This is a genomic window from Amycolatopsis ruanii (genome assembly GCF_003385175.1).
GTDB lineage: Bacteria > Actinomycetota > Actinomycetes > Mycobacteriales > Pseudonocardiaceae > Amycolatopsis_E > Amycolatopsis_E thermalba.
Window position 1 is genome coordinate 57,672 of sequence record NZ_PQHY01000019.1, and the last position, 46,498, is coordinate 104,169.

The 46,498-nt window shown below is 72.7% G+C and carries 42 protein-coding genes (1 of these 42 running past the window's edge); 25 read left to right on the top strand and 17 right to left on the bottom strand.

All coding sequences use genetic code 11. The features are described from left to right. Positions 1 to 262: the beginning of a LysE family translocator gene (locus tag D0D28_RS13230; RefSeq protein ID WP_116110775.1), read on the bottom strand. The gene continues 383 nt to the left of window position 1, outside the view; the window shows 262 of its 645 coding nt (coding positions 1-262); it begins with the start codon at positions 260 to 262; the stop codon falls past the left edge of the window. Positions 263 to 335: 73 nt separating this feature from the next. On the opposite strand from D0D28_RS13230, the gene D0D28_RS13235 reads away from it, so the two are divergent. From D0D28_RS13235 to D0D28_RS13265, 7 genes are all read left to right on the top strand, one after another. Then, the gene (locus tag D0D28_RS13235; RefSeq protein ID WP_094008081.1) at positions 336 to 839 is read left to right on the top strand and encodes a DUF6069 family protein; all 504 of its coding nucleotides are present in this window, start codon (positions 336 to 338) and stop codon (positions 837 to 839) included. A 31-nt stretch (positions 840 to 870) separates the two neighbouring features. After that, positions 871 to 2,037 (top strand): winged helix DNA-binding domain-containing protein, encoded by a 1,167-nt coding sequence (locus D0D28_RS13240; RefSeq protein WP_116110776.1) that lies wholly within the window; start codon positions 871 to 873, stop codon positions 2,035 to 2,037. 149 nt (positions 2,038 to 2,186) lie between these two features. Further along, on the top strand, positions 2,187 to 3,191 hold the full coding sequence (gap, locus tag D0D28_RS13245) for a type I glyceraldehyde-3-phosphate dehydrogenase (RefSeq protein ID WP_094008079.1): 1,005 nt from the start codon (positions 2,187 to 2,189) through the stop codon (positions 3,189 to 3,191). Between the two features lie 4 nt (positions 3,192 to 3,195). Then, complete coding sequence (locus tag D0D28_RS13250) at positions 3,196 to 4,434, top strand: phosphoglycerate kinase (RefSeq protein ID WP_094008078.1); 1,239 nt, start codon at positions 3,196 to 3,198, stop codon at positions 4,432 to 4,434. Beyond that, positions 4,434 to 5,222: a triose-phosphate isomerase gene (tpiA, locus tag D0D28_RS13255; RefSeq protein WP_116110777.1), complete on the top strand. Its 789-nt coding sequence runs from the start codon at positions 4,434 to 4,436 to the stop codon at positions 5,220 to 5,222. Before D0D28_RS13250 ends, tpiA begins: the two co-directional genes overlap by 1 nt. A gap of 75 nt (positions 5,223 to 5,297) precedes the next feature. Further along, entirely contained in the window at positions 5,298 to 5,528 is a 231-nt protein-coding gene (secG, locus tag D0D28_RS13260) for a preprotein translocase subunit SecG (RefSeq protein ID WP_017983033.1), read from the top strand. A gap of 61 nt (positions 5,529 to 5,589) precedes the next feature. Beyond that, positions 5,590 to 5,931 (top strand): RNA polymerase-binding protein RbpA, encoded by a 342-nt coding sequence (locus tag D0D28_RS13265; protein ID WP_094008076.1) that lies wholly within the window; start codon positions 5,590 to 5,592, stop codon positions 5,929 to 5,931. Positions 5,932 to 6,115: 184 nt separating this feature from the next. On the opposite strand, the gene D0D28_RS13270 is transcribed toward D0D28_RS13265, so the two are convergent. The 7 genes from D0D28_RS13270 to tkt all read right to left on the bottom strand — a co-directional run bounded on the left by D0D28_RS13270 (position 6,116) and on the right by tkt (position 15,967). Next, positions 6,116 to 7,312: a sensor histidine kinase gene (locus D0D28_RS13270; protein WP_116110778.1), complete on the bottom strand. Its 1,197-nt coding sequence runs from the start codon at positions 7,310 to 7,312 to the stop codon at positions 6,116 to 6,118. 516 nt (positions 7,313 to 7,828) lie between these two features. Beyond that, positions 7,829 to 8,608, bottom strand: a complete 780-nt coding sequence (gene pgl, locus D0D28_RS13275; protein ID WP_116110779.1) for a 6-phosphogluconolactonase — start codon at positions 8,606 to 8,608, stop codon at positions 7,829 to 7,831. After that, positions 8,608 to 9,582, bottom strand: coding sequence for a glucose-6-phosphate dehydrogenase assembly protein OpcA (opcA, locus tag D0D28_RS13280; protein ID WP_116110780.1), 975 nt, complete (start codon positions 9,580 to 9,582; stop codon positions 8,608 to 8,610). The genes pgl and opcA overlap by 1 nt, the downstream gene beginning before the upstream one ends. Then, the gene (zwf, locus tag D0D28_RS13285; RefSeq protein WP_094008072.1) at positions 9,579 to 11,111 is read right to left on the bottom strand and encodes a glucose-6-phosphate dehydrogenase; all 1,533 of its coding nucleotides are present in this window, start codon (positions 11,109 to 11,111) and stop codon (positions 9,579 to 9,581) included. The genes opcA and zwf overlap by 4 nt, the downstream gene beginning before the upstream one ends. After that, positions 11,108 to 12,724 carry a glucose-6-phosphate isomerase gene (locus tag D0D28_RS13290; RefSeq protein WP_094008071.1) on the bottom strand — a complete coding sequence of 539 codons (1,617 nt, stop codon included), beginning with the start codon at positions 12,722 to 12,724 and terminating at the stop codon, positions 11,108 to 11,110. Before D0D28_RS13290 ends, zwf begins: the two co-directional genes overlap by 4 nt. A gap of 4 nt (positions 12,725 to 12,728) precedes the next feature. Further along, positions 12,729 to 13,838 carry a transaldolase gene (gene tal, locus D0D28_RS13295; RefSeq protein WP_094008070.1) on the bottom strand — a complete coding sequence of 370 codons (1,110 nt, stop codon included), beginning with the start codon at positions 13,836 to 13,838 and terminating at the stop codon, positions 12,729 to 12,731. Between the two features lie 23 nt (positions 13,839 to 13,861). Continuing rightward, positions 13,862 to 15,967 (bottom strand): transketolase, encoded by a 2,106-nt coding sequence (gene tkt, locus D0D28_RS13300; protein WP_116110781.1) that lies wholly within the window; start codon positions 15,965 to 15,967, stop codon positions 13,862 to 13,864. Positions 15,968 to 16,262: 295 nt separating this feature from the next. On the opposite strand from tkt, the gene D0D28_RS13305 reads away from it, so the two are divergent. The 7 genes from D0D28_RS13305 (at position 16,263) to D0D28_RS13335 (ending at position 25,228) form a co-directional block, all read left to right on the top strand. Continuing rightward, positions 16,263 to 17,240 carry a heme o synthase gene (locus tag D0D28_RS13305; RefSeq protein ID WP_094008068.1) on the top strand — a complete coding sequence of 326 codons (978 nt, stop codon included), beginning with the start codon at positions 16,263 to 16,265 and terminating at the stop codon, positions 17,238 to 17,240. An 87-nt stretch (positions 17,241 to 17,327) separates the two neighbouring features. Beyond that, positions 17,328 to 19,616, top strand: a complete 2,289-nt coding sequence (locus D0D28_RS13310) for an AAA family ATPase (RefSeq protein WP_116110799.1) — start codon at positions 17,328 to 17,330, stop codon at positions 19,614 to 19,616. 9 nt (positions 19,617 to 19,625) lie between these two features. Further along, a complete protein-coding gene (locus tag D0D28_RS13315) occupies positions 19,626 to 20,213 on the top strand; it encodes an FKBP-type peptidyl-prolyl cis-trans isomerase (RefSeq protein WP_094008066.1) in 588 nt (195 codons plus the stop codon). A 128-nt stretch (positions 20,214 to 20,341) separates the two neighbouring features. Continuing rightward, positions 20,342 to 21,103 carry an SDR family NAD(P)-dependent oxidoreductase gene (locus D0D28_RS13320; protein WP_116110782.1) on the top strand — a complete coding sequence of 254 codons (762 nt, stop codon included), beginning with the start codon at positions 20,342 to 20,344 and terminating at the stop codon, positions 21,101 to 21,103. Positions 21,104 to 21,145: 42 nt separating this feature from the next. Further along, positions 21,146 to 22,117 (top strand): DMT family transporter, encoded by a 972-nt coding sequence (locus D0D28_RS13325; protein WP_116110783.1) that lies wholly within the window; start codon positions 21,146 to 21,148, stop codon positions 22,115 to 22,117. 111 nt (positions 22,118 to 22,228) lie between these two features. Continuing rightward, complete coding sequence (locus D0D28_RS13330) at positions 22,229 to 22,915, top strand: hypothetical protein (protein ID WP_094008063.1); 687 nt, start codon at positions 22,229 to 22,231, stop codon at positions 22,913 to 22,915. A gap of 351 nt (positions 22,916 to 23,266) precedes the next feature. Beyond that, positions 23,267 to 25,228 carry a bifunctional phosphatase PAP2/O-acyltransferase family protein gene (locus D0D28_RS13335; RefSeq protein WP_233157466.1) on the top strand — a complete coding sequence of 654 codons (1,962 nt, stop codon included), beginning with the start codon at positions 23,267 to 23,269 and terminating at the stop codon, positions 25,226 to 25,228. Positions 25,229 to 25,232: 4 nt separating this feature from the next. Here D0D28_RS13335 and D0D28_RS13340 read toward each other — a convergent pair whose 3' ends face one another. Then, positions 25,233 to 26,450 (bottom strand): PucR family transcriptional regulator, encoded by a 1,218-nt coding sequence (locus tag D0D28_RS13340; RefSeq protein ID WP_233157465.1) that lies wholly within the window; start codon positions 26,448 to 26,450, stop codon positions 25,233 to 25,235. A 135-nt stretch (positions 26,451 to 26,585) separates the two neighbouring features. Between D0D28_RS13340 and hpnC the strand changes: the two genes are divergently transcribed. Genes hpnC through hpnH form a run of 7 tightly spaced genes read left to right on the top strand, consistent with a single transcriptional unit; the run spans position 26,586 to position 35,077 of the window. Then, complete coding sequence (gene hpnC, locus D0D28_RS13345) at positions 26,586 to 27,482, top strand: squalene synthase HpnC (protein ID WP_094008060.1); 897 nt, start codon at positions 26,586 to 26,588, stop codon at positions 27,480 to 27,482. Further along, positions 27,479 to 28,339 (top strand): presqualene diphosphate synthase HpnD, encoded by an 861-nt coding sequence (gene hpnD, locus D0D28_RS13350; protein ID WP_116110784.1) that lies wholly within the window; start codon positions 27,479 to 27,481, stop codon positions 28,337 to 28,339. Before hpnC ends, hpnD begins: the two co-directional genes overlap by 4 nt. Further along, positions 28,336 to 29,691 (top strand): hydroxysqualene dehydroxylase HpnE, encoded by a 1,356-nt coding sequence (gene hpnE, locus D0D28_RS13355; protein WP_116110785.1) that lies wholly within the window; start codon positions 28,336 to 28,338, stop codon positions 29,689 to 29,691. The genes hpnD and hpnE overlap by 4 nt, the downstream gene beginning before the upstream one ends. After that, the gene (locus tag D0D28_RS13360; RefSeq protein WP_116110786.1) at positions 29,688 to 30,698 is read left to right on the top strand and encodes a polyprenyl synthetase family protein; all 1,011 of its coding nucleotides are present in this window, start codon (positions 29,688 to 29,690) and stop codon (positions 30,696 to 30,698) included. The genes hpnE and D0D28_RS13360 overlap by 4 nt, the downstream gene beginning before the upstream one ends. Continuing rightward, positions 30,699 to 32,597, top strand: coding sequence for a squalene--hopene cyclase (shc, locus tag D0D28_RS13365; protein WP_116110787.1), 1,899 nt, complete (start codon positions 30,699 to 30,701; stop codon positions 32,595 to 32,597). Further along, positions 32,594 to 34,069, top strand: a complete 1,476-nt coding sequence (ispH, locus tag D0D28_RS13370) for a 4-hydroxy-3-methylbut-2-enyl diphosphate reductase (RefSeq protein ID WP_116110788.1) — start codon at positions 32,594 to 32,596, stop codon at positions 34,067 to 34,069. Before shc ends, ispH begins: the two co-directional genes overlap by 4 nt. A gap of 3 nt (positions 34,070 to 34,072) precedes the next feature. Beyond that, positions 34,073 to 35,077 (top strand): adenosyl-hopene transferase HpnH, encoded by a 1,005-nt coding sequence (gene hpnH / locus D0D28_RS13375; RefSeq protein WP_116110789.1) that lies wholly within the window; start codon positions 34,073 to 34,075, stop codon positions 35,075 to 35,077. Positions 35,078 to 35,111: 34 nt separating this feature from the next. Here the strand turns inward: hpnH and D0D28_RS13380 are convergent, their stop codons facing one another. Both D0D28_RS13380 and D0D28_RS13385 read right to left on the bottom strand, forming a co-directional pair. Next, the gene (locus D0D28_RS13380; protein WP_116110790.1) at positions 35,112 to 35,513 is read right to left on the bottom strand and encodes a hypothetical protein; all 402 of its coding nucleotides are present in this window, start codon (positions 35,511 to 35,513) and stop codon (positions 35,112 to 35,114) included. Between the two features lie 50 nt (positions 35,514 to 35,563). Beyond that, positions 35,564 to 36,211 carry an ArsR/SmtB family transcription factor gene (locus D0D28_RS13385; protein ID WP_116110791.1) on the bottom strand — a complete coding sequence of 216 codons (648 nt, stop codon included), beginning with the start codon at positions 36,209 to 36,211 and terminating at the stop codon, positions 35,564 to 35,566. Between the two features lie 91 nt (positions 36,212 to 36,302). Between D0D28_RS13385 and D0D28_RS13390 the strand changes: the two genes are divergently transcribed. From D0D28_RS13390 to D0D28_RS13400, 3 genes are read left to right on the top strand one after another with little or no spacing between them, the layout of a single operon-like run. Further along, complete coding sequence (locus D0D28_RS13390) at positions 36,303 to 37,076, top strand: methyltransferase domain-containing protein (RefSeq protein WP_116110792.1); 774 nt, start codon at positions 36,303 to 36,305, stop codon at positions 37,074 to 37,076. A gap of 6 nt (positions 37,077 to 37,082) precedes the next feature. Continuing rightward, on the top strand, positions 37,083 to 38,435 hold the full coding sequence (locus D0D28_RS13395; RefSeq protein WP_116110793.1) for an MBL fold metallo-hydrolase: 1,353 nt from the start codon (positions 37,083 to 37,085) through the stop codon (positions 38,433 to 38,435). Further along, entirely contained in the window at positions 38,432 to 39,652 is a 1,221-nt protein-coding gene (locus D0D28_RS13400) for an MFS transporter (RefSeq protein WP_240323201.1), read from the top strand. Before D0D28_RS13395 ends, D0D28_RS13400 begins: the two co-directional genes overlap by 4 nt. Here the strand turns inward: D0D28_RS13400 and D0D28_RS13405 are convergent, their stop codons facing one another. Further along, on the bottom strand, positions 39,653 to 40,624 hold the full coding sequence (locus D0D28_RS13405; RefSeq protein WP_162831054.1) for a quinone oxidoreductase family protein: 972 nt from the start codon (positions 40,622 to 40,624) through the stop codon (positions 39,653 to 39,655). A 77-nt stretch (positions 40,625 to 40,701) separates the two neighbouring features. On the opposite strand from D0D28_RS13405, the gene D0D28_RS13410 reads away from it, so the two are divergent. After that, complete coding sequence (locus D0D28_RS13410; protein ID WP_116110794.1) at positions 40,702 to 41,007, top strand: hypothetical protein; 306 nt, start codon at positions 40,702 to 40,704, stop codon at positions 41,005 to 41,007. A gap of 3 nt (positions 41,008 to 41,010) precedes the next feature. On the opposite strand, the gene D0D28_RS13415 is transcribed toward D0D28_RS13410, so the two are convergent. The 5 genes from D0D28_RS13415 to mptB form a co-directional block, all read right to left on the bottom strand. Continuing rightward, entirely contained in the window at positions 41,011 to 41,925 is a 915-nt protein-coding gene (locus D0D28_RS13415; protein ID WP_094008048.1) for an acyl-CoA desaturase, read from the bottom strand. Between the two features lie 111 nt (positions 41,926 to 42,036). Further along, complete coding sequence (locus D0D28_RS13420; RefSeq protein WP_094008047.1) at positions 42,037 to 43,014, bottom strand: COX15/CtaA family protein; 978 nt, start codon at positions 43,012 to 43,014, stop codon at positions 42,037 to 42,039. Positions 43,015 to 43,029: 15 nt separating this feature from the next. Continuing rightward, positions 43,030 to 43,755, bottom strand: a complete 726-nt coding sequence (locus D0D28_RS13425) for an ABC transporter permease (RefSeq protein WP_116110801.1) — start codon at positions 43,753 to 43,755, stop codon at positions 43,030 to 43,032. 65 nt (positions 43,756 to 43,820) lie between these two features. Then, positions 43,821 to 44,747: an ABC transporter ATP-binding protein gene (locus tag D0D28_RS13430; RefSeq protein WP_116110795.1), complete on the bottom strand. Its 927-nt coding sequence runs from the start codon at positions 44,745 to 44,747 to the stop codon at positions 43,821 to 43,823. 24 nt (positions 44,748 to 44,771) lie between these two features. Beyond that, positions 44,772 to 46,382: a polyprenol phosphomannose-dependent alpha 1,6 mannosyltransferase MptB gene (mptB, locus tag D0D28_RS13435; RefSeq protein WP_116110796.1), complete on the bottom strand. Its 1,611-nt coding sequence runs from the start codon at positions 46,380 to 46,382 to the stop codon at positions 44,772 to 44,774. Between the last annotated feature and the right edge of the window lie 116 nt (positions 46,383 to 46,498).

The window sequence follows — 46,498 nt, forward strand, 5'->3', positions numbered from 1 at the left end:
CCAGGTAGACCAGGTACGCGGCGCCGGCCAGCTTGATCACCGTGAACACCGCCGCCGAGGTCTGCACGATCGCGCCCATCCCGAACGCGATCGCCACGACCTGCGCGTACACGCCCACCGCGTTGCCGAGCACCGTGATCAGCGCGTCCCGCCGCCCCACGGTCAGCGCGCGGCTCACCGTGAACAGAACGCTCGGACCGGGGACGACCACCATCACGAACACCAGCGCGGCGAACGCCGCGAAGTGGCTGGGGGAGACCATCGACCGAGCGTATCGGCGCCGCCACCCGGGTGACGAATGTTTATCCGCCGATCACCGCGCCCACCCCCGGACGGTGACCGGATACCCGCCCAGTGACCCGACCGAGCCCGACTACGGCCGGCTGTGGGCCGGCGGGGTGGCGACCGCGGTCGTCGCCGCGCTGGTGACCGTCGTCGGCCTGCTGATCGCCCGCGGCCTGTTCGACGTCGCCGTCCTGGCCCCCAAGGGCAACGGCATCTGGGGCAACGCCAACACCATCACCTACGCGCTGTGCGCGGCCGCCGCGGCGCTGCTCGCGACCGGGCTGATGCACGTGCTCAGCCTCGGCACCTCGGCGCCGGGCCAGTTCTTCGGCTGGATCATGGTGCTGGTCACCGCGATCGCGATCGTGCTGCCGCTGACGCTGGCCGTGAAGCTGGACGCCAAGATCGCCACCGCGCTGATCAACCTGGCGATCGGCGCGGTCATCGCGATGCTGGTGAGCACGGTGGCCGCCACGGCACGGCGCCGCCGCCGCGACCGCGAAGCCCCCACGGCCACCCTCAAGTGGGACCAGGGCCCGCACTACTACTCCTGAAACTGTCGGTGCCCGGTGGTAGAACCGCCGGGTGAACAGAAAACTGGGGAACGACCAGCGCCGCGCTCGTCTGGTGACGCGGCACCACCTCGCGGCGCCCGCCGACGGACCGGAGCAGGTTGCCGAGAGCCTGGTCGTGCTGCACGCGACCGATCCGGCCACCGTCCACCTCTCGGTGCTGGCCCGCTCGGCGGCGAGCACCGCCGACGTCGAGCGGGCCCTTTACGACGAGCGCACCCTGGTGCGGATGCTCGGCATGCGCCGCACGATGTTCGTCGTCCCGCGAGCGCTCGTGCCGGTCGTCCAGGCCGCCTGCGCCGACGACATCGCCACCCGCGAGCGCAAGCACCTGATCAAGCACCTGGCCACGGCCGGCCTCGACACCGACCTCGACGCCTGGCTCGCCGAAGTCGAGGAGGGCGCTCACGCCGCGCTCCGGGCCCGCGAACCGGCGTACGCCCAGCAGGTCGCGGACGGCGAACCCCGCCTGCGGACCGAGATCGTCCTGGCCGCGGGCAAGTCGTACGAGTCCCGCACCTACATCACCAACCGCGTCCTGTTCCTGCTCGCCGCGTCCGGCCGGATCGTCCGCGGCCGTCCCCGCGGCACCTGGGTGTCCACCCAGTACGCCTGGTCCACCACGGAAACCTGGCTGCCCGTGCTGGAACCGGTGGACGCCGAGACCGCCCGGGTGGAACTGGCCCGCCGCTGGCTGCGCGCCTTCGGCCCGGCCCCGGTCGCCGATCTGAAGTGGTGGACCGGCTGGACCGCCGGGCAGGTGAAGAAGGCACTGGCCGCGATCGGTCCGGTGGACGTGGACCTCGACGACGGCCCGGGCGTCGCGCTCCCCGGCCGCGACGAGCCCGTCGACCACCCCGAGCCCGTCGCCGCGCTGCTGCCCGCCCTCGACCCGACCCCGATGGGCTGGCAGGAGCGCGGCTGGTTTCTCGGCGAGCACCGGGCACAGCTGTTCGACCGCACCGGCAACATCGGCCCGACCGTGTGGTGGGACGGCCGGATCGTCGGCGGGTGGGCCCAGCGCCCGGACGGGGAGATCGCGATCCGCCTGCTGGAGGACATCGGCGCCGACGGAACAGCGGCCGTCGACGCCGCCGCCGAACGGTTGCACGGCCGTCTCGGCGGGGTCGCGGTCATACCGAAATTCCGCACGCCCGTCGAGCGAGATCTGTCATCTTGATCGTCCTCTTGATCGATTCCCCACGGTGGTGCACATCTCGTTAGGGTGTGCGAGTACACGCAGGCCAGCACCGCTAGGGTTGGCCTCGAGCCCGAAGATGTGTGCCCGGTTCTCGCGGGGACCGGGACGAACCCGAGGAGAGAGCAGCAGTGACGGTTCGCGTAGGTGTGAACGGCTTCGGTCGGATCGGCCGCAACTTCTTCCGCGCCGTGCAGGCCGCGGGTCACGACATCGAGGTGGTCGCGTTCAACGACCTCGGCGACGTCGCCACCATGGCGCAGCTGCTCAAGTACGACAGCGTCCTGGGCCGCTACCCCGAGGAGGTCACCGTCGGCGACGACGGCATCGTCGTGGGCGGCAAGACCATCAAGGCGCTCGCCGAGCGCGACCCGGCCAACCTGCCCTGGGGCGACCTGGGCGTGGACGTCGTCGTCGAGTCGACCGGCTTCTTCACCAACGCCGACGCGGCGAAGGCCCACATCGCGGGCGGCGCCAAGAAGGTCATCATCTCCGCGCCCGCCAAGGGCGAGGACCTGACCGTCGTGCTGGGTGTGAACGACGACCTCTACGACGGCTCGCAGACGATCATCTCCAACGCGTCCTGCACCACCAACTGCCTCGGCCCGCTCGCCAAGGTCCTGCACGAGGCCTTCGGCATCGAAAAGGGCCTGATGACCACCATCCACGCCTACACGCAGGACCAGAACCTGCAGGACGGCCCGCACAAGGACCCGCGCCGCGCCCGCGCCGCCGCGCTGAACGTCGTGCCGACCTCCACCGGTGCCGCCAAGGCCATCGGCCTGGTCCTGCCCGAGCTGAACGGCAAGCTGGACGGCTACTCGCTGCGCGTCCCGGTGCCCACCGGCTCGATCACCGACCTCACCGTCGACCTGGCCAAGAAGGCCTCCGTCGAGGAGATCAACGCCGCCTACCAGGCCGCCGCCGAGGGCCCGCTGGCCGGCATCCTGCGCTACAGCGAGGACCCGATCGTCTCCAGCGACATCGTCAACGACCCGGCCTCGTGCATCTTCGACGCGCCGCTGACCAAGGTCATCGACAACCAGGTCAAGGTCTTCGGCTGGTACGACAACGAGTGGGGCTACTCCAACCGCCTCGCGGACCTGGTCAAGCTCGTCGGCTCGAAGCTCAGCTGAGGCCATGACTGTCAAGACTCTCGAAGACCTGCTCGCCGAGGGTGTGTCCGGGCGGCGCGTTCTGGTCCGGTCGGACCTGAACGTGCCGCTCGACGGCTCGACCATCACCGACGACGGCCGGGTGCGCGCCGCGCTGCCGACCATCCGGCGCCTGGCCGAGGCCGGCGCGAAGGTGATCGTCGCGGCCCACCTCGGCCGCCCGAAGGGCACCCCCGAGGCCAAGTACTCGCTGCGGCCGGTCGCCGACCGGCTCGGCGAGCTGCTCGGCGCCGAGGTCCGGCTCGCCGGTGATGTGGTCGGCGAGCAGGCCCGCGCGGTCGTCGCCGGCCTGGCCGACGGCGACGTCGCCCTGCTGGAGAACGTGCGGTTCGACCCGCGCGAGACCAGCAAGGTGGATCAGGAGCGGGCCGAGCTGGCCCGCGACCTGGCGGCCCTGACCGGCGACAGTGCCAGTGCCTCTGGCGCCGGCGGGCGCGGGGGAGCTTTCGTGTCGGACGGCTTCGGCGTGGTGCACCGCAAGCAGGCCTCGGTCTACGACGTGGCCCGCGCGCTGCCCGCCTACGCCGGCGGCCTGGTGCTCGCCGAGCTGGAGGTGCTGAGCAAGCTGACCGGCGACCCGCAGCGGCCGTACGTGGTCGTGCTCGGCGGGTCGAAGGTGTCGGACAAGCTCGCGGTCATCGAGGCGCTCCTGCCGAAGGTGGACCGCCTGCTCATCGGCGGCGGCATGGCCTTCACCTTCCTGTCCGCCCAGGGCCACGGCGTCGGCTCGTCCCTGCTGGAGCAGGACTACGTGGAGACCGCGCGCAAGCTGCTGGCCGAGCACGCGGACAAGATCGTCGTGCCCTCCGACGTGGTGGTGGCGGACAAGTTCGCGGCCGACGCCGCGACCGACACCGTCGCGGCCGAGAAGATCCCGGACGGCTGGATGGGCCTGGACATCGGCCCGCGCACCACCGAGCACTTCGCGGCCGAGGTGGCCGCGGCGAAGACGGTGTTCTGGAACGGCCCGGCCGGCGTGTTCGAGATGGCCCCGTTCGCGGCCGGCACCAAGGGTGTCGCGCAGGCGATCGCCGACTCGGACGCGTTCAGCGTGGTCGGCGGTGGCGACTCCGCGGCCGCGGTGCGCGTGCTGGGCCTGCCGGAGGAGAAGTTCTCGCACATCTCCACCGGTGGCGGCGCCTCCCTGGAGTACCTCGAGGGCAAGGAACTGCCGGGCGTCGCGGTGCTGGAGGGTGGTGCCTGATGGCGCGCAAGCCGTTCATCGCGGGCAACTGGAAGATGAACCTCAACCACCTCGAGGCCATCGCCCTGGTGCAGAAGATCGCCTTCTCGCTGCCCGAGAAGTACTACGCCAAGGTCGATGTCGCGGTCCTGCCGCCGTTCACCGACATCCGGAGCATCCAGACCCTGGTCGACGGGGACAAGCTGCTGCTGACCTACGGCGCGCAGGACCTCTCGCCGCACGACTCCGGCGCCTACACCGGTGACGTGTCCGGTCCGATGCTCGCCAAGCTCGGCTGCTCCTACGTCACGGTCGGGCACTCCGAGCGGCGCGAGTACCACCACGAGGACGACGAGCTCGTCGGCAAGAAGGTCCGCGCCGCGATCAAGCACGGCATCAAGCCGATCCTGTGCGTCGGCGAGAAGCTCGAGGTGCGGGAGGCCGGCGGACACGTCGCCCACTGCGTCGAGCAGCTGATCGCCGGGCTCAAGGGCCTCAAGCCCGAGCAGGTCAAGGACCACGTCGTGGTCGCCTACGAGCCGGTGTGGGCCATCGGCACCGGCAAGGTGGCGACCTCGACCGACGCCGAGGAGGTCTGCAAGGCGCTGCGCGGCGCCCTGGCCGACAAGTACGGCGCCGAGGTGGCCGACGAGGTCCGCGTGCTCTACGGCGGGTCGGTCAAGTCGGGCAACATCGCCGAGCTGGTCGCGTGCGACAACATCGACGGTGCGCTGGTCGGCGGGGCGAGCCTGCAGGCCGACGAGTTCACCAAGCTGTGCGCGCTGGCCGCGGGTGGGCCGCTGCCGTAACCGGGGGGTCGGCGAGTAGTCTGGCAACCTCAGACCGTCACACGATCAGGCAACTCCCGAAGACCAGAGGATGAGATGAAGCTGTTCCTGCAAATCCTGCTGATCGCGTCCAGCGTGCTGCTCGTGATCGCCGTGCTGCTGCACCGCGGCCGCGGTGGCGGGTTGTCCTCGCTGTTCGGGGGTGGCATGCAGTCGAGCCTGGCGGGGTCGAGCGTGGCCGAGAAGAACCTCGACCGCATCACCCTGCTGCTGGGCGCCATCTGGCTGATCAGCATCGTGGGCCTGGGCCTGCTGCTGAAGGTGTGACGGCCTGAACGCACGGGCGTGCCTATGGGGGGTGCGCCGCCTATCCACACTGTGAGGATTCATGGTTGGCGGTAACGCAATCAGAGGCACCAGGGTCGGTGCCGGTCCGTCCGGTGAGTCGGAGCGCGGTGAGACCGCTCCCCGCCGCCGGGTGTCGTACTGGTGTGCCAACGGGCACGAGTCCAAGCCGTCGTTCGCCATGGACGCGGAGGTGCCGGACGAGTGGGACTGCCCGCGCTGCGGGCTGCCCGCCGGCCAGGACGAGAAGAACCCGCCGGCCGCGCCGCGGACCGAGCCGTACAAGACCCACCTGGCGTACGTGAAGGAACGGCGCAGCGACGCCGACGGTGAGGCCATCCTCGCCGAGGCGCTCGAACGGCTGCGTCAGCGCCGTCAGATCTGAGGAAGCGCTTTCCCGGACACGGACCCGCCTCGCCGGCGCGCACCGGCGGAGCGGGTCCGTTCTGCGTTCCGGACGGTTCCGGGTTGCCGTTCGCGGAGGTCCGCGGCCTGACGCACCGACGCCCGGCCCCGCGCGCGCTGCCGGGGCTCACGCGGGCCGCTGCGCGGTCGGCGGGGCCTGGGGGTCAGACGCCCAGCGGGTAGCGGGCCCGCACGCGGAAGCCGCCGTCCTCGGTGGGGCACGTTTCCAGGCTGCCGCCCAGCAGCCGAGCCCGTTCGGCGAGCCCGGTGAGACCGTAGCCGCCCGAGGGGAGTTCCGTCGCCTCGTGGCAGGGGCGCTCGTTGCGCACCTCCACGCTCAGCGCGCCGTCCTCACCGCGGACGAGGACCGTCGCGGTCGCGCCGGGCGCGTGCTTGCGCACGTTGGTCAGCGCTTCCTGCACCGTGCGGTAGGCCGCTGCCGACACCTTCGGCGGCACGTCGTCGGGCACCTCGTCCATCGTCAGCCGCACCGCGACCGCGCTGTCGTGCACCAGCCGTCCGAGTTCGGCGATCCCGGGTTGCGGGCCGTCGTCCTCCAGCCCGGACCGCAGCACGCCCACCAGCGACCGCAGCTCCTCCAGGGTGCGGGTGGACAGCTGCCGGATGACCTCGGCGGTCTGCCGCGCCGACGGCGACTCCTGCGCGGTGAGCACCCCGGCCTGCATCGCGATCAGGGTGATGTCGTGGGAGACCACGTCGTGCATCTCGCGCGCCAGCCGCGCCCGCTCCTCGGCGCGCACGGCGTCCGCGGTGAGCTTGCGTTCCCGGTCCCGGCTGGCGGCCAGCTCACCCAGCTTCTGGGACAGCTGCGCGCGGGCGCCGATGAGCAGCCCGATCGCGATCGGCATGCCGGCCACCAGGACGCCGTAGATGCCGTCCAGGACGTGCTCGCGCCAGCTCAGCTGGGCGAAGTCGCTCGGCGGCCACTGCACGAACCGGCACATCCACACCAGCGCCGCCCCGACCCACACCTGCCAGTGGGTCTGTTTGCGGGTGGCGAGCATGCCCAGCGCGATCATCGCGGCCAGCTGCGACCAGCCGGTGAGGAAGCCGGGCACGGTCAGCAGCACCACGCCGAACGGCATCCAGCGGCGGCCGGCCAGCGCCAGGCAGGCGAGTCCGGACAGGTAGATCGAGTAGGGCGGCGCCTTCTCGGGGATGACGAGCCAGACGTCGAGCACGGCGATGAGGATGGCGGTGGCGTCGATCGCGAGCGGCACCCACACCGCGCGCCGGGCGAGCGCCGCCCGGCGCGACCGGGTGCCGCGGTGCGCCCGGTCGGCGGCGCGCGCGCCTGGGCCGCCGACCGAAATCCCGATGGAGAGTCCCTCGGAGCTCATGGTTTGGACCTCACTCGTCTTGTGGACTGCCTATGAGAGTCCGAAGTCACCCGATCGGGACGCGAGTGGCCGCAACAATGTGCGGATGCTAACGCGGACCTCACACACCGTGAGGGAGGACGAGTGGCGGGGGCGCCGCCGGCATTAGGAGGGAACTGGCCGCTGGGGCCGCGTTCTGGACCAGGCTGCTGCCCATGGGTGGGCGGCAACCCGGCGGGCCGGGGTGACGAGGCCGGCTCAGTGGGTGGTGGCCGGGCGAACCGTGGCGGGGGAGGGCCACAACCTGGCTGCGCCTGCCGCGCGGACCGCATCGGCGCGGCCCCGTTCCGCGGCGCAGGCCGCCGACGCGGCGCCAAGGGCCAGACAGAGTGAAGGCCCGGCGGCGGCAACGTGGCGGGCCGGCGCGACGAGGCCGGCTATGTCGGTGGCGGCCGGGCGAACCCGTGGTGGGGCTGGGCCGCAGGCCAGACAGAGCGAAGGCCCGCCGGCGGCACCGGCGGGCCTTCACCCCTCACCTCACGCCGTGGGTGGCAGGTACACGTTCGACAGCTTGCCCGCCGCCGCGCGGTCGAGCAGCCACAGCGTCCTCCGCTGGCCGCGGGCGCCCGCCACGGGCACCTGCACCTCACCCGCGCCGGACAGCGCCAGCGCCACCGCGTCGGCCTTCGCCTCACCCGTCGTCATCAGCCAGACGTCGTGGGAGCGCCGGATCGCGGGCAGCGTCAGCGACACGCGCGTCGGCGGGGGCTTGGGGCAGTTGCGCACCGCCACCACCGACCGCTCGGTCTCGTACACCGCCGGCGACTCCGGGAACACCGACGCCGTGTGGCCCTCGCCGCCCAGACCCAGCAGGCAGATGTCGAACTGCGGCACGTCGCCGTGGTCCTCCGGCTGCGCGTTGTCCGCCAGCACCCGCGCGTACGCCGCCGCGGCCGCGTCCACGTCGTCACCGAACTCGCCGTCCGACGCCGCCATCGCGTGCACCCGCTTCGGATCGACGGGCACGTGGTCCAGCAGCGCCTGGCGGGCCTGCTTCTCGTTGCGCTCGTCGTCGTCCGCCGGCACGAACCGCTCGTCGCCCCAGTAGATGTCCAGCCGCGACCAGTCCACCGCGTCCCGGGCGGGGGAACGGCGCAACTGCTCCAGCACCGCGATCCCGGTGCCGCCGCCGGTCGGCACCACCGACACCGACCCCTTCGCGGCCTGGAGATCCACCAGGCGCGTCACCAGCCGGGCCGCCGCGGCCGCCGCGAGCAGCTCACCGTTCGCGTAGACCACCACTTCCGAGGAGCTCATCACGCGCCCGCCTTCGCCGGCTTCTTCGCGCCCGGCTTCTTGGCCGCCTTGACCGCGCCCGAGGCCAGCTTGTCCAGGCCCTGCAGCGACGCCTCGAACACCTCGTCCGGGTCGAGCCGCCGCAGCTCCTCGATCAGGCAGTCCTTGGTGTTGCGCCGGTGCAGGGCGATCCGCCGCGTCGGCTGGCCCGGCTGCATGAGCGTGCCCACCTTGCCGTCCGGCCGGTGCAGCGCGATCACACCCGAGCGGCGCTCCAGCTCCACCGACACGATGCCCTGCGCCGTCGTCGTCTTGACCCGGCGCACCGGCACCTTCAGGTACTCCGCCAGCCAGCCGGCCAGCAGCTCGGTCGACGGCGAATCGGCCTCACCGGTCACCGTCGCACCGGTGACCTTCTCGTACGGCGGCAGGTCCAGCGCCGCGACCAGCTGGGCGCGCCAGTTGGTCAGCCGCGTCCACGCCAGGTCCGTGTCACCCGGCACGTACGCCTTCCGCCGCGCCGACAGCGCCCTTATCGGGTTGCGCTCTGCCGCCGAGTCGGTGATCCGGCGCTGCGCCAGCTCCCCGATCGGGTCCTGCGCCGGCACCTTCGGGCCGGAGCTGGGCCACCACGCCACGATCGGCGCGTCGGGCAGCAGCAGCGGGATCACCGCGCTCTGGCCCTGCGATGCCAGCGGCCCGTACAGCCGCAGGATGATGACCTCGCTCGCGCCGGCGTCCCCGCCGACGCGGATCTGCGCGTCGATCCGGGCCGCGGCTGTGCGCGACCCGCGGGCCAGCACGATCACCCGGCACGGGTGCTCGCGGCTGGCCTCGTTGGCCGCGTCGATGTGGGCCTCCAGGTGCTCGCCGTCGTCGTCGACGATCACCAGCGTCAGCACCCGGCCGCGCGCGACGGCGCCGCCGCGCTCACGCAGCTCGACCATCTTCCGGTTGACCTGTGAGGTCGTGGTCGAGGGCAGGTCGATGATCACGGGCGCCTCCAGTTCCGGCCGCTGCGCTCCAGGACCTCGTCCGCGGTCTCCGGGCCCCAGGTGCCCGGCGCGTAGGGCTCCGGCGCGCCGTTCTTGGCCCAGAACTCCAGGATCGGGTCGAGGATCTGCCAGGACAGCTCGACCTCTTCGTTGACCGGGAACAACGACGGCTCCCCGAGCAGCACGTCCAGGATCAGCCGCTCGTAGGCCTCCGGCGAGGACTCGGTGAACGCGTGCCCGTAGCCGAAGTCCATCGTGACGTCCCGGACCTCCATCGTGGTGCCCGGCACCTTCGAGCCGAACCGCAGTGTCACGCCCTCGTCCGGCTGCACCCGGATCACCAGGGCGTTCTGCCCCAGCTCCTCGGTGGAGGTGTAGTCGAACGGCAGGTGCGGCGCCCGCTTGAACACGACCGCGATCTCGGTGACGCGGCGGCCCAGCCGCTTGCCGGTGCGCAGGTAGAACGGCACCCCCGCCCAGCGGCGGTTCTGCACCTCCAGCGACACCGCGGCGTAGGTCTCGGTGGTCGAGTCCTTCGCGAACCCGGCCTCCTGCAACAGCCCCGGCACCTTCTTGCCGCCCTGCCAGCCGCCGGTGTACTGGCCGCGCGCCGTGGTCTCGGCGAACGGCTGCATCGGCTTGGTGGCGCGCAGGACCTTGATCTTCTCCGCCCGCAGCGCGCGCGGCTCGAACGACAGCGGCTCCTCCATCGCGGTGAACGCGAGCAGCTGGAGGAGGTGGTTCTGGATCACGTCCCGCGCCGCGCCGATGCCGTCGTAGTACCCGGCGCGACCGCCCAGGCCGATGTCCTCGGCCATGGTGATCTGCACGTGGTCGACGTAGTTGGCGTTCCAGATCGGCTCGAACAGCTGGTTGGCGAAGCGCAGCGCGAGGATGTTCTGGACGGTCTCCTTGCCGAGGTAGTGGTCGATGCGGAACACCGACTCCTCGGGGAAGACGTCGTTGACGATCGCGTTGAGCTCCTTGGCGCTGGCCAGGTCGTGGCCGAACGGCTTCTCGATCACCACGCGGCGCCACGACTCGTCGTCGGAGGTCGCCAGACCCGAGCGGGCCAGCTGCTTGGTCACCACCGGGAACGCGCTGGGCGGGATCGACAGGTAGAACGCGGTGTTGCCACCGGTGCCGCGCTCGGCGTCCAGCTCGCGCACCGTCTGCGCGAGCCGGTCGAACGCGTCGTCGTCGTCGAACGTGCCCTGCACGAAGCGGATGCCCTCGGCGAGCCGGTTCCACACCGACTCGCGGAACGGGGTCCGGGCGTGCTCGGCGACCGCGTCGTGCACGAGCTGCCCGAAGTCCTCGTTCTCCCAGTCCCGCCGCGCGAAACCGACCAGCGAGAACCCGGCGGGCAGCAGGCCGCGGTTGGCCAGGTCGTAGATCGCCGGCATCAGCTTCTTGCGGGAGAGGTCACCGGTGACGCCGAAGATCACCAGGCTGGACGGCCCGGCGATCCGCGGCAGCCGCTTGTCGCGAGGATCCCGCAGCGGGTTGTGCCACGCCTTACTCGTCACTCGGCCTCCTGTACGGCGCGCATCAGTTCGGCCAGGCCCGCGGCCCGGTCGGTCAGGTGCAGCCGCAGCACCGGACGGCCGCGCTCGGTCAGCACCTGGCCGTCGCCGAGCGCCTGCGCGTGCTGCAGCTGGCCCAGGGTGTAGGGCCGGTCCGGCACGTCGAGGTCGTGCTCGTTCGCGCCGGTGATCTGCAGGAAGATGCCGTTCTGGTGACCGCCCTTGTGGTACTGGCCGGTCGAGTGCAGGAACCGCGGCCCCCACCCGAAGGTGGTCTGCAGCCCGGTCCGCTTCGCCAGCTCCGGACGCAGCAGCGCCGCCGAGGCGTCGTCGAGCCGGTCCAGGTAGGCCTGCACCGCGAGGTAGCCGCCCTCCGGCGCGGTCGCCAGGAACTCCCGCAGCACGTCGGACAGCGAGCCGTCCCCGGACACCCCGGCCGGGGCGAAGATCTCCACCGCGTCGTCCACCGCGCTCGGCGTCTCGCCGCCGGACAGCTTCGACGGGTCGTCCAGCAGCGAGCGGGCGGCCTTCTTCGCGGCCTCCACGTCCGGCTGGTCGAACGGGTTGATCTTCAGCAGCCGCCCGGCGATCGCGGTGGCGAACTCCCACAGCAGGAACTGCGCGCCGAGCGAGCCGGTGGTGCCGACCTTGGCGGCGCCGGTGACCGGGCCGATCGCGACCGGGGTCGCGTCGGCGCCCGCGTCGGCGAACCCGGGCGCGGCCGGGCCGTCCACGGCGACCGGCAGCAGGCCGGTGCCGAGCTTGCCGGTCGACTCGGCGATCAGCTGCTCGGCCCAGTCGGCGAACCCGGTGATGCCGGACCCGGTGTCGGCCAGCACGACCTTCTCCGCGCCCGCGTTGTGCGCGGCGCCCCACGCGGCGGCCAGCTTGACCGCCGGGTTGTCCGCGCTGTCCTCGCCGAGCACCTGCGCGGCCGCCGCGGCCTGGTCGAGCAGCCGGGCGATGTCCGCCCCGGCCAGCCCCGCGGGCACCAGCCCGAACGCGGTGAGCGCCGAGTAGCGCCCGCCCACGTGCGGGTCGGCGAGGAACACCTTGCGGTACCCCTCCTTCTCGGCGAGCTCCGACAGGGGCGAGCCCGGGTCGGTGACCACGATGATGCGGCGCGCGGCGTCGATCCCGTTGTCGGCGAACGCCTTCGCGAAGATCCGGCGGTGGCTGTCGGTCTCCACCGTGCCGCCGGACTTCGACGACACCACCAGCACCGTGCGCTGGAGGTCACCGGCGAGCGCGTCGGCGACCTGGCCCGGGTCGGTGGTGTCCAGCACGGTCAGCGCCACGTGCTCGGTCGCCGCGATGACCTCCGGCGCGAGCGAGGAGCCGCCCATGCCGGCGAGGACGATCCGGTCGACGCCCTCGCCGCGCAGCTCCTCGCGCAGCGCCTCGATCTCGCCGATCAGCGGCCGCGACGACTTGTGCAGGGTGGTCCAGGACAGCCGGATCGAGGCCTCGGACTCGGCGTCCGGACCCCACAGGGTGGGGTCCTGCGCCGCGACCTTGGACGCGACCTGGCCGGCGACGAGCTCGCCGACCAGCGGAGCCGCCCGCGCGGCCAGCTCCTCGTCGCTGATCGTGACGGTCAGCTCTTCCCCCACCACGGCGTCAGCCCTTCGCCTTCTCGAGCTGGCCGGTGACGGTCTCCAGCAGCTCGGCCCAGGACTTGTCGAACTTCTCCACGCCCTCGTCCTCCAACGTGCGGAAGACGTCCGGGATGTCGATGCCCACCGCGGCGAGCTTGTCGAACACCTCCTGCGCCTGCGCGCCGGTGCCGGTGACCTTGTCACCCTCGACCTTCGCGTGGTCGGCGGCGGCGAGCAGCGTCTTCTCCGGCATGGTGTTGACCGTGCCGGCGACGACGAGCTGGTCGACGTAGCGGGTGTCCGAGTAGGACGGGTCCTTCACGCCGGTGGAGGCCCACAGCGGGCGCTGCGGCCGGGCGCCGGCGGCGGCCAGGGCCTGCCAGCGGTCGGTGGCGAACAGCTCCTCGTAGGCGGCGTAGGCGAGCCGGGCGTTGGCGATGGCGGCCTCGCCGCGCAGCGCCTTGGCCTCGTCGGTGCCGATCGCGTCCAGCCGCTTGTCGATCTCGGTGTCCACCCGGGACACGAAGAACGAGGCGACCGACTCGATGGTGGCCAGGTCGTGGCCGTTGGCCTTGGCCTGCTCCAGGCCGGCGAAGAAGGCCTCGATCACCTTGCGGTAGCGCTCCACCGAGAAGATCAGCGTGACGTTGACGCTGATGCCCTCGGCCAGCGTCTTGGTGATCGCCGGCAGGCCCTCCTCGGTGGCCGGGATCTTGACCAGGATGTTGGGCCGGTCGACGGTCTTCCACAGGTCCTGCGCCTCGGCGGCCGTCTTGTCGGCGTCGCGGGCCAGGCGCGGGTCGACCTCGATGGACACGCGGCCGTCCACCCCGTTGGTGCGGGTGTAGACGTCGCGGAACAGGTCCGCGGCGTTGCGCACGTCGGTGGTGGTCAGCTCGCGCACGACCGCGTGGACGTCGGCGCCGCGGGCGGCCAGCTCGCGCACCTGCTCGTCGTAGGCCTCGCCGTTGGACAGGGCGTTGGCGAAGATCGTCGGGTTGGTCGTCACGCCGGTCACGTGCCGGTCGCGGATGAGCCCGGCCAGGTTGCCGGAGTTCAGCCGTTCGCGGGACAGGTCGTCGAGCCAGATGGACACGCCGGCCTGGGTCAGCTGAGCAAGGTTGTCGCTCATGACTTCATCCCCTTTTTCGGTGATCAGGAGTTCTTGGTCTTGGCGAGCGAGCGGCGCGCGGCGTCGACCACGGCGTCGGCGGTGAACCCGAACTCGCGGAACAGGGTCTGGTAGTCGGCCGAGGCCCCGAAGTGCTCGATCGAGACGATCTCACCGGCGTCGCCGACCCAGCGGTACCACGGCTGCGCGATGCCGGCCTCGACCGACACGCGGGCCTTCACCCCGCTGGGCAGGACCGACTCCCGGTAGGACTCGTCCTGCGCCTCGAACCACTCGACGCACGGCACCGACACGACCCGCGTGGGCACGCCGTCGGCCTCCAGCGTCTTGCGCGCCTCGACGGCCAGCTGGACCTCGGAACCGGTCGCCATCAGCACGACCTCCGGGGTGCCGGAGGAGGCGTCGGCGAGCACGTAGGCGCCCTTGGCGACCTTGTCCGCGGAGGTGCCCTCGAGCACCGGGACGTTCTGGCGGGTCAGCGCCAGGCCCGACGGGTGGCGCTTGTCCTCCAGCGCGGCCTTCCAGGCGCCGGCGGTCTCGTTGGCGTCGGCGGGCCGGACCACGTTCAGGCCCGGGATGGCGCGCAGCGAGGCCAGGTGCTCGATCGGCTGGTGCGTCGGGCCGTCCTCGCCCAGGCCGATCGAGTCGTGCGTCCACACGTAGATGACCGGCGCGTGCATCAGCGCGGCCAGCCGCACCGGCGGGCGCATGTAGTCGCTGAACACCAGGAAGGTGGCGCCGTACGGGCGGGTGCCGCCGTGCAGCGCGATGCCGTTGAGGATCGAGCCCATGGCGTGCTCGCGGACACCGAAGTGCAGCGTGCGGCCGTAGGGGTTGGCCTGCCACATGCCGGTGGAGGCCTTCTCCGGGCCGAACGAGTCGGCGCCCTTCATGGTGGTGTTGTTGCTCTCGGCCAGGTCGGCCGAACCGCCCCACAGCTCCGGCAGCACGTCGGCCAGCGCGTTGAGGACCTCACCCGAGGCCTTGCGGGTGGCGATGCCCTTGGCGTCGGGCTCCCAGCTGGGCAGCTTCTCGGCCCAGCCCTCGGGCAGGTCGCGGGTGGCCAGCCGGTCGGCGAGCCGCTTGCGCTCCGGGTTGGCGGCGGCCCACGCGTCGAAGCGCTCCTGCCAGGCGGCGCGCTCCTGCTTGCCGCGCTCCAGCGCCTTGCGGGTGTGCTCGAGCACCTCGTCGTCGACCTGGAAGCTGCGCTCCGGGTCGAAGCCGAGGATCTCCTTGACCGCGGCGACCTCGTCGGCGCCCAGCGCGGCGCCGTGCGCCTTGCCGGTGTTCATCTTGTTCGGCGCCGGGTAGCCGATCACGGTGCGCAGCAGGATGAACGACGGGCGGGTGGTCTCCGCCTTGGCCGCCGCGATGGCCTCCTCGATCGCCACGACGTCCTCGCCGCCCTCGACGACCTGGACGTGCCAGCCGTAGGACTCGTACCGCTTGGCGGTGTCCTCGGACAGCGCGATGTTGGTGTCGTCCTCGATCGAGATCTTGTTGTCGTCGTAGATGACGACCAGGTTGCCCAGCTCCTGGCGGCCCGCGATGGACGACGCCTCGGAGGTCACGCCCTCCTCGATGTCGCCGTCGGAGGCGATCACGAAGATGTGGTGGTCGAAGAGGCTCTCGCCGGGGGCGGGCTCGGGATCGAGCAGGCCGCGCTCGCGGCGGGCGGCCATCGCCTTGCCGACCGCGTTGGCCAGGCCCTGGCCCAGCGGGCCGGTGGTGGTCTCCACGCCCTTGGTGTGCTGGTACTCCGGGTGACCCGGGGTCTTCGAGCCCCACTTGCGCAGCTGCTTGAGGTCCTCCAGCTCCAGGCCGTAGCCGGCGAGGAACAGCTGGATGTAGAGCGTCAGGCTGGAGTGCCCCGCGGAGAGGACGAACCGGTCACGCGCCGGCCACTCCGGGTCGCTCGGGTCGTGGCGCATGATCCGCTGGAAGAGCGAGTACGCCACCGGCGCCAGGCTCATCGCGGTGCCGGGGTGCCCGCTGCCGCAGTTCTCGACCGCGTCGGCGGCCAGCACCCGGACGGTGTCGACCGCGCGGGTGTCGAGGTCGGTCCAGTCGGCGGGCAGGTTCCGCCGCAGCAATGGGTTGTTCTCGCTGATGGAGGCGATATCGGACACTGAACTCGAACTCCCCGTCCTTCTCGGTGACATCTTCTGTTCGCAGGGGTCTCGCGCGCGCAGGCTCCACTCATCTCAATCGATCCGGAAGAGACGATATTCCTGCTAGCGGGCGTGCGCACGACCACAAGCGCAACCCCGGGCGCCAGCCTAGTAGGTCGGGTACCCGGCGCCTCCGGGGCCGACACACGCGGCCGGGGCACCCCGGTGCGCGCGGGGTGCCGACCCGGCGATTACGATCGGTTGCGGTGCCGGGCCGCCCTCGGCGCCACCGAATCTGACTCAGGGAGCGGAATTGTCGTTGGTGAACGCTGCGCACGGGCGCAGTGACAGCACCAGCGCTGTCGACCCCGGAGGCGAGCGCCCGCGCGGTCTGCGGCGCGTGAGCCGGATCGTCGGCGCCTACGTCGCCCTGACCAAGCCTCAGGTCATCGAGCTGCTGTTGGTCACCACCATCCCGGCGATGTTCCTCGCCGCGCGCACGATCCCGTCGCCGTGGCTGATCCTGGCGACGCTGGTCGGCGGCACCATGGCCGCGGGCAGCGCGAACGCGCTCAACTGCGTGATCGACGCCGACATCGACAAGGTGATGAACCGGACCAAGCGGCGCCCGCTGGTGCGGGACTCGGTGCCCCGGCGCAACGCCCTGGTGTTCGCGCTGGCGCTGGGTGCCGGTTCGTTCGCGATGCTGTACTTCACGGTGAACCTGCTGGCCGCCGTGCTGGCGATCGCGACGATCCTGTTCTACATCTTCGTCTACACGCTGGTGCTCAAGCGGCGCACGGCGCAGAACGTGGTGTGGGGCGGGGCCGCCGGCTGCATGCCGGTGGTGATCGGCTGGGCCGCGGTCACCGGCACGGTGCAGTGGCCGGCGTTCGTGATGTTCGCCGTCATCTTCTTCTGGACACCGCCGCACACCTGGGCGCTGGCCATGAAGTACAAGGACGACTACGAGCGCGCCGGCGTGCCGATGCTGCCGGTGGTCGCCACGGCCGAGCACGTCGCCCGCCAGATCCTGATCTACTCGTGGGTCATGGTCGGCTGGACGCTGCTCCTGCTGCCCGCGACGAGCTGGCTGTACGCGAGCTTCGCGGTGCTGGCCGGGTCGTGGTTCCTCTTCTACGCGCACCGCCTGTACTCCGGCGTCAAGCGCGGGGTGGAGACCAAGCCGATGGCGCTGTTCCACCGGTCGAACACGTACCTGATGATCCTGTTCTGCGCCCTCGCGGTGGACTCGGCGATCGGCCTGCCCACGCTCGGCCTGCCGTTCTGACGCGCGGCCGGGAATTCCCGGGCGTCGGCCTTCGTTGATCCCAGGCCGACCAATCACCCGAACGCCGAAAGTGGGTTGCTCTTGTCCGTGGCTGGGGACCGCCAACCAGACAACGCCACCGACCTCCAGCGCGAGCAGGACTACGTGTCCATGCTCTACCGCAGGCTCGACGCCGAACGCGAAACCACCGAGCGCCGCCTGGAGCGGGCGCTGCGCTCCCCGGGGGAGACGCCGCAGGAAAGCGCCGAGCGGGACGCCGCCAGCAGCCTCCACCACGAACGGCTCGCGCAGCTCGGCTCGGTCGAGCAGGGCCTGTGCTTCGGCCGGCTCGACTTCCACGACCAGGCCGGGCCCGCCTACATCGGCCGCCTCGGGCTGTTCGACTCCGACGGCGACTACGAGCCGCTGCTGCTGGACTGGCGCGCGCCCGCCGCGCGACCGTTCTACCTGGCCACCGCCGCGTCGCCGGAGGGCGTGCGGCGCCGCAGGCACATCCGCACGCTCAGCCGCAAGGTCGTCGGCCTCGACGACGAGATCCTCGACCTGCGCGCGGCCGACGGGCAGCAGGCCGACCTGGGGCCGGGCCGTGAGGCAGCCCTGCTGGCCGCGCTGGAGCGCAAGCGCACGGGTGAGATGGGCGACATCGTCGCCACCATCCAGGCCGAACAGGACGACATCATCCGCGACGAGCTGGGCGGCGTGGTCGTCGTGCAGGGCGGGCCGGGCACCGGCAAGACCGCCGTGGCCCTGCACCGGGCCGCCTACCTCCTCTACACCTACCGCCAGCAGCTCGCCTCGCGCGGTGTCCTGGTGGTCGGCCCGAACAGCACGTTCCTGCGCTACATCGGCCAGGTCCTGCCCTCGCTCGGGGAGACCGGCGTGCTGCTGTCCACGATCGGACAGCTGTTCCCCGGCATCCGGGCGCGCGGCGCGGACAGCCGGGAGGCGGCCGAGGTCAAGGGCCGCCCGGTCATGGTCGACGTCCTCACCCGGGCCGTCGCCGACCGCCAGCGGGTGCCGGAGGAGAAGTTCGAGGTCGCCTTCGACGACGACGTGCTGGTGCTGGACCCGGACGTGGTGGAACGGGCCCGCGACAAGGCCCGGCGCACCCGCCGTCCGCACAACCTCGCGCGGCGCGTGTTCGTCGACGCGATGCTGGACGCGCTGACCGAGCGGGCCGCCGTTCGCATGGAGGTCGACCTGTTCGAAGGGGTCCCCGACATCCCGCTCGAGGCGGGCGAGGACCCCGACGCGCCGGTGCTGGACGCGGGGGATCGGGTGGAGATCCGCAAGGAGCTGTCCGAGTCCGGCACCGTGGCGGCCGCGCTCGACGAGCTGTGGCCGAAGCTCACCCCGCAGCGGCTGCTGCGCGACCTGTTCGCCGACGCCGGCCGCCTGCTGTCCGCCTCCGACGGGCTGCTCTCCGACGACGACCGCGGCGCGCTGAAGCGCCCGGCCCGCTCGCCCTGGACGCCGGGTGACGTGCCGTTGCTCGACGAGCTGGCCGAGCTGCTCGGCGAGGACGACGCGGGCGAGCGCGAGGCCCGCGAGCGACGGGAGCGCGAGGAGCGCGCCTACGCCGAGGGTGTGCTCGACATCATGGACCAGGACGAGGAACTCCTGGACGAGGACCAGATCAACATCGCCGACATCCTCGACGCCGAGCTGTTCGCCGAGCGGCAGGAGCGCAGCAGCCACCTGACCGCCGCGCAGCGTGCCGCGCGCGACCGGACCTGGACGTTCGGGCACGTCATCGTGGACGAGGCGCAGGAGCTGTCGGCGATGGACTGGCGGCTGCTGATGCGGCGCTGCCCGAGCCGGTCGATGACCGTCGTCGGGGACGTCGCGCAGACCGGCGCGCCCGGTGGCGCGTCGTCCTGGCGGGACATGCTCGGCCGGTACGTCGGGGACCGCTGGCGCCTGCGCGAGCTCACGGTCAACTACCGCACGCCGGTGGAGATCATGAACCTCGCCGCCGAAGCCCTGCACGAGGTCGATCCGCGGCTGCGGGTGCCCACGTCGGTGCGGGAGACCGGGGTGCCGCCGTGGCGAGCGCCGCTCGGCGAGCGGCCGCTGGCGTCCATTGTGGACGAGGAGGTGGCGGCCGCGGACGGCGGCACCGTCGCGGTGCTGGTTCCCGCGTCCCGGCTCGGCGCGGTCCGGTCCGAACTGGACGGTCACGGCGACGCGGTGTCGGTGCTGACCGTGGCCGAGGCCAAGGGACTGGAGTTCGACGGGGTCGTGGTGCTCGCGCCGGAGGAGATCGTGGCCGAGTCGCCGCGCGGGTGGAACGACCTGTACGTGGCGTACACCCGTGCCACGCAACGACTCGGCATCTTGTACTCCGCCGGACGGCCGACGTCAACGCCCGGTTAAGGTGTCGCCATGCGTAACGCTGGCAAGATCGTGCTCGCGGCGGCAGCCGCCCTCGCTCTCGGGGCCTGCGCGCCCGACCAGGACCCGTCGTCCTTCCCGCCCGGTGGCGGCCCGACCTACCCGGCGCCGGAGCCGGCTGGGGCGTCCGCGAGCGCCTCGGCGGGGCACGGCACGGGCAGCGCCGCGCACGAGTGCACCGCGGACGACATCACCGTGAGCGGCGAGTTCGGCAGCAAGCCGACGATCACCATCCCGGACGACTGCGGTGCGCCGACCAAGCTGCTGACCAAGGACCTGAAGCCGGGCACCGGCGCCACCGCGCACGCCGGCAGCACGCTGCAGATGGACTACGACCTGGTCACCTGGTCGGACAAGGTGGACCAGCAGAACTCGTTCGGGTCGGCGCCGTTCTCGTTCGCGCTCGGCGAGGGCACCGCGATCCCGGGCTGGGACCAGGGGCTGGAGGGCATCAAGCAGGGCGGCCGCCGCCTGCTGGTCATCCCGCCGGACCTCGGCTACGGCGCGCGCGGCAACGGCCCGATCAAGCCGAACGAGACGCTGGTCTTCGTGGTCGACGCGGTGCAGGTCACGGGCTGACGTCCGGCGGCCGCCGCGCCGGCCCGGCGGCCGGTGGTGGCCGGGCCTCGTTCGCGTGGCCGGGATGGTGGCAGCGTCCGCTGGAGGGGTGGGCGGCGCCTGATCGCCGTCCGGAACGGAGTCTGACCATGGACGTGCGTGGTGCGGTCGCGGTGGTCACCGGTGCCTCGTCGGGCATCGGGGCGGCCACCGCGCTCCGGCTGCACGAGGCTGGTGCTCGCCTCGTGCTGCACGGGCGGGACGGCGACCGGCTTGCCGCGCTCGCCGAGCGTACCGGCGGCGTCGCCGTGCGTGCCGACTTCGCCGAGCCCGGCGGCGTCGAGGCCGCGGCCGCCGAGATCACCGCCCGGGCCGGCCGCGTCGACGTGCTCGTCAACAACGCCGGCCTGGGCTACGCCGGACCGGTGGCCGGCATGTCCGGCGCCGACGTCCGGCGGCTGCTCGCCGTGAACCTCACCGCGCCCGTCGAACTGACCCGCGCCCTGCTGCCCGCCCTCCTCGACCGGCCCCGCGCGGCAGTGGTCTTCGTCACATCCATCGCCGGCCGGGCGGGGGTGGCGGGGGAGTCGGTCTACTCCGCGACCAAAGCCGGGGTGGACGTGTTCGCCGAGAGCCTGCGGCTGGAACTGGCCGGGACCGGGGTGCGGGTCGGCGTCGTCGTGCCCGGTGTGGTGGACACCGAGTTCTTCGCCCGCCGCGGCCGTCCCTACCAGCGCCGCAGCCCCCGGCCGGTGCCCGCGGGCAAGGTCGCCCAGGCGGTGGTCGAGGCGATCACGGCCGAACGGGCCGAGCAGTACGTCCCGCGCTGGCTGAGACTGCCAATCGCGGTGCGCGCGACCGCGCCCTCGGTGTACCGTGCACTATCTGCCCGGTTCGGGGGTTCGAGCTGAGTTCCCGGAATCTTTCCGCCACTGGAAGCGCTGAAAGGTGACGTGTTAGTCCCGGTATTCCTCGGATTCGCCGCGGCGTTCCTGTTCGCGGCGTCTGCCGCGCTGCAACGACGCGCGGTGATCGAGGTTGCCGACACCGACGCCGGCGGGCGCGCCGCGCGGCACCGCGTCCCCGTACTGTGGCTGATCCGCAAGCTGTTGCGCAAGAGGGTGTGGCTCGCGGGATGGGCCACGAACCTGTTGGGCTTTTTCAGCCAGGCCGCCGCGCTGCACTTCGGGTCGATCGCGCTCGTGCAGCCCCTGCTCGTCACCCAGCTGCTCTTCGCGCTGCCGATGGCCTCGGCCGCGATCAAGCGCTGGCCGCCGCTGCGGGACTGGCTCGCCGGGCTCGCCATCACCGGGGGCGTGGTGGTGTTCCTGGCGGTCGAGGGCACCGCGCCGCTGGGCGGGTCGCCGGACCAGGGCCGCCTGCTCATCGCCGTGCTGATCGCCGCGGCCACCGTCGTCACCCTCGTGCAGGTCGCCCAGAACCGCGGCCCGCTCCTGCACAGCGCGCTCATCGCCACCGCTGCCGGCATCTGCTACGCGATCAGCGCAGCCATGATGAAGCTGACCACCGACCTGCTGTTGAACGAGGGTGTCGCTCACACCGCGCTCACCTGGCCGGGGTACGTGCTGGCGCTGTCGACCTTCTCCGGGCTGCTGCTCGGGCAGCAGGCGTACGGGTCGGGTTCGCTGTCCGCGGGGATCGCCGTGATGTCCATCGTCAACCCCGCGGCCAGCTACTTCCTGGGGCTACTGGCGTTCAACGCGACCCTGGTCACCGAGCCGGGCCCGCTCGCGGCGACGGCGGGCGCGGCCGCGCTGCTGATCGTCGGCGTGTTCGGCCTGGCGCACTCGCCGAGCGTCCAGGCGGAGACCAGCCGGTCCGCCCAACGCGGGGTTTATCCCGGAAGTGGTAAATTCCCGGGAACCGTCCCCACCCGTTCTTCGGACTCCTTCGCTCAGGAATAACTCAGGTTTCCGGCGTAGGTTTCGGGCCCGGCGGGTGGTGGAACCTACAGAGCCTGTCGATTGAGTGCGCTGCCCCCGCGCACCCAGGCAGACCCTTGGAGGCTGGAACCCGTGCACCACCGAGCGTCGTCCGGCGAGCGCCATTTGGTGATCGAAATACCGCATTTGCGGAAAACGATCAAGGATGCGGCGATTCTGTTGCTGGAAACCGTCGTCATCCCGTCGGTGCTCCTGGCGTTGCTGCTGAATTTCGTCGGTCTGGTTCCCGCGTTGTGCGCGGTGCTCGGATGGGCGGCGGTCGTCATCGGCGCCCGGCGCCTGATGAAGCGCGATATGCCCCGCACGCTGCTGCTGTGCACGGCGATGCTGGTCGGCCGGGCGGCGGTCGCGCTGATCACGTCCAGCGCGGTCGTGTACGTGCTGCAACCGGCCGTGGGCTCGGTGCTGATGTTCCTGATCTTCGTCGGCAGCGCGATGATCGGGCGCCCCATCACGGCGCGCCTGGCCAAGGACTTCGTGCGGCTGCCCGCGGAGCTGTTCAAGCACCGCACGGTGAACCGCGTGTTCATCGAGGTGGCCCTCCTGTGGGGCGGCTCGCGGCTCATCGACGCCGCGATGACCATCGGGTTCCTGCACTGGGGCGTCGAGGCGGGCCTGATGTCGCGCGGCATCCTCAGCGGCCTGCTGACCGCGCTGACCGTCGCGGCCTGCGTGGGCCACGGCTGGCGCAAACTCCGCCGCGACGGCGTGACGCTCCGCTTGGCCGGCCGCCACACCCCGGCACCAGCGGCCGCCTGACCTCCCGCGAGCCCCGTGGCCGCGAGTCCCACGCTCCCGCGGGCGAGTTCCACGCTCCCGCGGGTGAGTCCCACGCTCCCGTGGGTGAGTCCTGCGCTCGCGCGGGTGAGTCCTGCGCTCGCGCGGGTGGCGGCCGCCGCCTGAGCTCCGGTTTCGCCCGCCGTCGTGGCGGCGCGATCGCGACTGCCGGCAACTCCCCGCGCACGGGCGGCTCCGCCGCGTCGAAGGCGTGCCCGCGCCGGGCGTCTCCCACTGCATTACGGGGTCGAACGGTGATTCGAGCAAGCGCACCGGCCACGAAGCGTGGTATATGACGGTGTGCTCACCGTCGGTTCCACCTCACGGTCCCCGGTGGTCCAGGACGCCCGCGCGGCGGCCGTCCGGCGCCCGGGCTGGTGGGGTGAACTGCTGCTCGGGCTCGCCCTGTTCGGGGTGTACCTGCTGGTCGAGGCGTTCCCGCTGCCCGGCCGCGAGCCCCGCGCGCACGCCAACGGCGAGGCGCTGCTGGCGTTCGAGCGCTGGATGCACCTGGACTTCGAGCTGCCGGTCAACCTGTGGCTCGCCGAGCAGGGCTGGATCCGCGTCTTCGCCAACTACGAGTACGCGATCACCTACATCGCGAGCGCGATCATCCTGCTGATCTGGGTGCACGCCCGCCACCCGGTGCACTACCGCTCGGTGCGCAACAGCTTCGTCTGGCTGAACCTGTTCGCGCTCGCCTGCTTCTGGCTCTACCCGGTCGCGCCGCCGCGGATGCTCGAAGGCGCCGGGTTCGTCGACACCGTCCGGCTCGGGCACACCTTCCTGTCCTGGGGCTCGCCGATGCTCCAGGGCGCCAACCAGCTGGCCGCGATGCCCTCGCTGCACGTCGGGTGGGCGCTGTGGGTCTCCGTCGTCCTCGCCCGCATCCGCGGCGGCTGGCTCGTGCAGATCGTCAGCGCGATCCACGTCGCCATCACGTTCGCGGTCATCATCGCCACCGGCAACCACTACTGGATCGACGCGGCCGCCGCCGTGGTGTTCATCGCCGCGGCCACCTGGATCGCCCAGGTCGCCCGGCCGGTCGACCGGGTGTCCGCCTCCGACACGTTCTTCCTGCACGTCGAGACCCCGGCCTACCCGCAGCACGTCGGCGGGCTGATCATGCTCGACACCACCGCCTGCCCCGCCGGGCCGACGCGCGAGTGGGTGCAACAGGCCATCCGCGACAAGCTGCCCGCGATGCCCCGCTACGCGCAGCGCCTGTCGGACTACTCGCCCTGGCGGCGGCAGCACTGGGTGCCGCACCCGGACATCGACTGGGACTGGCACGTCCCCGACTTCGACCTGACCCGCCCGGACGGCACGCCCGGCGGGATGGGGGCGCTGCACGAGCTGGTCGCGCGGTTCCAGAGCGAGCCGCTGCCCCGGGACCGGCCGCTGTGGCGGTTCGCCGTCGTGCGCGGCGTCGAGGAGAACACCGCGGCGGTGATCTCGCTGGTGCACCACGCGGTCGCCGACGGCATCGGCACGATCAGCCTGATGCTCGAACTGTTCGACTCGCCCAGCCTGCTCGACGGGATCAACGAGACGAAGCAGCCCAACGCCCTGCAGAAGGCCGCCGCCGGGGCGGTGGGGCTGGCACAGCTGGCCACCGACGGGCGGCCCAAGACCCGGCTGCCGTCGGGCGACCCGCCGGACCGCCGCTACGCGACCCTGCAGATCCCGCTCGACGACGTCCGCGAGCTCGCGCGCAAGCACGGCGTGCGGGTGACCGACCTGCTCCTGGGCGGGGTGGCCGGGGCGCTGCGGCGGATCGCGGTCGCGCCGCTGCCGGAGTCGATGCTGACCTCGGTCACGCTGATGGCCGCCGAACCGCGGCCCGGCGCGGAGGGCAACGTCACCGCCGCGGTGATGGTGGACATCCCGCTCGGCGAGATGCCCGAAGCCGAACGCCTGCGGCGCATTGCCAAGGCCACCAGGCGGTTGCGCACCGGCACCCGGGTCGTCGCGTCCCGGTTCGTGCAGCACACGCTGGCCGGCCTGATGCCGCCGTTCTGCCACTCCTGGTTCGCCCGGACTGTCTACAATGAACGGTTCTTCCACGGCACGGTGTCCAACATGCCCGGTGCGGCGTGGCAGGTGAACTTCGGGGACTTCCCGCTGCGCACCGCGTTCGCCATCATCCCGCTCGCGCCGGGCACGCCGTTCACCATCGGCGTGCTCGGGTGGTACGGCTCGTTCTCGATGAGCGCCACCGTGGACACGGCGCTGGTGGACAGCGTGGACGGTTTCCTCGCCGAGTTCCGCGCGGTGCTGGCGGAACTGGACTGAAGAGTCAGAGGTCGCCGGATTCCGTGCCGCCCCAGGCGAGGGCGAGCGTGAGGCGGCGGCGGTTGTCCGGGTCGTCCAGGCTCTCGCCGAACAGCTCACGCAGCTGGGTCATGCGGTAGCGCACGGTCTGCGGGTGGATGTGCAGCTCCTCCGCCATCGCCCGGCGGTCGCCCAGGTGCCGCAGCCAGCACGCGAGCGTCTCGCACAACCGCTTGCGCGTCACCGGGCCGAGGGGCGCCAGGGGAGCCAGGCACTGGTGCCGCAGCGCGTCGAACAGCTTCGCGTCGCGGCGCACGATGATCGAGTCCAGGTGCTCGTCGACGAACACCGGATCGTCCTCCAGCACGTGCGTGCGGCGCAGCTGCGCGGCCAGCTCGGCGACGTGCATGCTGGCCGGCAGGTGCTCCAGCGGCACGGCGTGCCCGACCACCGCGCCCGCGCCGCGCAACGCCGACGCCAGCCGCTGGCGCCGCTGCGGACCGTCCGGATCGGGCACGATGGCGCAGACCAGCCGTTGCCGCCGGACGTGCAGCGACGAGTTCCCCAGCCGCCCCAGCAGCGCGCTGCCGACCGGGTTGTCCGGCTCCACCAGGACCACCGCAGCCTGCCGGGGAAGGGGCCAGTCCACCCGGGCCGCGGCGGCGCGAATCGCGGCGGAATCGGAACGGTCGGACAGCAACATGTCGGCGAGCTCGTCGCGCAGCCGTTCCCGCATCGCCGCCGATTCGGACTGCTCCAGCACGTATCCGCGCGCCGACGCCGAGGACAGCTGGTCCACGAAGATGAACACCGCCTCGGCCAGCGAGGCGAACATGTCGGAGGGGACACCGACCTCGAGCGCGACCTCGGCGACGTGGTGCCAGGCCACCCGCGCGCCGATCTGGTAGGCCGACAGCAGGCTCGTCAGGTCGCGGCCCTGCTGCCACTGGGCGCGCCCGATCTCCTCGAACAGCGGCTGCTCGCCGAACCGGTCGCCGGCCTGGTCGGCGATGCCGGACAGTTCCGCGATGTCCCATTTGGCCATCCGCAGCAGCCGCTGCAGGAACATGTTGGCGGAGACCAGGACCTCGTCCCGCTCGGTGACGATGAACTCGGCGTAGTCCGGCCAGTGCTCGTTCAGCAGCCGCGCCACGTCGTCCAGCATCCGGGGCAACCGCTTCGAGGTCGCCGCCGCCAGCTCCGCCAGCGTGCCGTCGCTGGTCTCCGCTCGTCTGCCGGTCATGTCGTGGACCCCCACTCGCCGCCCGCGTGCCGTCCATCGTCCGGGTCAATACTGTCAGCTCGTGACAACCGGGGCTTCTTCATTTTTGTTTCCGGTGCGAAGAATTCGCGGCGGCCGCCGAGTGATTATGAGGCGATGGCTCCCGCACCCCCAGGTCCCGGCACGGTCGGCGACCGCGCGCTGCGCGAAAAGGAACACGCCGAGAACTTTCCCGTGGCGCTGCGGATACTTCCCCGTGACCTGCGCGCGGACCTGGTGGCGGTGTACGACGTCGCGCGTGTCATCGACGATCTGGGGGACGAGTCGGCAGCCGCGGATCGCACGCCCGGGTTATTGCGATTCCAGCGCGATCTGGAACGCGCCTTCCGGGGGGATCAACCACACGAACGGGTATTACGTGATCTTCTTCCCGCGATTCGGCGCCGGGATCTGGAACTCGACCCGTTCAATCGCCTGGTGCGGGCGAATCTCCAGGACCAGCGTGTCGCCACGTACGCCACCCAGGCCGAGCTGGAGGACTACTGCGTGCTCTCGGCCGATCCGGTCGGCCGGATCGTGCTGCGCGTCTTCGGGGTGCGCGACCCCGCCGCCGAGCGGCTCTCGGACCGGGTGTGCACCGCGCTCCAGCTGATCGAGCACTGCCAGGACGTCGCCGAGGACCGCCGCAACGGGCGGGTCTACCTGCCGCAGGCGGACCTGGCCGCGTTCGGGGCCACGGAGGCCGACCTGGACGCGCCCACGACGAGCCGTCCGGTGCGCCTGGCCGTGGCCGCGCAGACCGCCCGCGCGCTGGACCTGCTCACCGAGGGCGCGGCCCTGCTGGACCGCCTGCACGGCTGGGCGCGGCTCGCCGTCGCGGGCTACATCGCCGGGGGCCTGGCCACCCTCGACGCGCTGCGCCGGGCACGCTGGGACGTCCTGGCCGGCACCCCGCGCCCCCGCAAGACCGACGTCCTGGCGCACCTGATCGCTCTGCTGGTGCGCCCGGCCGCCCATGTCCGCCGGATCCGGGAAGGTGGTCGGTTGTCATGACGGCACCCACGATCGAACAGGCCTACGCCACCTGCGAGGACATCACCAGGACGGAGGCCCGCAACTTCTACTGGGGCATCCGGCTGCTGACCCGGCAGCGCCGCTCGGCGCTGTGCGCGGTGTACGCGCTGGCCCGGCGCGTCGACGACATCGGCGACGGCGACCTGCCGGTCGAGGAGAAGGCCGCGCGGCTGGAGACGGTGCGCAAGGAGCTGGCCGCGCTGGACCGCAGCACCGATCCGGTCATGGTCGCGGTCGCCGACGCCGCCCGCCGCTACCCGGTGCCGCTGGAGGCGTTCGAGGAGCTGCTCGACGGCGTCTGGATGGACATCGAGGGCCGCCGCTACGGCACGTTCGACGAGCTGACCGAGTACTGCCGGTGCGTGGCCGGGTCGATCGGACGGCTGTGCCTGGGCGTGTTCGGGCACCGGCCGCACCCGCGGGCCGCCCACTATGCCGACGCGCTGGGCATCGCCCTGCAGCAGACCAACATCCTGCGCGACATCCGCGAGGACCTCCTCAACGGCCGGATCTACCTGCCGGAGGAGGACCTGGACGCGTTCGGGGTCGACCTGCGGATCGACCACGGCGCGCTGGCCGACCCGGACGGCGGCCTGGCGAACCTGATCCGGCACAGCGCCGCCCGCGCCCGCGAGTGGTACGCCGACGGTCTGCGTCTGGGCCCGCTGCTGGACCGCCGCAGCGGCGCGTGCTGCCTGGCGATGGCCGGCATCTACCGGCAGCTGCTGGAACGGATCGCCGAGCAGCCGTCGGCGGTGTACGACAAGCGGCTGTCGCTGTCCGGGCGGGAGAAGCTGGGCGTGGCGGTCCGCGCCCTGGGCGGGCGGGCGGCATGAGGCAGCGGGTCGCGGTCGTCGGTGGTGGTCTCGCCGGGATCACCGCGGCCCTGCGCTGCGCCGACGCCGGGCACGAGGTGACGCTGCTGGAGTCGCGCGGCCTGCTGGGCGGCCTGACGCACTCGTTCACCCGCGACGGCCTGCACGTCGACAACGGGCAGCACGTGTTCCTCCGCTGCTGCACCGCCTACCTGGGTTTCCTGCGGCGGCTCGGCGTGACCGACCGCGTGCACCTCCAGCCGCGCCTGGAAATCCCGGTGCACTCGCCGCGGCTGCGCCGCCCGGTGTGGCTGCGCCGCAACCCGCTGCCGGCGCCGCTGCACCTCGCGGACTCGGTGCTGCGCTACACCCCGCTCGGCCTCGGCGACCGGATGCGCTTCGCCGGTGCCGCCCTCGCGCTGAAGTCGGTCGACCCGGCCGCGCCCAGCTCCGACCGGCGCACCTTCGGCGAGTGGCTCAAGGCGCACGGGCAGAGCCGCGACGCGATCACGAAACTGTGGGACCTGGTGGGCATCGCGACGCTGAACGCCCCCGCGGAGCAGGCGTCGCTGGGCCTGGCCGCGACCGTGTTCCAGGTGGGCCTGCTGACCGACGCCGGCGCCGCCGACATCGGCTGGGCCACCGTGCCGCTGCGCAAGCTGCACGGCGAGCCCGCCCTGGCCCGGCTGACCGAGGCCGGCGCGACCGTCCGCCTCAACACGAAGGTGACCGGGCTGTCCCGCGCGGACGGCGCCTGGCGCGTCGAGGCCGGCGAGCCGGTGGAGGCCGACCAGGTCGTGCTGGCCGTGCCGCCGCCGGTCGCCGCGAAACTGCTGCCCGAAGGCGCGGTCCCGCTGCCGCCGGACTTCGCGGACGCACTGGGCAGCTCGCCGATCGTCAACGCCCACGTCGTGTTCGACCGCCCGGTCACCGGCCAGGCGTTCTTCGCCGTCGTCGACTCACCCCTGCAGTGGGTGTTCGACCGCACCGCCTCCGCCGGCCTGGCCCGCGGCCAGTACCTGGCGATCTCGCTGTCCGCGGCCACCGAGGAGATCGAGCTGCCGGTGCGGGTGCTGCGCGACCGCCTGCTGCCCGCGCTGCGCGCGGTGCTGCCCGCCGCTCGGGAGGCCGAGGTCCTCGACTTCTTCGTGACCCGTGAGCGGCACGCCACGTTCGCTCCCGCGCCGGGCAGCGCGGGACTGCGCCCGCCCGCCCGCACCCGCGCCCCGGGGCTGGTCCTGGCCGGCGCGTGGACCGCCACCGGCTGGCCGGCGACCATGGAGGGCGCCGTGCGCAGCGGTGAGGCGGCCGCCCAAGCCGTACTCGGCACCTCCGCGGAGGTGCCGGGCCGATCGGAAGGGATACCCGCATGACCGCTGTACTCGATTCCCTGCAGCAGGGCAGGCAGGCCGTCCTGCCCGCGATGCGGGCCGCCGTCGACCGGCTCGACCCGGCCAGCCGCGCCATCGCCTACTACCACCTCGGCTGGACCGATCTGGACGGCAACCCGACCTCCGGCGGCGGCAAGGCCGTGCGCCCGGCGCTGGCGCTGCTGTCCGCGGAGGCCGCGGGCGCGCCGCCGGCCACCGGGCTGCCCGGCGCGGTCGCGGTGGAGCTGGTGCACAACTTCTCGCTGCTGCACGACGACCTGATGGACGGCGACACCGAGCGGCGGCACCGGCCGACCGTGTGGGCGGTGCGGGGCGCGGCCAGCGCGATCCTCACCGGCGACGCGATGCTCGCCCTGGCCAACGAGGTCCTGCTGGACTCCGACGGCCCGGGCGCGGTCGCGGCGGCCCGGCTGCTGGCCGAGGCGGTCGGCGAGCTCATTCGCGGCCAGGTCCTCGACGTCGCGTTCGAGCAGCGCGACGACGTCACCCTCGACGAGTGCCTGGACATGGCCGGCGGCAAGACCGCCGCGCTGCTGTCCGCCAGCGCGGCGATCGGCGCGGTGCTCGCCTGCGCGCCGCAGCGCACCGTCAGCGCGCTCGCCGGGTTCGGCGCCGACCTGGGCCTGGCGTTCCAGCTGGTGGACGACGTGCTCGGGATCTGGGGCGAGTCGTCGGTGACCGGCAAACCGGTGCACTCCGACCTGCGGGCCCGCAAGAAGAGCCTGCCGGTCACCTACGCGATCACCCACGGCGGCGCGCCCGGCCGGGAGCTGGCCGCGTGGCTGACCGGCGGTGACGTCGCCGACGACGAGTCCGTGCGCCGCGCGGCCGATCTGGTCGACCTGGCCGGTGGGCGCGCGTGGGCGCTGGAGGAAGCCCACCGCCGGATGGCGGCGGGACAGCGCAAGCTCGAGGACGCCGAGGTCCCGGGACGGGTGCGCGAGGAGCTGCTGGCCCTCGCGCGGTTCATCGTGACCAGGGAGGCCTGAATGACGCAGACCGCTGATCCGGCAACCAGATCCGCCGCCGGCGCCGCCGAGGCGCTGGACCGCGCCGTGGCCCACCTCAAGGGCCTGCAGCGCGACGGCGGCTGGTGGAAGGGCGAGCTGCAGACCAACGTCACCATGGACGCCGAGGACCTGCTGATGCGGGAGTTCCTCGGCATCCGCACCGCACGCGAGACCGAGGAGGCCGCCCGCTGGATCCGCTCGCAGCAGCGCGCGGACGGCACCTGGGCCACCTTCCACGGCGGCCCCGGCGACCTGTCCACGACGCTGGAGGCGTGGGTCGCGCTGCGGCTGGCCGGGGACTCCCCGGACGAGCCGCACATGCGCCGGGCCGCCGAGTTCGTCCGCGCCGGTGGCGGGGTCGAGGCCAGCCGCGTGTTCACCCGGATCTGGCTGGCGCTGTTCGGGCTCTGGTCCTGGGACGACCTGCCGAACATGCCGCCGGAGCTGGTGCTGCTGCCCTCGTGGGTGCCGCTCAACGTCTACGACTGGGCCTGCTGGGCGCGCCAGACCGTGGTGCCGCTGACCGTGGTCAGCACGCTGCGCCCGGTCCGCCCGCTGCCGTTCGGCATCGACGAGCTGCGCACCGGGGTCAAGCGCGGCGGGCTGGTCGCGCCGTGGACCTGGTCGGGCGCCTTCCACTACCTGGACAAGGCGCTGCACGCCTACGCGAAGGTCGCGGTCAAGCCGGTGCGCGAGTTCGCGATGCGGCAGGCCGCGGAGTGGATCCTGGCCCGCCAGGAGGCCGACGGCGGATGGGGCGGCATCCAGCCCCCGTGGGTGTACTCGCTGCTCGCGCTGCACCTGCTCGGCTACTCGCTGGACCACCCGGCGATGCGCGCCGGCCTGGCCGGCCTGGAGGGGTTCCTGATCCGCGAGGAGACGCCCGAGGGCACGGTGCGGCGGCTGGAGGCGTGCCAGTCCCCGGTGTGGGACACCGCGCTGGCGATCACCGCGCTGCTCGACGCGGGCGCGCCGGGCGACGACCCGCACGTGCTCAAGGCCGTCGACTGGATGCTCGGCGAGGAGATCACGGTGCGCGGCGACTGGGCGGTGCGGCGGCCGGACCTCGACCCGGGCGGGTGGGCGTTCGAGTTCGCCAACGACCTCTACCCGGACACCGACGACACCGCCGAGGTCGTGCTCGGCCTGCGCCGTGTCGCGCACCCGGACCGGGAGCGGCTCGGCAAAGCCCTGGACCGGGCCGTGAAGTGGGTGACCGGCATGCAGTCGCGCGACGGCGGCTGGGGCGCGTTCGACGCCGACAACACCCAGGAGCTGACCACCAAGCTGCCGTTCTGCGACTTCGGCGCGGTGATCGACCCGCCGTCCGCGGACGTCACCGCGCACGTGGTCGAGATGCTCGCCAAGGAGGGCCGGGCGGGCAGCCGTGAATGCCGGCGCGGTGTGAAGTGGCTGCTGGACCACCAGGAGCCCGACGGGTCGTGGTTCGGCCGCTGGGGCGCCAACTACGTGTACGGCACCGGGGCCGTCGTGCCCGCGCTCGTCGAGGCCGGGGTGCCGGCGTCGGCCACCGCCATCCGGCGGGCGGTGCGGTGGCTGGCCGAGCACCAGAACGCCGACGGCGGCTGGGGTGAGGACCTGCGCTCCTACCGCGACCCGTCGTGGGCCGGGCGCGGCGAGTCGACCGCCTCGCAGACCGCGTGGGCGTTGCTGGCGCTGCTCGCGGCGGGGGAGCGGGACTCCGAGGTGACCGCGCGCGGCGTGCGGTGGCTGGCGGAAACCCAGCGCGAAGACGGCACCTGGGACGAGCCGCAGTTCACCGGCACCGGCTTCCCCGGCGACTTCTACATCAACTACCACCTGTACCGGCTGGTGTTCCCGGTGACCGCGCTCGGCCGGTACCTGGGCCGGTCATGACCGGGGTCGTGGTCGCGCCCCTGCGCGTCGAGGCCTCGGCACTGCGGACGCCGGGCCTGGTGGTGCTGCGCGGCGGGATGGGCCCGCGCCGCGCCGCGGGGTCGGCGCAGCGGCTGGCCGCGGCCGGTCGGCCGGTCCTGGTCGCCGGGGTCGGCGGGGCGCTCGTGCCCGACGTGCGGCCGGGCGACCTGGTGGTGGCGACCGAGATCGACGGCCCGGACGGGCGGGTGCAGCTGCCGTCGGCGCCGATGCTCGCCGGTGCGCTGCGCCGGCTCGGCCTGACCGTCCACCTCGGACCCATCGCGTCATCTCCGTCCGTCGTGGACGGTGCGGAACGGGCTCGCTTCGCGCGCGACGGGGCACTCGCCGTCGACATGGAGTCGTCGGAGTTCGCCGCGCTGCCCGGCCCGGTCGCCGTGGTCCGGGCCATCGTGGACACCCCGGAGCAGCCGCTGTGGCGGCCGGGCACGGTGCTGCGCGGCCTCAGCGGCCTGCGGTCGCTGCGGGCGGCGGTCCCGGCGCTGCGCGAGTGGTGCGAGGCCGCGGGGGAGGGCGAGCTGCTGCTCGCCAGCCCGCGGTCGTTCTGCGCCGGGGTGGAACGCGCCATCGAGATCGTCGAGCGGGCGCTGGAGCGGTACGGCGCGCCGGTCTACGTGCGCCGCCAGGTGGTGCACAACGCGCACGTGGTGCGACGGCTGGAGGCGCTGGGCGCGGTGTTCGTGCAGGAGGTCGAACAGGTGCCGCGCGGCGCCACGGCCGTCCTGGCCGCGCACGGTGTCGCCCCCGCCGTCCGTGTGGCGGCGCAGGCGCGGGACCTGCGCGTGATCGACGCGACCTGCCCGCTCGTGATGAAGGTGCACACCGAGGTCAAGCGCTACACCGGGCGCGGCGACACGGTGTTCCTGATCGGGCACGCCGACCACGAAGAGGTCGAGGGCACGGTCGGGGAGGCGCCGGAGCGGATCGTGGTGGTCGAGGTCGCCGAGGCGGCCGCGCACGTGCGGGCGCCCGACGGCAGCCGGGTGGCCTACGCGATGCAGACCACGCTGGCCGTCGACGAGGCGGAGGAGATCGTCGCGGTGCTGCGCTCGCGGTTCCCCGCGATCGAGGGGCCGCGGCGCGACGACATCTGTTACGCCACCACGAACCGCCAGCGCGCGGTGACGGCGGTGGCGGGGGAGGCGGACCTCGTCCTCGTGGTCGGCTCGGCGAACTCGTCCAACTCGCTGCGCCTGGTCGAGGTGGCGCGACGGCGGGGGACACGCGCCCGGCTCGTCGACGACGTGTCCGAAGTGGACCTGCGCTGGCTGGCCGGCGCGACGCGGATCGGGATCACCGCGGGCGCCTCGGCCCCACCGGACCTGGTGGCCGAGCTGGTGCGGTGCCTGGGCGGGCTCGGGCGCACGCGCGTGACCGAGACCGTGCAGGCGGATGAGGACGTGGTTTTCACACTACCCCGGGAGGTGAGCTAGACCATGGCGATGCCGTTACGCCAGTCGATCCGGCTGGGCGCGTTCCTGGCCAAGCAGAAGCTGCTGCGCAAGGAGAAGTACGCGATCCTGGTCGAGCTGGAACCGTTGTTCGCGTGCAACCTCAAGTGCGGTGGCTGCGGGAAGATCCAGCAGCCGGCGCACCTGCTGAAGCAGCGGATGCCGGTGCAGCAGGCCGTGGGCGCCGTGGAGGAGAGCGGCGCGCCGATGGTGTCCATCGCCGGTGGTGAGCCGCTGATGCACCCGCAGATCCACGAGATCACCCGGATCCTGCTGGAGCGCAACAAGATTGTGTTCCTGTGCACGAACGCGCTGCTGCTGCCCAAGCACATCCACAAGTTCAAGCCGCACCGCAACTTCACCTGGATGGTCCACATCGACGGGCTCGAGGAGAAGCACGACGCGTCGGTGCGCAAGGAGGGCGGCTTCCAGGCCGCCGTCGAGGCGATCCAGCTGGCGAAGTCCCAGGGCTTCAAGGTGATGACGAACACGACGTTCTTCAACACCGACACCCCGCAGGACGTCATCGACGTGCTGGACTACCTCAACGACGTGGTCAAGGTCGACAACATGCAGCTGTCGCCGGGGTACGCCTACGAAAAGGCCCCGGATCAGGAGATCTTCCTGGGTGTGCAGCAGACGCGGGAACTGTTCAAGAAGGCCTTCGCCGACGGGCGCCGCAAGAAGTGGCGGCTCAACCACTCGCCGGTGTTCCTCGACTTCATCGAGGGCAAGCGGGACCTGGAGTGCACCCCGTGGGGGATCCCGTCCTACTCGCTGCTGGGCTGGCAGCGGCCGTGCTACCTGCTCGACGACGGCTACGCCAAGACCTGGCGGGAGCTTATCGAGGAGACGGAGTGGGACAAGTTCGGCCGCGGCAAGGACCCGAGGTGCGCCAACTGCATGGCGCACTGCGGCTACGAGCCGACGGCCGTGATCGCGACGACGAGCAGCCTGAAGGAGACCATCCGCGCCGCCGTGAGCGTGTGAGCCGCAGGCCCCGCCTCCTCGCCCGGAGGCGGGGTCAGCTCTCGAAGAACTGGTGGTCCACGGCGATGCGCCCGTCCGCGGCGAGCGTCAGGATCTCCAGCCCGGTGCTGCGCACCTGCCCGCTGCCGTCGACGAGCTCCCAGTTGAACTTGACGGTGTCACCGAGGCGGTCGGTGTTCCCGCGGGCTCGGAGCGTGACACCGGCCGGGGCGAGGAAGTCCTCGTGCCCGCGGCGCACCCGCTCCTCGATGGTGGCGTAGCCCCGCGCGGCCAGGACCGCGTCCGCGAAGCCGAGGGCGGCCGCCCGGTCCCGCATCTCCCGGGGCGGCTGCAGCAGGTGCACGCCGTCCTCGGGCCACAGCAGCTCGATCGCCTTCCGGCGCGCACTCGCGTCGGTTTCGTTCCACAGCGCGACGTAGCGTTCCACCAAATCCATGGCGGAAGCCTCGCCGGAGCCGGGGCATGCCGGCAATTCCCGCCGGGGTATCAGCCCCGGGCCGCGGCCCACTCCGGGTAGCCGTCCTCCAGGCGCGCCGCCCGCCGGCCCGCCGCGGTCAGCAGCCGGACCGCGTCGTCGGCGTAGACGCAGTACGGGCCACGGCAGTAGGCGACGACCTGGGTGCCGTCCGGGACCTCGGTCAGCCGCGCGCGCAGCTCGGTGATCGGGATCGACACCGCACCCGGGATGTGGCCGGCCGCGTACTCCGGGGCGGGGCGGACGTCGAGCGCCACCACGTCCCCGTCGCGGAGCTGCCGGTCCAGCTCGTCGCGCGTGATGGTGTCCAGGCCGCGGCGGTCGCCGACGTAGTCCTCGGCGAGCCGGGCCAGGCCCTCGACGTGCTGCTCGGCCGCGGCGCGCATCGCCAGCCACAACCGCGCCACGGCGGCGCCGGCCAGCGAGTAGAACACCCGGGTGCCCTCCCGGCGGGCCCGCACCAGGCCGGACCGCAGCAGCCGCTGCAGGTGCTGCGAGGTGTTGGCCACCGACTGGCCGATCTCGGCGGCGAGCTCGTCGACCGGCCGCTCGCCCTGGACGAGCACGTCGACCAGCTCCGCGCGCCGGCCGCTGGCGAGCGCCTTCGCGGTTTCGGCCAGCGCGTCGTACAGCTCGGTCTTCGCGGTGCGGTCACCCATGCGGAGCAGGATATTCAAGAGAAGTCTTGACAAGCAACCCGGTCCGGGGCTGTTATTCAAGAAGTCACTTGACAAAGCGCGGAGGTGCGCGATGACCGCGAGCGTGGACACCCAGGCCCTGGAGACCCAGGTCAAGCGGATGTACGAGCAGGTCGCGACGGAGCCGGGCGCGGGGTTCCACTTCGAGCTGGGGCGCGGGGTCGCGATCCGGGCCGGCTACGACCCCGCGATGCTCGACGCGATCCCGGCGCCCGCGGTCGAGTCGTTCGCCGGGGTCGGGTTCTTCTTCGACCTCGCCGCTCTGGCCCCGGGGGAGACCGTGGTCGACCTCGGCAGCGGGTCGGGCATGGACGCCTTCTACGCCGCCGCCCGCACCGGCCCGGCCGGGCACGTGACCGGCGTCGACTTCACCCCCGCGCAGCTGGCCAAGGCCCGCCGCCTGGCCGCCGGAACGGGCGCCCCGACGCTGGAGTTCGTGGACGCGCGCATCGAGCACCTGCCGCTGGCGGACGGCAGCGCCGACTGCGTGATCTCCAACGGCGTGATCAACCTGTGCCCCGACAAGGCAGCCGTCTTCGCCGAGGCCGCCCGCGTGCTGCGGCCGGGCGGGCGCCTGGCCGTCGCCGACATCGTCAGCGAGCAGCCGCTGCCGGAATCCGTGGTGTGCAACGCCGACCTGTGGGCCTCCTGCATCGGCGGCGCGGCCCCGCAGGACCACTACCGCGCCGCGATCACCGCCGCCGGCCTGATCGTCCACTGTGTCCGGGACAACGACTACGCGTTCATCTCCGACCGGGCGCGCACCGCCAGCGCGAGCTACGGCGTGCACAGCGTGTCCGTCCTCGCCACCAAACCGCGGCGGTGAACTACCGTGTCCACTGTGGACGTGGTGCCGCTCGTGGACGAGGGGCTCGGCAACTCCGCCTACCTGGTGGACCTCGGCGACGGCCGGGCGCTGGTCGTCGACGTGAGCCTCGACCTGCGGGCCGCCCGGCACGCGGCCGGCCGCCGCGGTCTGCGGCTCGCCTTCGCCGCCGACACCCACCTGCACGCCGACTTCGTCTCCGGCGCCCGGCAGCTCGCGGTCACCGACGGCGCACGCGTGCTGGCCTCCGCGGCCGGGCACCGCGAGTACACCCACGACGGGCTGCACGACGGGGACGAGACCGATCTCGGCGGGCTGCGCCTGCGTGCCCTCTTCACCCCGGGCCACACCCACGAGCACCTGTCGTTCCTCCTGCTCGACGGCGACGCCCCGGTGGGTGTGTTCACCGGCGGCTCCCTGATCGTCGGGGCCGCCGCCCGCACCGACCTGGTGGACCCGGCCCGGACCGGCGAGCTGGCCCGCCACCAGTACGCCTCCCTGCGGCGGCTGGCGACCCTGCCGGACGAGGTCGCGGTGTGGCCCACCCACGGCGCCGGCTCGTTCTGCTCCGCGCCACCGGGAGCGCGGCGCACCAGCACGATCGGCACCGAGAAAGCGACGAACACGTTGCTCCGCGCCGAGAACGAGGACGCCTTCGCCGCCGCGCTGCTGGAATCGCTGGGCAGCTTCCCGTCCTACTTCCGCGAACTGGCCGACACCAACCGCCGCGGCGTGGTCCTCCCCGGCGATCCCACCCTGCCCCGGCTCGACGTGGACCGGGTACGCGCGTTGTGCGCCGGCGGCGCGGTGGTGGTCGACGCCCGCCCCGCCGCCGACTTCGCCGCCGGTCACCTCCCGGGCGCGCTGTCGAACCCGCTGCGCCCGGCGTTCGCGTCCTGGCTCGGCTGGCTCGTGCCGTCCGGACGGCCGATCGTCGTGGTGCGCGGGGCGGACCAGGACCCGGCCGAGATCGCCTGGCAGGCGGTCAAGATCGGCCGCACCGACCTGGCCGGCGAACTGCACGGCGGGCTCGACGCGTGGACCGCCGCCGGGCACCCGGTGCGGCGCACCCCGGTCGTGAGCCCCGCCGGAATCGGCCGGCGGCCGGTGCTCGACGTGCGCCAGGACGGCGAGTTCGCCGCCGGCCACCTGCCCGGCGCCCGGCACCGCGAGCTGGGCAGCCTCGACCCGCGCGAACTCCCCAAGGAACCCCTGGTCGTGATGTGCGGGCACGGCGAGCGCGCGATGAGCGCCGCCAGCCTCCTCGAACAGGCCGGCCACCGGGAGGTCGCGGTGCTGACGGGCGGCCCCGCCGACTGGGCCCGCGCGACCGGGAACCCGCTGGTGACCGGCACGTGACGGTCCGGCTGGGCTTGCGCGCCAACCTGGCCCAGTTCACCCTGCTGGTCGCGGTCAACGCGCTGGTCGGCGGCGTGCTGGGCCAGGAACGGACCGTGCTGCCGCTGCTCGCGGGCCCGGTGTTCGGCCTGACCGGCTACACCGTCCTGCTCACCTACGTGCTCGCGTTCGGCCTCACCAAGGCCGCCGCCAACTACCTCGCCGGCACCCTGTCCGACCGCTACGGGCGCAAACCCGTGCTGCTGGCCGGGTGGCTGATCGCCGTGCCGGTGCCGGTGCCGGCGCTGCTCGCCCTCGCCCCGGACTGGGGCTGGATCGTCGCCGCCAACGTGCTGCTCGGCCTCAGCCAGGGCCTGACCTGGTCCACCACCGTCATCATGAAGATCGACCTCGCCGGGCCGCGGCGGCGCGGCCTCGCGATGGGGCTCAACGAGGCCGCCGGGTACGGCGCGCTGGCGATCACCGCGGCCGCCACCGGCTACCTCGCCGCGCGCTACGGCCTGCGCCCCGCCCCGTTCCTCCTCGGGGCGGCCTACGTCGCGCTCGGCCTGGGCCTGACCGCGGCGTGCGTGCGGGAGACCCGCGGCCACGCCCGGTCCGAATCCCACCCCGCCACCGCCGGCCTGAGCGGCTGGGCCGTGTTCGCCCGCACCAGCGTGCGCGACCGCGCGCTGTCCACGGCCAGCCAGGCCGGGCTGGTCAACAACCTCAACGACGGCCTCGCCATGGGCCTGTTCCCCGTCCTGTTCGTCACCACCGGGCTGTCGGTGGCCGGTGCCGGCGTGCTCGCCGCGCTCTACCCCGCGGTCTGGGGCGCCGGCCAGCTCGTCACCGGCCCGCTGTCCGACCGGTGGGGCCGCAAGCACCTGATCACCGCGGGCATGCTGGTGCAGGCCGCCGCGCTCGGCCTGACCGCCCTCGGCAGCGGGTTCGGAGTGTGGGCGGTGGCGATGGTGCTGCTCGGGGCCGGCACCGCGATGGTCTACCCGACGCTGCTCGCGGTGGTCGGCGACGTCGCGCACCCGGCGTGGCGGGCCCGCGCGGTCGGCGTCTACCGGCTCTGGCGGGACAGCGGATTCGCCGTGGGGGCGGTGGTGTCCGGGCTCGCCGCCGACCTGTGGGGGCTGCGGGCGGCGGTGGCGGTCGTCGCCGCGCTCACCGCCGGCACCGGGATCGCGGTCGCGATCCGCCTGCCCGAGACCCTCAGCCGGAGCTGACTACGGGATCAGCAGCACCTTGCCGGTCGTGCGGCGGCCCTGCAGGTCCTCGTGCGCCTTGGCGGCCTCGGCCAGCGGGTACTTCGCCCCGACCCGGACCTTCAGAGCCCCGGAGGTGACCGCCTCGAACAGCTCACCCGTGCGCCACTCCAGCTCCTCGCGCGTGCGCACGTAGTGGGCCGACGTCGGGCGCGTCAGGTACAGCGAGCCGGCCGGGTTCAGCCGCTGCGGGTCGAACGGCGGCACCGGCCCGCTCGCCGCCCCGAACAGCACCAGGAAACCACGCACCCGCAGGCTCGCCAGGCTGCCCTCGAACGTGGACTTGCCGACCCCGTCGTACACCGCGGCCACACCCTCGCCGCCGGTCAGCCTCCGGACCTCCTCGGCGAAGTCGACCTGGTCGTACCGGATCACCTCGTCGGCACCGGCCTCGCGGGCCAGCGCCGCCTTCTCCTCGGTCGACACCGTGCCGATCACCCGCGCGCCCCGGGCCTTCGCCAGCTGCGTCAGCAGCAGCCCGACGCCACCCGCGGCCGCGTGCAGCAGGATCGTGTCGCCGTCCTTGACCTCGTAGGTCGACCGCACCAGGTAGTGCGCGGTGACGCCCTGCAGCATGGTCGCGGCAGCCGTCTCCAGCGAGACGCCCTCGGGGACCGGCACCGCGGCGCTCGCCGGGATCCGGGCCTGCTGCGCGTAACCGCCGAGCACGCCCTGCCAGGCCACCCGGTCGCCGGCCGTGAAGCCCGAGACGCCCTCACCGACCGCGGCGACCGTCCCCGCGCCCTCCATGCCCAGCGTCGCGGGCAGGTCGATCTTGTAGAGCCCGCTGCGCTGGTAGGTGTCGATGTAGTTCACGCCCGCGGCGGCGACGTCGACCAGCAGCTCGCCCGGTCCGGGATCGCCGATCCCGACGTCACCGGTCTCCAGCACCTCGGGTCCGCCGGTCCGCCGAATCTGCACTGCCGTGGGCATCCGTGTCTCCTCCTGACGTGGTCTGGTTCACCTCGCACAACCGCGTGGGCCGCGGGGATCTTCCCTAAGATGCCGACATGGCTGAAGAGACCGAGGCACCGGCGCCCACCGCCAAGCAGCTCACGACCGCCCGCCGGTTCGTCGCCGAGCACGGCAAGCCGGCGAAGGCCGTCGTGGAGAACATCGGCCGCGCCGGCGCCCGCGTGGTGCTCGTCGGCCAGGACGGCGCGATGGGTGACATCGTCGTCCCGGCCGTGGAAACCGGGCAGAAGCTCGTCGAGGCCGTGGAGGACCTGGAACCGGCCGAGTGGGACGCCGAGACCGTCAACTCCACGCAGATCGGGCCCGGCCACCGTCGCCGGATGGCCGGGCACGCCCTGTAGGAACTAGGAAGCGGGTTCGAGCCGCTTCGCGGCGAGGCGCTCGGCGCGCGGCCACCGCACGTCGTGCGCCCAGCCCAGCTTCTCGAAGATCCAGATCAGCCGCGCCGACACGTCCACCTGCCCGCGCAGCACCCCGTGCCGGGCGCAGGTCGGGTCCGCGTGGTGCGAGTTGTGCCACGACTCGCCCATCGACAGGATCGCCAGCGGCCAGAAGTTCGCCGCCTTGTCCCGGCTGGCGAACGGCCGGTCGCCGATCATGTGGCAGATCGAGTTGACCGACCACGTCACGTGGTGCAGGAACGCGATGCGCACCAGCCCGGCCCAGAAGAACGCGGTCACCGCGCCCCACCACGACCAGCTCAGCAGCCCGCCGAGCAGCGCGGGCAGGCCCAGGCTCAGCACGATCCACAGCCAGAACAGCCGGTTCACGACGCGCAGGTCGTCGTCGGCCAGCAGGTCCGGCGCGAACCGCTCGTAGTTGGTCACCTCACGCTGGAACATCCACCCCATGTGCGCGTGCCAGAAGCCGCGCAGCAGCGCCGCCGGGCTCGTGCCGAACAGCCAGGGGGAGTGCGGATCGCCCTCGCGGTCGGCGAACGCGTGGTGGCGGCGGTGGCTGGCCACCCAGAAGATGACCGACCCCTGCACGGCCATGCTGCCCGCGATCGCCATGGCGACGCGCAGCGGGCGCCCGGTCTTGAACGCGCCGTGCGTGAAGTACCGGTGGTAGCCGACCGTCACCCCGAGGGTGGCGACGACGTAGAAGAACACCGCCAAGCCCAGGTCGAGCCAGGTCAGTCCCCAGCCCCACGCCAGCGGAACGGCGGTGATCAGGGCGAGGAACGGGATCAGCAGGAAGGCTTTGAGCACGATCATCTGACCGGATGACCGGCGATGCGAGATCAGCGGTTTCGTCATGGGTGGCAGTAACCTCTCTCTCCGGCCCCACCGTACGGAGCCGTCTTGGCGAATACCCCCCTCGGGCGTTACTACCGCATGACGGGCGGCGAAAACCCGCCCCAGCCGCGGTCAGCTGCGGGCCGCGGTCAGCTCCGGCTCCCGGGGCGCCGGCCCGTCCGAGGTGACCGGCCCGCGGTCGCGGCAGCCGCACCACAGCGCCGCCGTCGCCACGATCACCAGCGCCGAGCCCAGGACGTGCAGCGACACCAGCGCCTCCGGGATGCCCAGCGCGTACTGCACCGACCCCAGCACACCCTGGGCGAGCGCGACCGCCCACACGATCGCGTACCGCCGCCACACCGCGGCCGGGGTGCCGCCGCGCATCAGCACCAGGCCGAAGACCGCGAGCACGAGCAGGTAGACCACGAGCAGGCCGCCGTGGACCTGGGCGAGGACCTCGATCGGCGCGTCCAGCCGGTGGGTCTCCGGGTCGCCGCCGTGCGGGCCCGCGCCGGTGACCGTGGTGCCGGCGACCAGGATCGCCCACAGCGCCACCACGAGGGTGACCAGCAGCTTCTTCGCCGGCGGCGGGACGAGCCAGCGGGCCGGGCGGTCGCCCTCGTTGAACGCGCGCAGCAGCAGCACCGCCAGCCACACCAGCGGGGTGGAGGCGAGGAAGTGGATCGCGACCGTCCACCATTCGAGCTTCGCGAGCACCGTGATGCCGCCGACCACGGCCTGCAGCACGACCCCGCCGGGCATCGTCCAGGCGAGCCGGACCAGCCGCTTGCGCTCCGGGTGGGCGATCTGCACGCGCCACGCGGCGAGCACCGCCAGCGCGGAGACCAGCACCACCACGACGGTGAGCAGCCGGTTGCCGAACTCGATCCACTGGTTGAGCGTGTCGAACTCGGGGTGCGCGACCGGCACCATGCTGCCCGGGAAGCACTGCGGCCAGGTGGGACAGCCCAGACCCGATCCGGTGACCCGGACGACCGATCCGGTGACCCCGATGCCGGCCTGGGCCACGATCGCGGCGACGGCGATCGCGCGCTGCACCGAGCGCGACGGGTAGGGCAGGCGGGCGATCAGGGAGGTCAGTGCCACGGCAACATCCTAGAGTTATGTCAGTTTTGTCGTTTTCGCGGCCACCGCTGCCGCCAGCACGCCCCACACGGCGAGCACGAGGACCGGGCCGGCGGTGAACTGCCCGTCGACCAGCGCGGCGCGCAGCCCCTCGGCCAGCGCCCCCGAGGGCAGCAGTTCGATGACGGTGGCGGCGGCCGGGGGCAGCGCGGACGGCGCGAGCAGGATGCCGCCCGCCAGCAGCAGCACGAACCACACGATGTTGGCCAGCGCCAGCACCGCCTCCGCGCGCAGCGAGCCGCCGAGCAGCACGCCCAGCGCGCCGAAGCTCAGCGTGCCGAGCACGAGCAGCACCACCGCTTCGGCGATGCCCGCCGCCGACGGCGTCCAGCCGAGGAACGCGGCGACCACGCCGAGCACGACGACCTGCAGCAGCACCACGACCAGGGTCGCGACGATCCGGCCCGCGACCAGCAGCCAGCGCGGGATCGCGGTGGCCGACAAGCGTTTGAGCACGCCGTAGCGGCGGTCGAAGCCGAGCGCGATCGCCTGGCCGGTGAACGCCGAGGACATGACCGCCAGCGCGAAGATCCGCGGCGTCACCCAGTCCACCTTGGACACTCCGGCGAGATCGCCCGCGGGCAGGATGTCCAGCAGCGTCAGGCCGATCAGCAGGGCCAGCGGGATGAGCAGGGTGAGCAGGATCTGCTCGCCGTGCCGCAGCGTGAGGCTGGTCTCCAGCTTCGCGTGGGTGAGCAGCATGCGCGCGCGGCGGCCGGCGCCGGGCGCGGGGGTGAAGGTGCCGGCGGGGAACCGGGCCGGTGCGGTCACGAGCGCAGCTCCCGTCCGGTCAGCTCGAGGAAGACCTCTTCCAGGTCGCGCTTGCCGACGTGCAGCTCCTCGGCCAGCACACCCTGCTGCGCGCACCACGCGGTCACCGTGGACACCACCTGCGGGTTCACCTTCCCGGACACCTGGTAGCTGCCCGGCGCGGACTCCTTGACGTGGTAGCCCTCGGGCAGCGCGGCGGACAGCAGCTCGGTGTCCAGCCCGGCGCGGGCCTTGAACCGCAGCTGCGCGGTGTCGGCGTCGTCGGCGGTCAGCGCGCTGGGCGTGCCCTCGGCGATGACCTTGCCGTGGTCGACGATCACCACGTCGTCGGCCCGCGCCTCGGCCTCCTCCATGAGGTGCGTGGTGAGCAGGACGCTGACACCGTCGGCCCGCAGCGCGCCGAGCAGCTCCCACACCAGGCGGCGGGCCTGTGGGTCCATGCCGGCGGTCGGCTCGTCGAGGAACACCAGCTCCGGCCGTCCGACCAGGGCGCAGGCCAGCGACAGGCGCTGCTGCTGGCCGCCGGACAGGCGCTTGAACGGGGTGCGGCGCGCGGGGGCGAGGCCGAGGACGTCGAGCAGCCACGCGGGGTCGAGCGGGTTGGCGGCGCAGGCGGCGACCAGGCCCAGCATCTCGCCGGCGCGGACGCCGGGGTAGGCGCCGCCGCCCTGCGGCATCACGCCGATGCGGGGGCGCAGCACGGCGGCTTCGCGGACCGGGTCCAGGCCGAGCACGCGCACCGAGCCGGAGTCGGCGCGGCGGAAGCCTTCGCAGATCTCGACGGTGGTGGTCTTGCCGGCGCCGTTGGGGCCGAGCAGCGCGAGCAGGCGCCCGCGGTCCATCTTGAGGTCCAGGCCGTCGACCGCGGTCTTCGAGCCGTACCGCTTCACCAGCCCGGTGATCTCGACGGCAGGTGTGCTCACGACTGTCAAGCGTACGACCCCGGCTCAGGCCACCGGCTGCGGATCCCTCTTCAGCAGAAGAGGTGCCCTGCGCCACACGACGAGGATCGCGACGGCGACGACGAGAGCCGCGGCCAGGTAGGCCTGCGGCACGACGAACGAGCGGCCGTCGAACGTGCTGCCCGGCGGCGCGGCGAGGAACGCCAGCGCGACGCTGGCGACGCTGGCCGCGACCCGGAAGCGGGAGGTGCCCGCCGCCGCGGCCAGCGGGATGATCGCCCACAGCAGCCACCACGGCTGCATCGCGACGTGCAGCATCATGAAGGCGCCGAGGGAGACGCCGAGCCCGATGATGGGCCGGTAGCGCCAGCGGAAGCTGTCCCAGAGGAACTTGGCCGTGATGAGCCCGGCCAGCGCGGTGCCGGCCGTCTGCAGGATCGAGACCAGCGCGTTGGTGTGGTTGCCCAGGCCGAGCGCGATGCCCAGGACGCCGCCGAGGTTGGCCAGCTCGGCGCTGGGGGAGATCCAGCTGCGAACCAGGCCCGGGGTGTCGAGCGCGCCGACCCAGCCGAAGCCCAGCCCGGTGCCCAGGCACACGGCGACCATCAGGACCGCGAACACGCCGGTGAGCAGCGCCGCGGCGCGCAGCAGGTCGGTGATGCGGCCGTGCCAGCGGCGCGCGATCATCACGCCGAAGAAGCCCAGCGCGATGACCGCGTTGATCTTGATGGCCGCGCCGAGGGTGATGACGGCCGCGCCGAGCACGATGAACAGGAGCTCGCCGCGGGCCAGCGGCGGGGGCGTGTCGCCGCTGATGCGCACCGGGATCCGCCGGATGCCCAGTTCCAGGCCGGCGACCATGAGGCCGATGCCGAGGGCCTCGTTGTGCGCGCCGGCGACCAGGTGGAACAGGACGAGCGGGTTGGCGGCGCCCAGCCACAGCGCGGTGGCCGGTTCGACGCCGAAGCGCTGCGCCAGGCGCGGCAGGGCCCAGATGATGAGGGCGACGCCGGCCAGGGCGAGCGCGCGCTGCAGCAGCACCCCGGCGACGATGTTGTCGCCGACGATCGCGGAGATCCAGCTGCCCAGCTTGAGGAACAGGGGGCCGTAGGGGGCCGGGGTCTCGCGCCACATGTTGGAGACGCCGCTGGTGAGCGGGTCGGCGACGCCGAGGGCCTGCGCGGGGCCCAGCGAGTAGGGGTCCATGCCGCGGTGCACGATCTCGCTCTGCGCCAGGTAGCTGTAGACGTCGCGGGAGAACAGCGGCGGGATGAACATCAGCGGCGTCAGCCACATGACGAGGGTGCGGGTGAGCTGCGCCCGGCTGGCGAGCCTGGTGCGCCCGGGCCGCGCGAACCGCCCGAGCAGCAGCCAGCCGATGACGAGCATGCCCATGCCGGCGAAGCAGATGGCCAGCGAGACGGTGGGGATGCGGGAGAAGAGGCGCAGGACGGGCAGGTCCTGGACCGGGTTGAGCACCGGGGCGGCCCCGGCGCCCAGCGAGCCCAGCGCGAGGAGCAAGGCGCCGACCGTGCCCAGGCGGCGGATGATGTCGAGCGCGCGCAGTTCGCGCTGTTCCAGGGGCCCGGCCTCGGGGGGCCGCACCGGGGACAGCGGTACCGCCACCGCACCGCCACCGGTGCTCTGCTCGCCCAATGCCACACGGAGAGGGTATCGACGCCGTGAAGGACGTCTGTGAAGGGCGGTGACCGGCGCTGATCACGACGGCGGGTAGGGGAGCGGGGATGGGTTGTTGCGGCGGTGGGCCGGAG

Bases quoted from the DNA above. Each gene is read 5' to 3' on its own strand.
- D0D28_RS13250 (WP_094008078.1), top strand. From the start codon at position 3,196: ATGACTGTCAAGACTCTCGAAGACCTGCTCGCCGAGGGTGTGTCCGGG.
- tpiA (WP_116110777.1), top strand. From the start codon at position 4,434: ATGGCGCGCAAGCCGTTCATCGCGGGCAACTGGAAGATGAACCTCAAC.
- secG (WP_017983033.1), top strand. From the start codon at position 5,298: ATGAAGCTGTTCCTGCAAATCCTGCTGATCGCGTCCAGCGTGCTGCTC.
- D0D28_RS13265 (WP_094008076.1), top strand. From the start codon at position 5,590: ATGGTTGGCGGTAACGCAATCAGAGGCACCAGGGTCGGTGCCGGTCCG.
- D0D28_RS13270 (WP_116110778.1), bottom strand. From the start codon at position 7,312: ATGAGCTCCGAGGGACTCTCCATCGGGATTTCGGTCGGCGGCCCAGGC.
- pgl (WP_116110779.1), bottom strand. From the start codon at position 8,608: ATGAGCTCCTCGGAAGTGGTGGTCTACGCGAACGGTGAGCTGCTCGCG.
- tal (WP_094008070.1), bottom strand. From the start codon at position 13,838: ATGAGCGACAACCTTGCTCAGCTGACCCAGGCCGGCGTGTCCATCTGG.
- D0D28_RS13315 (WP_094008066.1), top strand. From the start codon at position 19,626: ATGCGTAACGCTGGCAAGATCGTGCTCGCGGCGGCAGCCGCCCTCGCT.
- D0D28_RS13320 (WP_116110782.1), top strand. From the start codon at position 20,342: ATGGACGTGCGTGGTGCGGTCGCGGTGGTCACCGGTGCCTCGTCGGGC.
- D0D28_RS13340 (WP_233157465.1), bottom strand. From the start codon at position 26,450: ATGACCGGCAGACGAGCGGAGACCAGCGACGGCACGCTGGCGGAGCTG.
- hpnC (WP_094008060.1), top strand. From the start codon at position 26,586: ATGGCTCCCGCACCCCCAGGTCCCGGCACGGTCGGCGACCGCGCGCTG.
- hpnD (WP_116110784.1), top strand. From the start codon at position 27,479: ATGACGGCACCCACGATCGAACAGGCCTACGCCACCTGCGAGGACATC.
- hpnE (WP_116110785.1), top strand. From the start codon at position 28,336: ATGAGGCAGCGGGTCGCGGTCGTCGGTGGTGGTCTCGCCGGGATCACC.
- D0D28_RS13360 (WP_116110786.1), top strand. From the start codon at position 29,688: ATGACCGCTGTACTCGATTCCCTGCAGCAGGGCAGGCAGGCCGTCCTG.
- shc (WP_116110787.1), top strand. From the start codon at position 30,699: ATGACGCAGACCGCTGATCCGGCAACCAGATCCGCCGCCGGCGCCGCC.
- ispH (WP_116110788.1), top strand. From the start codon at position 32,594: ATGACCGGGGTCGTGGTCGCGCCCCTGCGCGTCGAGGCCTCGGCACTG.
- hpnH (WP_116110789.1), top strand. From the start codon at position 34,073: ATGGCGATGCCGTTACGCCAGTCGATCCGGCTGGGCGCGTTCCTGGCC.
- D0D28_RS13380 (WP_116110790.1), bottom strand. From the start codon at position 35,513: ATGGATTTGGTGGAACGCTACGTCGCGCTGTGGAACGAAACCGACGCG.
- D0D28_RS13385 (WP_116110791.1), bottom strand. From the start codon at position 36,211: ATGGGTGACCGCACCGCGAAGACCGAGCTGTACGACGCGCTGGCCGAA.
- D0D28_RS13390 (WP_116110792.1), top strand. From the start codon at position 36,303: ATGACCGCGAGCGTGGACACCCAGGCCCTGGAGACCCAGGTCAAGCGG.
- D0D28_RS13405 (WP_162831054.1), bottom strand. From the start codon at position 40,624: ATGCCCACGGCAGTGCAGATTCGGCGGACCGGCGGACCCGAGGTGCTG.
- D0D28_RS13410 (WP_116110794.1), top strand. From the start codon at position 40,702: ATGGCTGAAGAGACCGAGGCACCGGCGCCCACCGCCAAGCAGCTCACG.
- D0D28_RS13415 (WP_094008048.1), bottom strand. From the start codon at position 41,925: ATGACGAAACCGCTGATCTCGCATCGCCGGTCATCCGGTCAGATGATC.
- D0D28_RS13425 (WP_116110801.1), bottom strand. From the start codon at position 43,755: ATGCTGCTCACCCACGCGAAGCTGGAGACCAGCCTCACGCTGCGGCAC.